Annotated in this window: 61 protein-coding genes (2 of these 61 only partly in view); 26 read left to right on the top strand and 35 right to left on the bottom strand. The window is 57.4% G+C overall.

All coding sequences use genetic code 11. The annotated features are described in order from the left end of the window. The 5 genes in view from lptB to ACR0BD_RS16730 are tightly spaced (at most 11 nt apart) and all read right to left on the bottom strand, a layout consistent with a single transcriptional unit that may run on beyond the window. Positions 1-511 carry the 5' portion of an LPS export ABC transporter ATP-binding protein gene (lptB, locus tag ACR0BD_RS16750; protein WP_480698255.1) on the bottom strand. 248 nt of this gene lie to the left of the window's left edge, so the window shows 511 of its 759 coding nt (coding positions 1-511); the start codon lies at positions 509-511; the stop codon falls past the left edge of the window. Further along, complete coding sequence (locus ACR0BD_RS16745; protein ID WP_480832109.1) at positions 511-1,002, bottom strand: LptA/OstA family protein; 492 nt, start codon at positions 1,000-1,002, stop codon at positions 511-513. Before ACR0BD_RS16745 ends, lptB begins: the two co-directional genes overlap by 1 nt. Positions 1,003-1,005: 3 nt before the next feature. Then, on the bottom strand, positions 1,006-1,605 hold the full coding sequence (lptC, locus tag ACR0BD_RS16740; protein WP_480698258.1) for an LPS export ABC transporter periplasmic protein LptC: 600 nt from the start codon (positions 1,603-1,605) through the stop codon (positions 1,006-1,008). Between the two features lie 11 nt (positions 1,606-1,616). Continuing rightward, positions 1,617-2,585 carry a KpsF/GutQ family sugar-phosphate isomerase gene (locus tag ACR0BD_RS16735; RefSeq protein ID WP_480832107.1) on the bottom strand — a complete coding sequence of 323 codons (969 nt, stop codon included), beginning with the start codon at positions 2,583-2,585 and terminating at the stop codon, positions 1,617-1,619. After that, positions 2,582-3,196 (bottom strand): ribonuclease D, encoded by a 615-nt coding sequence (locus ACR0BD_RS16730; RefSeq protein ID WP_480698262.1) that lies wholly within the window; start codon positions 3,194-3,196, stop codon positions 2,582-2,584. The genes ACR0BD_RS16735 and ACR0BD_RS16730 overlap by 4 nt, the downstream gene beginning before the upstream one ends. A gap of 183 nt (positions 3,197-3,379) precedes the next feature. Between ACR0BD_RS16730 and ACR0BD_RS16725 the strand changes: the two genes are divergently transcribed. From ACR0BD_RS16725 to ACR0BD_RS16695, 7 genes are all read left to right on the top strand, one after another. Beyond that, the gene (locus ACR0BD_RS16725) at positions 3,380-4,612 is read left to right on the top strand and encodes an MFS transporter (protein ID WP_480832104.1); all 1,233 of its coding nucleotides are present in this window, start codon (positions 3,380-3,382) and stop codon (positions 4,610-4,612) included. A gap of 33 nt (positions 4,613-4,645) precedes the next feature. After that, entirely contained in the window at positions 4,646-5,074 is a 429-nt protein-coding gene (locus tag ACR0BD_RS16720; RefSeq protein WP_480832102.1) for an Lrp/AsnC family transcriptional regulator, read from the top strand. Between the two features lie 73 nt (positions 5,075-5,147). Then, a complete protein-coding gene (locus ACR0BD_RS16715) occupies positions 5,148-5,837 on the top strand; it encodes a transglycosylase SLT domain-containing protein (protein WP_480832100.1) in 690 nt (229 codons plus the stop codon). Positions 5,838-5,846: 9 nt separating this feature from the next. After that, positions 5,847-7,934: a flagellar biosynthesis protein FlhA gene (flhA, locus tag ACR0BD_RS16710; protein ID WP_480832098.1), complete on the top strand. Its 2,088-nt coding sequence runs from the start codon at positions 5,847-5,849 to the stop codon at positions 7,932-7,934. Next, positions 7,931-8,704 carry a flagellar biosynthetic protein FliR gene (locus tag ACR0BD_RS16705; protein WP_480832097.1) on the top strand — a complete coding sequence of 258 codons (774 nt, stop codon included), beginning with the start codon at positions 7,931-7,933 and terminating at the stop codon, positions 8,702-8,704. Before flhA ends, ACR0BD_RS16705 begins: the two co-directional genes overlap by 4 nt. Further along, positions 8,701-9,789 carry an EscU/YscU/HrcU family type III secretion system export apparatus switch protein gene (locus tag ACR0BD_RS16700; RefSeq protein ID WP_480832095.1) on the top strand — a complete coding sequence of 363 codons (1,089 nt, stop codon included), beginning with the start codon at positions 8,701-8,703 and terminating at the stop codon, positions 9,787-9,789. Before ACR0BD_RS16705 ends, ACR0BD_RS16700 begins: the two co-directional genes overlap by 4 nt. Continuing rightward, the gene (locus ACR0BD_RS16695; protein WP_480832093.1) at positions 9,786-10,160 is read left to right on the top strand and encodes a hypothetical protein; all 375 of its coding nucleotides are present in this window, start codon (positions 9,786-9,788) and stop codon (positions 10,158-10,160) included. Before ACR0BD_RS16700 ends, ACR0BD_RS16695 begins: the two co-directional genes overlap by 4 nt. A 28-nt stretch (positions 10,161-10,188) precedes the next feature. On the opposite strand, the gene ACR0BD_RS16690 is transcribed toward ACR0BD_RS16695, so the two are convergent. Genes ACR0BD_RS16690 through ACR0BD_RS16650 form a run of 9 tightly spaced genes read right to left on the bottom strand, consistent with a single transcriptional unit; the run spans position 10,189 to position 14,740 of the window. Next, the gene (locus ACR0BD_RS16690) at positions 10,189-10,698 is read right to left on the bottom strand and encodes a flagellar basal body-associated protein FliL (RefSeq protein WP_480832091.1); all 510 of its coding nucleotides are present in this window, start codon (positions 10,696-10,698) and stop codon (positions 10,189-10,191) included. Between the two features lie 12 nt (positions 10,699-10,710). Beyond that, a complete protein-coding gene (flgH, locus tag ACR0BD_RS16685) occupies positions 10,711-11,442 on the bottom strand; it encodes a flagellar basal body L-ring protein FlgH (protein ID WP_480832089.1) in 732 nt (243 codons plus the stop codon). Then, positions 11,442-11,858: a flagellar basal body P-ring formation chaperone FlgA gene (gene flgA, locus ACR0BD_RS16680; RefSeq protein ID WP_480832209.1), complete on the bottom strand. Its 417-nt coding sequence runs from the start codon at positions 11,856-11,858 to the stop codon at positions 11,442-11,444. The genes flgH and flgA overlap by 1 nt, the downstream gene beginning before the upstream one ends. Further along, complete coding sequence (gene flgG, locus ACR0BD_RS16675; RefSeq protein ID WP_480832087.1) at positions 11,858-12,643, bottom strand: flagellar basal-body rod protein FlgG; 786 nt, start codon at positions 12,641-12,643, stop codon at positions 11,858-11,860. Before flgG ends, flgA begins: the two co-directional genes overlap by 1 nt. A gap of 22 nt (positions 12,644-12,665) precedes the next feature. Further along, entirely contained in the window at positions 12,666-13,376 is a 711-nt protein-coding gene (locus tag ACR0BD_RS16670; RefSeq protein WP_480656544.1) for a flagellar hook-basal body complex protein, read from the bottom strand. Continuing rightward, complete coding sequence (locus ACR0BD_RS16665) at positions 13,376-13,648, bottom strand: flagellar biosynthetic protein FliQ (protein WP_058282142.1); 273 nt, start codon at positions 13,646-13,648, stop codon at positions 13,376-13,378. The genes ACR0BD_RS16670 and ACR0BD_RS16665 overlap by 1 nt, the downstream gene beginning before the upstream one ends. A gap of 4 nt (positions 13,649-13,652) precedes the next feature. Beyond that, positions 13,653-13,943 (bottom strand): flagellar hook-basal body complex protein FliE, encoded by a 291-nt coding sequence (gene fliE / locus ACR0BD_RS16660; RefSeq protein WP_480698278.1) that lies wholly within the window; start codon positions 13,941-13,943, stop codon positions 13,653-13,655. Positions 13,944-13,954: 11 nt separating this feature from the next. Then, on the bottom strand, positions 13,955-14,341 hold the full coding sequence (gene flgC, locus ACR0BD_RS16655; protein WP_480656548.1) for a flagellar basal body rod protein FlgC: 387 nt from the start codon (positions 14,339-14,341) through the stop codon (positions 13,955-13,957). A 12-nt stretch (positions 14,342-14,353) separates the two neighbouring features. Further along, positions 14,354-14,740 (bottom strand): FlgB family protein, encoded by a 387-nt coding sequence (locus ACR0BD_RS16650; RefSeq protein WP_480832084.1) that lies wholly within the window; start codon positions 14,738-14,740, stop codon positions 14,354-14,356. Positions 14,741-14,827: 87 nt separating this feature from the next. Here ACR0BD_RS16650 and ACR0BD_RS16645 point away from each other — a divergent pair, with 87 nt between their 5' ends. The 6 genes from ACR0BD_RS16645 to ACR0BD_RS16620 all read left to right on the top strand — a co-directional run bounded on the left by ACR0BD_RS16645 (position 14,828) and on the right by ACR0BD_RS16620 (position 22,065). Beyond that, positions 14,828-16,165, top strand: a complete 1,338-nt coding sequence (locus ACR0BD_RS16645; protein ID WP_480832082.1) for a FliI/YscN family ATPase — start codon at positions 14,828-14,830, stop codon at positions 16,163-16,165. A gap of 84 nt (positions 16,166-16,249) precedes the next feature. After that, the gene (locus ACR0BD_RS16640; RefSeq protein WP_480832081.1) at positions 16,250-17,086 is read left to right on the top strand and encodes a flagellar motor protein MotB; all 837 of its coding nucleotides are present in this window, start codon (positions 16,250-16,252) and stop codon (positions 17,084-17,086) included. Positions 17,087-17,183: 97 nt separating this feature from the next. After that, positions 17,184-18,479, top strand: coding sequence for a flagellar hook protein FlgE (locus ACR0BD_RS16635; RefSeq protein ID WP_480832079.1), 1,296 nt, complete (start codon positions 17,184-17,186; stop codon positions 18,477-18,479). Between the two features lie 33 nt (positions 18,480-18,512). Further along, entirely contained in the window at positions 18,513-19,964 is a 1,452-nt protein-coding gene (gene flgK, locus ACR0BD_RS16630) for a flagellar hook-associated protein FlgK (RefSeq protein WP_480832077.1), read from the top strand. Positions 19,965-19,966: 2 nt separating this feature from the next. After that, entirely contained in the window at positions 19,967-20,974 is a 1,008-nt protein-coding gene (locus tag ACR0BD_RS16625; protein WP_480832075.1) for a flagellin, read from the top strand. Further along, a complete protein-coding gene (locus ACR0BD_RS16620) occupies positions 20,971-22,065 on the top strand; it encodes a flagellar basal body P-ring protein FlgI (protein WP_480832073.1) in 1,095 nt (364 codons plus the stop codon). The genes ACR0BD_RS16625 and ACR0BD_RS16620 overlap by 4 nt, the downstream gene beginning before the upstream one ends. A 63-nt stretch (positions 22,066-22,128) precedes the next feature. Here the strand turns inward: ACR0BD_RS16620 and ACR0BD_RS16615 are convergent, their stop codons facing one another. The 8 genes from ACR0BD_RS16615 to ACR0BD_RS16580 form a co-directional block, all read right to left on the bottom strand. Then, complete coding sequence (locus tag ACR0BD_RS16615; protein WP_480832071.1) at positions 22,129-22,773, bottom strand: DUF1523 family protein; 645 nt, start codon at positions 22,771-22,773, stop codon at positions 22,129-22,131. 11 nt (positions 22,774-22,784) lie between these two features. Further along, the gene (locus ACR0BD_RS16610; RefSeq protein WP_480698294.1) at positions 22,785-23,051 is read right to left on the bottom strand and encodes a hypothetical protein; all 267 of its coding nucleotides are present in this window, start codon (positions 23,049-23,051) and stop codon (positions 22,785-22,787) included. After that, the gene (locus ACR0BD_RS16605) at positions 23,052-24,386 is read right to left on the bottom strand and encodes a DUF6638 family protein (protein ID WP_480832069.1); all 1,335 of its coding nucleotides are present in this window, start codon (positions 24,384-24,386) and stop codon (positions 23,052-23,054) included. Positions 24,387-24,778: 392 nt separating this feature from the next. Next, the gene (locus tag ACR0BD_RS16600; protein ID WP_480832068.1) at positions 24,779-25,072 is read right to left on the bottom strand and encodes a hypothetical protein; all 294 of its coding nucleotides are present in this window, start codon (positions 25,070-25,072) and stop codon (positions 24,779-24,781) included. 154 nt (positions 25,073-25,226) lie between these two features. Further along, positions 25,227-27,158, bottom strand: a complete 1,932-nt coding sequence (locus ACR0BD_RS16595) for an AAA family ATPase (protein WP_480832066.1) — start codon at positions 27,156-27,158, stop codon at positions 25,227-25,229. A gap of 22 nt (positions 27,159-27,180) precedes the next feature. Next, the gene (locus tag ACR0BD_RS16590; protein WP_480832064.1) at positions 27,181-28,299 is read right to left on the bottom strand and encodes a hypothetical protein; all 1,119 of its coding nucleotides are present in this window, start codon (positions 28,297-28,299) and stop codon (positions 27,181-27,183) included. Then, positions 28,296-28,583 (bottom strand): hypothetical protein, encoded by a 288-nt coding sequence (locus ACR0BD_RS16585; RefSeq protein ID WP_480832062.1) that lies wholly within the window; start codon positions 28,581-28,583, stop codon positions 28,296-28,298. Before ACR0BD_RS16585 ends, ACR0BD_RS16590 begins: the two co-directional genes overlap by 4 nt. 20 nt (positions 28,584-28,603) lie before the next feature. Next, complete coding sequence (locus ACR0BD_RS16580) at positions 28,604-29,683, bottom strand: hypothetical protein (RefSeq protein ID WP_480832059.1); 1,080 nt, start codon at positions 29,681-29,683, stop codon at positions 28,604-28,606. A gap of 248 nt (positions 29,684-29,931) precedes the next feature. Between ACR0BD_RS16580 and ACR0BD_RS16575 the strand changes: the two genes are divergently transcribed. The 3 genes from ACR0BD_RS16575 (at position 29,932) to ACR0BD_RS16565 (ending at position 34,459) form a co-directional block, all read left to right on the top strand. Next, entirely contained in the window at positions 29,932-31,407 is a 1,476-nt protein-coding gene (locus ACR0BD_RS16575) for an NAD-dependent succinate-semialdehyde dehydrogenase (protein ID WP_480832057.1), read from the top strand. A 127-nt stretch (positions 31,408-31,534) separates the two neighbouring features. Beyond that, positions 31,535-33,718 (top strand): esterase-like activity of phytase family protein, encoded by a 2,184-nt coding sequence (locus ACR0BD_RS16570; RefSeq protein ID WP_480832055.1) that lies wholly within the window; start codon positions 31,535-31,537, stop codon positions 33,716-33,718. A gap of 204 nt (positions 33,719-33,922) precedes the next feature. Further along, a complete protein-coding gene (locus tag ACR0BD_RS16565; protein ID WP_480832053.1) occupies positions 33,923-34,459 on the top strand; it encodes a DUF4274 domain-containing protein in 537 nt (178 codons plus the stop codon). Between the two features lie 161 nt (positions 34,460-34,620). Here ACR0BD_RS16565 and ACR0BD_RS16560 read toward each other — a convergent pair whose 3' ends face one another. The 6 genes from ACR0BD_RS16560 to ACR0BD_RS16535 form a co-directional block, all read right to left on the bottom strand. Beyond that, entirely contained in the window at positions 34,621-35,088 is a 468-nt protein-coding gene (locus ACR0BD_RS16560; RefSeq protein ID WP_480698314.1) for an Hsp20 family protein, read from the bottom strand. Between the two features lie 122 nt (positions 35,089-35,210). Continuing rightward, positions 35,211-36,023, bottom strand: coding sequence for a trypsin-like serine peptidase (locus ACR0BD_RS16555; protein WP_480698316.1), 813 nt, complete (start codon positions 36,021-36,023; stop codon positions 35,211-35,213). Beyond that, the gene (locus tag ACR0BD_RS16550; RefSeq protein WP_480698318.1) at positions 36,020-36,811 is read right to left on the bottom strand and encodes a trypsin-like serine peptidase; all 792 of its coding nucleotides are present in this window, start codon (positions 36,809-36,811) and stop codon (positions 36,020-36,022) included. The genes ACR0BD_RS16555 and ACR0BD_RS16550 overlap by 4 nt, the downstream gene beginning before the upstream one ends. A gap of 116 nt (positions 36,812-36,927) precedes the next feature. Beyond that, complete coding sequence (gene glcF / locus ACR0BD_RS16545) at positions 36,928-38,250, bottom strand: glycolate oxidase subunit GlcF (RefSeq protein ID WP_480832051.1); 1,323 nt, start codon at positions 38,248-38,250, stop codon at positions 36,928-36,930. A 4-nt stretch (positions 38,251-38,254) separates the two neighbouring features. After that, the gene (locus ACR0BD_RS16540; protein ID WP_480832049.1) at positions 38,255-39,355 is read right to left on the bottom strand and encodes an FAD-binding protein; all 1,101 of its coding nucleotides are present in this window, start codon (positions 39,353-39,355) and stop codon (positions 38,255-38,257) included. Between the two features lie 25 nt (positions 39,356-39,380). Then, complete coding sequence (locus ACR0BD_RS16535) at positions 39,381-40,829, bottom strand: FAD-linked oxidase C-terminal domain-containing protein (protein WP_480832047.1); 1,449 nt, start codon at positions 40,827-40,829, stop codon at positions 39,381-39,383. Positions 40,830-40,911: 82 nt separating this feature from the next. On the opposite strand from ACR0BD_RS16535, the gene ACR0BD_RS16530 reads away from it, so the two are divergent. Beyond that, complete coding sequence (locus ACR0BD_RS16530) at positions 40,912-41,610, top strand: DUF599 domain-containing protein (protein WP_480832045.1); 699 nt, start codon at positions 40,912-40,914, stop codon at positions 41,608-41,610. A 35-nt stretch (positions 41,611-41,645) separates the two neighbouring features. Continuing rightward, positions 41,646-41,993 (top strand): hypothetical protein, encoded by a 348-nt coding sequence (locus ACR0BD_RS16525; protein WP_480832043.1) that lies wholly within the window; start codon positions 41,646-41,648, stop codon positions 41,991-41,993. Positions 41,994-41,995: 2 nt separating this feature from the next. On the opposite strand, the gene ACR0BD_RS16520 is transcribed toward ACR0BD_RS16525, so the two are convergent. The 4 genes from ACR0BD_RS16520 to ACR0BD_RS16505 all read right to left on the bottom strand — a co-directional run bounded on the left by ACR0BD_RS16520 (position 41,996) and on the right by ACR0BD_RS16505 (position 44,871). Beyond that, positions 41,996-42,481 carry a flavodoxin family protein gene (locus ACR0BD_RS16520; protein ID WP_480832041.1) on the bottom strand — a complete coding sequence of 162 codons (486 nt, stop codon included), beginning with the start codon at positions 42,479-42,481 and terminating at the stop codon, positions 41,996-41,998. Between the two features lies 1 nt (position 42,482). Continuing rightward, on the bottom strand, positions 42,483-42,953 hold the full coding sequence (gene rlmH, locus ACR0BD_RS16515) for a 23S rRNA (pseudouridine(1915)-N(3))-methyltransferase RlmH (RefSeq protein WP_480698332.1): 471 nt from the start codon (positions 42,951-42,953) through the stop codon (positions 42,483-42,485). A 44-nt stretch (positions 42,954-42,997) separates the two neighbouring features. Beyond that, positions 42,998-43,357 carry a ribosome silencing factor gene (gene rsfS, locus ACR0BD_RS16510; protein WP_480698334.1) on the bottom strand — a complete coding sequence of 120 codons (360 nt, stop codon included), beginning with the start codon at positions 43,355-43,357 and terminating at the stop codon, positions 42,998-43,000. A gap of 164 nt (positions 43,358-43,521) precedes the next feature. Continuing rightward, entirely contained in the window at positions 43,522-44,871 is a 1,350-nt protein-coding gene (locus tag ACR0BD_RS16505; RefSeq protein WP_480832039.1) for a mechanosensitive ion channel family protein, read from the bottom strand. A gap of 111 nt (positions 44,872-44,982) precedes the next feature. Between ACR0BD_RS16505 and ACR0BD_RS16500 the strand changes: the two genes are divergently transcribed. From ACR0BD_RS16500 to ACR0BD_RS16475, 6 genes are all read left to right on the top strand, one after another. Then, positions 44,983-45,090: an isopropylmalate isomerase gene (locus tag ACR0BD_RS16500; RefSeq protein ID WP_174819376.1), complete on the top strand. Its 108-nt coding sequence runs from the start codon at positions 44,983-44,985 to the stop codon at positions 45,088-45,090. Between the two features lie 43 nt (positions 45,091-45,133). After that, positions 45,134-46,537, top strand: a complete 1,404-nt coding sequence (gene leuC / locus ACR0BD_RS16495) for a 3-isopropylmalate dehydratase large subunit (RefSeq protein WP_480832037.1) — start codon at positions 45,134-45,136, stop codon at positions 46,535-46,537. Between the two features lie 37 nt (positions 46,538-46,574). Further along, positions 46,575-47,147 carry an HdeD family acid-resistance protein gene (locus ACR0BD_RS16490; protein WP_480698340.1) on the top strand — a complete coding sequence of 191 codons (573 nt, stop codon included), beginning with the start codon at positions 46,575-46,577 and terminating at the stop codon, positions 47,145-47,147. Between the two features lie 42 nt (positions 47,148-47,189). Next, a complete protein-coding gene (gene leuD / locus ACR0BD_RS16485) occupies positions 47,190-47,795 on the top strand; it encodes a 3-isopropylmalate dehydratase small subunit (RefSeq protein WP_480698342.1) in 606 nt (201 codons plus the stop codon). Positions 47,796-48,123: 328 nt separating this feature from the next. Then, entirely contained in the window at positions 48,124-48,954 is an 831-nt protein-coding gene (locus tag ACR0BD_RS16480; RefSeq protein WP_480698344.1) for a hypothetical protein, read from the top strand. Next, complete coding sequence (locus ACR0BD_RS16475) at positions 48,951-49,979, top strand: endonuclease/exonuclease/phosphatase family protein (RefSeq protein ID WP_480832034.1); 1,029 nt, start codon at positions 48,951-48,953, stop codon at positions 49,977-49,979. The genes ACR0BD_RS16480 and ACR0BD_RS16475 overlap by 4 nt, the downstream gene beginning before the upstream one ends. An 8-nt stretch (positions 49,980-49,987) precedes the next feature. Here the strand turns inward: ACR0BD_RS16475 and ACR0BD_RS16470 are convergent, their stop codons facing one another. Beyond that, positions 49,988-50,866 (bottom strand): Rossmann-fold NAD(P)-binding domain-containing protein, encoded by an 879-nt coding sequence (locus tag ACR0BD_RS16470; protein ID WP_480832033.1) that lies wholly within the window; start codon positions 50,864-50,866, stop codon positions 49,988-49,990. An 85-nt stretch (positions 50,867-50,951) separates the two neighbouring features. Between ACR0BD_RS16470 and ACR0BD_RS16465 the strand changes: the two genes are divergently transcribed. Continuing rightward, positions 50,952-51,851, top strand: coding sequence for a LysR family transcriptional regulator (locus tag ACR0BD_RS16465; RefSeq protein ID WP_480832031.1), 900 nt, complete (start codon positions 50,952-50,954; stop codon positions 51,849-51,851). Here ACR0BD_RS16465 and ACR0BD_RS16460 read toward each other — a convergent pair. Next, positions 51,848-52,375 carry a redoxin domain-containing protein gene (locus tag ACR0BD_RS16460; RefSeq protein WP_480832028.1) on the bottom strand — a complete coding sequence of 176 codons (528 nt, stop codon included), beginning with the start codon at positions 52,373-52,375 and terminating at the stop codon, positions 51,848-51,850. The genes ACR0BD_RS16465 and ACR0BD_RS16460 overlap by 4 nt on opposite strands. 91 nt (positions 52,376-52,466) lie before the next feature. Here ACR0BD_RS16460 and leuB point away from each other — a divergent pair, with 91 nt between their 5' ends. Next, positions 52,467-53,570, top strand: a complete 1,104-nt coding sequence (gene leuB / locus ACR0BD_RS16455) for a 3-isopropylmalate dehydrogenase (protein ID WP_480698354.1) — start codon at positions 52,467-52,469, stop codon at positions 53,568-53,570. A 61-nt stretch (positions 53,571-53,631) separates the two neighbouring features. Here the strand turns inward: leuB and ACR0BD_RS16450 are convergent, their stop codons facing one another. Next, positions 53,632-55,537, bottom strand: partial view of a transglycosylase domain-containing protein gene (locus tag ACR0BD_RS16450; protein WP_480698356.1) — the 3' portion only. It continues 281 nt past the right edge of the window; 1,906 of the gene's 2,187 nt are visible here — the last part of the coding sequence; its start codon lies off the right edge, out of view; its stop codon occupies positions 53,632-53,634.

Here is a 55,537-nt window from a genome sequence, read left to right as displayed (position 1 = left end):
GCAAAAGATATTTCGGATCGGCTGCCAGACAGCGCGCAATTTCCACACGCCTGCGCTCACCACCCGACAAGGCCAACGCCGGCGCGCGGCGCAGATGCTCGATCGAGAAATCCGACAGCAGTTCTTCCAGTCGTTCCTTGCGCCGATGCGCGTGATTGACCGTGATATCGAGAACGGCAGAGATATTATCCTCAACGCTCATACCTCGGAAAATAGACATTTCCTGCGGCAGGTAACCGATCCCAAGGCGCGCACGGCGATACATTGGCAACGTCGTCACGACCTGCCCGTCGATTGTCACGGTTCCCGCTTCAGGAAACACAAGCCCTGCGACCGAGTAAAAGGTCGTCGTTTTACCCGACCCGTTTGGCCCCAGCAGTGCGACGACTTCGGAACGTCCCAAAGTCATCGACACATCGCGGATCACCGTCTTTTTCCGGTAGGATTTGCGCAACTTCTCGATCTTGAGACCTGAACTGCCTTCGGTAAGTGTCAGGTTAGCGGACGCCATCAGTTGGCACCCTGTTGCAAAATGGTTTTAACGTTTCCGCTGACGGTTGCCGTACCTGTGGTCAGGTTGGCATTCATCTGGTCTCCGCTGATCGTACTGGGTCCCTGCGTCAGCAACACATTACCGCGCATTTCAATTTCGCCCGAATCGATCGTGTATTCGGCCCAGTCGCCTTCGGCCGCATCAGGTGGGCTGACCAGAACAACGTCTTCGGTCGCCTCCATACGTTCGATCCCCGAGCGATCTGAGTTGTATATGACCAGGACGCGCCCCGCCGTCAGTCGCATTTCGCCCTGGATGACGATAACATTTCCGATAAACTCAGCCGAGCCGTTTTCCTGATTTACGTTCAACGACTCCGAGGTCACCTCAACCGGCAGGCTAGGGTCGGCTTTGACCGCCCCGAACGCGACCTGAGCTTCCTGCGCAACCGCAGATATCGGGCTGGTCAACAAGGCAAGGCCAGCAATGGCAAATCGAAAATCGAACACAGGTTATCTTTCTGCTCTTTCAGGCTCGTATATCAGCTTCACGCCGTCTGTAAAAATAATATGGACCGGGCCATCCTTTTTTTCCGTACCAAAGGTCATTCGCCCGGCAGAGAAATCGCCGATAATTCCGGTGCCCTGTACCTGACCGGGCGTATCTCCGCGAATTTCATCAAGCGCCGTATTCAATCTGTCCGTCGTCACCTGAATCCCGTCTGTCGACGTAATCAGGACATCACCGATAAAAGTAGCAGTGTTCTTGTCGGGTCGGATCATACCCGAATTGGAATCCAGCGTTATGACCCCGCCTCCGGACAGACCCAGCCGACCTCGGAATTCAGAGGCGGTCGGAACCGAGTTTTCGGTGCCCTGCGTGGCTTGGGTCGCCTCGATCTGGACCTCTTCGCCTTTGCGTGTCGTGCCACGATAGTTCGGGCGCGTCACAACCTGATCGGCAAGACGCTCTTCGATATCACGCTGCGTGAACGGCACGGTGACATTGGTTTCGATACTGCGGGAGAACAAGAAAACAGTGGACAGCAAGACAATGGCCGCCAAAGGCAACAAGACCTTCAGGAATTGCACCATTCTGGAGTGGCTGTCCAATCTGTCCCCTCCTACCCCAGCCCGACGCGCAGGCAATCATGAATGTGCAGCAATCCTTCGACCACTCCATCCGCTTCTGGTGAAACCACGAATAAGGACGTGATCTTGCGGTCGTTCATGACAGCCACGGCCTCTTCTGCCAGGGCATCGGGGCCGATGGTCGAGGGGCTTTCAGTCATGACCTGTTGCGCAGATTTTGACAGCAAACCATCCATATGCCGACGCAAGTCACCGTCCGTTATGATCCCGGTCAACCGATTTTGGCTGTCCAGGACACCCGCTACACCGAACCCCTTCTGACTGATTTCAATCAGGGCATCGCTCATCGCGACATCGGACGCAAGCAATGGCAGAGCAGAGCCTGTATGCATCAGATCGCGCACTGTACTCAGCCGCGCGCCCAGCTTTCCGCCAGGATGAAAGGCACGGAAATCTTCTGGTTTGAAATCGCGATACTTCATCAGCGCAATCGCCAGTGCATCCCCCATGGCCAGAGTCAACGTGGTCGAGATCGAAGGAACCATGCCAAAGCCGCAGGCCTCTCCCATTGAGGGGATCAACAGGTGCACATCTGCCTGTTTCATCAGCGTGCTTTCTGGTTTGCTGGACAGGCCGATCAACGGAATACCAAAACGTCTTGTAAAGGCCAGCAGGTTGGCCAGTTCCGGTGCCTCACCCGAGTTCGAGATCGCAAGCACGACATCACCCTTGGACACCATCCCCAGATCACCGTGGCTCGCCTCGGCAGGGTGCACGAAATAGGCAGGTGTGCCGGTGCTGGCCAAAGTGGCGGCGATCTTGTGTCCGATATGGCCTGACTTACCGATGCCACTGATGATGATACGTCCGGTGGCTTGCAGGATCAGTTGCACGGCCTCGGCGAAATGTTCGTCCAGGCTTTCGGCCAGGGCGTCCAGCGCGCGGGCCTCATCCGTGACAACCTGTCGGGCTGTTCTCAGAAATGCTTCGGTATCGGTCATGAGTGCGCAAAAATATCCGTTTCGGGCCAACCGGCGAGGTCAAGTTTCGCACGCATCGGCAAGAAGTCAAAACACGCCTGAGCCATTTCGGTCCGACCCTCGCGGGCCAGACGGCCGTCCAGCGCCTCGCGTAGCTGATGCAAGTACAAAACGTCGGACGCAGCATAATCCAGTTGTGCTTCTGTCAGGGTTTCTGCACCCCAATCGCTCATCTGCTGCTGCTTCGAGATATCGACGCCAATCAGTTCTTGGCACAGGTTCTTCAGCCCGTGTCGGTCGGTGTAGGTACGAACCAAACGGCTGGCGATTTTTGTACAATAAACCGGCGCAGCCAATGCACCGAACGTATGGTACATCGCAGCGATATCGAAGCGGCCAAAGTGAAACAGTTTCAAAACATCAGGGTTTTGAAGCATGGCGCAAAGATTTGGAGCCTGCGTCTGGCCTTTTTCGACCTGCACGATGTGGCTGTTGCCGTCACCGCCTGACATTTGAATGACACACAGCCGGTCGCGATGCGGGTTCAAGCCCATGGTTTCGCAGTCGATGGCCACAACCGGGCCAAGATCCAGCCCATCCGGCAAGTCGTTTTTATAGAGGTGGTTCGCCAACGCTGTCTTCCTTTGTGCGATATCGCCCCCGAGATAGGCGGTTTGATCCGCAAACTCAACGCCATCTCGGGAATGGCGCCAATATGCGCGGAATTCTTGACCATGCGCCCCTGGGCTGGAAAATTACGATGCAGCACACACCGCAAAAACCGGTGCACATCGATCCCGGCAAAGGACATGCAGATGCTCAGCGTTCTGCAAAATCGCGTTTACCGCCATTTACTTGCGGCACAGGTCGTCGCGCTGACCGGAACCGGGCTGGCGACCATTGCGCTGGGTCTGCTGGCCTATGATCTGGCCGGAGAGGCCGCAGGGTTGGTTCTGGGAACGGCCCTGACAATCAAGATGGTGGCATATGTTGTTATCGCGCCAATCGCTGCCGCCTTTGCCGAACGCCTGGACCGGCGGCGCATGCTGGTGGCGCTGGACCTGGTGCGCGCGGTCATTGCGGTTTGCTTGCCATTCGTAACCGAAATCTGGCAGGTCTATGTGCTGATCTTTTTTCTGCAATCCGCCTCAGCCGGATTTACACCCGCGTTTCAGGCCACGATTCCTGACATTTTGACCAACGAACAAGATTACACAAAGGCGCTTTCCCTGTCTCGATTGGCCTATGATATTGAAAGTGTCGTCAGCCCCACATTGGCCGCCGCACTCCTGACGATCATGAGTTTCGACAGTCTTTTCTGGGGAACCGGCTTTGGGTTTATTGCCTCGGCCCTGCTGGTGGTTTCTGTCTACTTGCCTTCGCCGCAGCCAACGACGCAACGGGGCGTTTATGATCGCACCACGCGCGGTCTTCGTCTGTATCTGTCCACGGCCCGCTTGCGGGGCCTACTGGCGCTGAACTGGACCGCTGCCGCGTTGAGCGCGATGGTCATCGTTAATACCGTCGTGATCGTTCGCGCCGAACTGGGGTTGTCGGAAAGCGCAGTTGCCATTGCCATGGCCGCTTATGGAGGTGGGTCCATGGCGGCCGCTCTCGCTTTGCCCGCGCTCTTGGAAAAGTACCGGGATCGCAGGGTCATGTTGACAGGCGCGGTATTTGGAACCTTCTCCATGGCACTTTGGGCTTTGTTGTTTTTCGCGGGTTGGGCGAGCTTGCCGTTTCTTATTCTGATCTGGGCCAGTGTTGGTTTCGGCTATGCGGCTATCCTGACACCCGCAGGGCGATTGTTGACCCGCTCATCCCGCCCCGAGGACAGACCCGCTATGTTTGCCGCTCAATTCACGCTGTCGCATGCATGCTGGCTGGTTCTGTACCCTTTCGCCGGATGGTTGATGACAAACGGAGGATCGACCCAAGCCGCAATCTGGATGACGGTCGCTGCAGCAATGGGCCTGATTGCTGTTGGCTTTCTTTGGCCGCAAATTCAGAAAAGACACGCGGGCGCAGATCAACCTGACAAGCCTTGAGGACCATCCCAAATCTGCTTTACACCTTGGCGCATGGATCAACTTGACCGACGTATCATCGCCGCTTTGCAACATAACGCGCGGGCTTCAACGACAAAGATCGCTGCCAAACTCGGCGTGGCGCGCACAACGGTGCATGAACGGATCAAGCGGATGGAAGAAACCGGCACTATTGCGGGGTATTCGGTCGTCCTGAACACATCAGAAGATGATCCGCGCGTGCAGGTTGTCGTCATGCTTGAAGTCCAGCAGAACGAAACAACCCGCATCATCAAACGGCTTGAAGCCTACCCCGAAGTGAAACGGTGCCTCTCAATCAATGGCGACTTCGATCTGCTTTTGTCTGCCGAAGCGCCTCGGATAGAAGATCTGGATATTCTGGTGGATGAGTTGGCCAAGATCCCGGGTGTGCTACGCACCAATACCAGCGTCGTTTTCGGTCGCAGGATTGATCGGAACTGAACCGCCGCTAACCCTCTGTAAACCCTGCTGCCGCTAGTTTGACCGGGACCACACAGAATCCCGGACCGGCAGAATGCCCAATCGAACACTTACAGGTCTGATCTTTGTTGCGCTGAGTCTGGCGCAACCTGCCGCTGCAATGTCTGACGCGCGCACGGCGGATATCTGCGACCGGGCCGCCCAGCGCGCCGCAATGGCTGAAGGTGTTCCGCTTAAGGTCCTGCGGGCGATATCCCGGGTCGAAACGGGCCGTGCATTGGACGGAAAGCTTTCACCCTGGCCCTGGACGATCAATGTTGAGGGCGCGGGTTTTTGGTTCGCCTCAGAATTCGAAGCAAAATCATACGTTTTCAAAATCTTCAAAGCTGGTAAGCGCAGTTTTGATATTGGTTGTTTTCAAATCAATTACCGCTGGCACGGCAAGGCCTTCCGATCCATCGACGCCATGTTCGATCCCGATGAAAACGCAGCCTACGCGGCCCGCTTTGTCAAAGACCTCTATGCCGAATTGGGCTCTTGGGATGCAGCAGCAGGCGCCTATCACTCTCGCACCGCGCACCTTGCACAAGCGTATACGACCCGGTTTCGGAACGTCCTGGCGCAACTTGATCAATCAGACACACCAGTCGCTGTCACGCATGATCCATTCACCACTGCAGCAGCTCCTTTGTTCCCGCAAACGATAGAACAACCCCGCAGCACCGGTCTTGGCTCTCTTGTTCCGACAACAGGAACCGTCAAAGCCTTTATCCCGTTCAACTAGGAAAGTCGCGTGCCCCAGATCGACGCCCGTTCCCTCTTTTCCCCGACCGTGTTGCTGGCCGTCGCCCTGATGACGGTCATCGTGATGATGATCCTGCCGATGCCCGCATGGGTTCTGGACGTTGGGCTTGCAGCCTCGTTCGCATTGGCGATCCTGATATTCACTCTGACCCTGTTTGTCGAAAGACCACTGGATTTTTCCTCGTTCCCGACGATCCTGCTAGCTTCGCTGATGCTGCGACTGTCACTGAATGTGTCCTCGACAAAGCTGATCATCGGGCAAGGTCACACCGGCCCCAACGCGGCCGGTGACGTCATCGAAGGCTTTGCCAATTTCGTCATGGGCGGCAGCATCTTTCTGGGTCTCGTGGTTTTTGGCGTTCTCTTGATCGTCAATTTTATGGTGATCACAAAGGGGGCCGCGCGCATGGCCGAAGTCGGCGCGCGTTTTGCACTGGATGGGATGCCCGGCAAGCAATTAGCGATCGACAGCGACATGTCCGCGGGCGCGATTGATCACCAGCAGGCCAAGGAACGACGTGAGCGCGAACAGCAAGAGACAACCTTCTTCGGCTCACTCGACGGGGCTTCGAAATTCGTAAAGGGCGACGCGGTTGCCGGTTTGCTGATTACGCTTCTGAACCTAGTCATGGGTCTTGTCATGGGCGTGGTCGTGCACGGGATGCCTATTGCTGCGGCGTTTGAAACCTATGCTATCCTGACGGTTGGGGACGGGCTGGTCACGCAGATACCCGCCGTGATCATTTCGATTGCATCGGCCCTCCTGTTGGCGCGCGGCGGTACACAGGGTGCCACCGATAGCGCTCTATTCTCGCAGTTGGGCCGCCATCCAGCCGCGCTTGGCACAGTCGCGGTTTTGATGGTTCTTTTTGCTTTGGTTCCCGGCTTGCCATTTCTGCCGTTCATTCTGGGTGCCGCGGTTCTGGGCTATACGGCCTATCGCGTGCGTCGCAATCAGCAAGCAGCAGAGACCGCATCAAGCGCACCCGATCCCACGGACGAAACGCCAGTTTCGCAAGCCATCGGTGATATTCTGGATCTCGACGACGTACATCTGGAATTTGCGCCCGATCTTGTCAGCATGGTGCTGAATCCAGGCACCGGACTGGATGCCCGGATTGCCAATATGCGAACCTATGTTGCATCGACCTTCGGGCTGATCCTGCCAGATATCCGGCTGACCGACCGCGCAGATTTGCCGATGGGAACCTATGTCGTCAAAGTACAGGGTGTCGAGCAGGCACGCGGCGTGTTGAACCCCGATCTGGTTCTGGCATTGGTGCAGGAGGGTCATGACCTTCTCCCCGAAGGGAATGACGTGACAGAGCCCGTCTATGGTGCACCAGCCCGCTGGATCCTGCCCAAGGATCAAGAGACCGCCGCAATGAGCGGGGCAACCATCGTGTCACCACCTGAAATCCTGGCGACACACTTGCTGGAAATCATCAAGCAGAACTTCTCGCGCCTGCTGACGCTCAAGTCCCTGCGCCGCCTTTTGGCCGAGATGACCAAGTTGAGCGACCCGATCCGGGCCGAGGCCAACCGCAAACTGCTGGACGAACTGATCCCAGACAAGGTCCCAATCGATACCTTGCATGCCGTTCTGCGCCTGCTGCTGGATGAAAAAGTGTCGATCAGAAATATGGCCTTGATCCTGGAAAGCGTGGCCGAGGCCCGTTTGACAACCACACAACCCGAAGGGATCTGCGAGCTGGTCAGACAGCGTCTTGGCTTCCAATTGATCGCCGAGATGAAGCGTGAAGATGGTTCAATCCCGCTCATCCAGTTAGCCCCCGAATGGGAGGACACCTTTGTCACCTACCAGATCGACGCGCCAACAACGGGTCTTGATGTGGCATTGCCGCCCAATCTGTTCAACAAGCTGGCGGATGGCGTTGTCGAAAGCGTTGCACAATCGGCAGACCATGGCCTTTTTCCGGCTGTAGTCACATCAACCAGACGACGCCGGTTGCTACGTACCATCATGCAGGCGCGAGGTGTTTCGAACCCCGTTCTGTCGTTCGAGGAAATCGGGCTCGAGGCGCGTCCGGCGCTTGTCGGAACCGTGCCTGCGTGATTGCGCTGCCACCCGAACTCCTCCCCCGATTGGGCGATGAGATTTGGCACGCCTTCGCCGTTTTCTTGCGCGTTTCAGCCTTGGTCTCCTTGCTTCCTGCGTTCGGCGAGAAGAGTATTCCAACACGCGTGAAGCTCTCTGTCGCGTTGGCATTCACCCTCGTCGTCACCCCGGCCGTCCCGGATCTGACGCCTGACGCCGGATTGCTGCCGTTGACGCGTTTGATATTCATTGAGGTTCTCATCGGTGCCGCCTTGGGTCTGGGACTGCGCCTTTTCGTTTTGGCCCTTCAAACCGCGGGGTCCATCGCCGCGCAAGCAACGTCACTTTCGCAAATCCTGGGGGGCGCTGCCGCAGATCCGGTTCCAGCCATGGGGTATCTTTTGACCCTAGCGGGGCTGACAGTTGCAGTAATTCTGGACCTGCACGTTCGTATCGCCGAATTCCTAATCCTTAGCTACAAAGTGTTCCCGGCAGGAGTGGCGCCAACTGCAACCGATCTCTCGCAATGGGGTGTTAGAAACATCGCGCATAGTTTTGGGCTGGCCTTTAGCCTGTCGATGCCTTTCGTGATCGCGTCACTCATCTACAATCTGGCACTTGGTGTGATCAATCGCGCGATGCCACAGTTGATGGTCGCGTTTGTCGGTGCTCCGGCAATCACATTCGCCGGTCTGTTTTTACTATTCGCGGGAACCCCTTTGATTCTGGCCGTGTGGTCAGATGCTTTGTTCGATTTCATAGTTGACCCGATCGGAACCGACAAATGAGTGCCGGTGATGACGATGCCGATAAGTCGTTCGAGCCAACGCCGCAAAAGCTTCAAAAAGCGCGTGACAAGGGCGAGGTAGCCAAGTCCAACGATTTATCCGTGGTCGCGGCTTATTCGGGGTTTTTGGTTGCCATTCTCGCGTTGGGCCAATTTGGCGTTCAAGAAATAGGCACCCTTTTTGTAGTTTTCCTGGATCAGGCCGACACGTTGTCAGACCTTGTCGTCGAAGGGCCCGCCGCCAGCCCGGTTGGTGGAATGCTCAAAACCACACTGGTCGCAATCTCGGCGATGTTCGTGGTGCCAGCTTTGGCCGTTGTGTTGGCCCTGCTTGCCCAGCGCGCGTTAGTCTTTGCCCCCTCAAAGCTGAAACCCAAACTGTCGCGGATATCGATCCCGTCAAATGCGAAAAACAAATTTGGCCGAGGCGGATTATTCGAGTTCGCCAAGAGCTTTGTAAAGCTGGCGATCTACGGCACATGCTTGGCGCTTTTTCTCCGCGCCCATCTCGATGCGATCCTCTCTGCCAGTGCTGTCCCGGCCCAAACCTCGTTGCTGCTGATGATGGATCTGTTGTTCCGCTTCATGTTCATCGTGGTTACAATAGCTCTGGCGATCGGAGCAGTTGATTACCTTTGGCAACATGCTGAACACATCCGAAAGAACCGCATGTCTCGCAAAGAAATCCAGGATGAAACAAAGGATGCCGAGGGTGATCCCCATGTCAAACAACAACGGCGCCAACGCGCTCAAGAGATTGCATCAAACCAAATGATGGCAGATGTCCCGACGGCAGATGTTGTTATCGTGAACCCCACCCATTTTGCGGTTGCTTTAAAATGGTCACGCAAGGCCGGTTCCGCGCCGGTTTGTGTGGCCAAGGGTGTCGATGCGGTCGCAGCCACGATCAGATCAACCGCGGGGGAAGCTGGGGTTCCTATCCATTCTGATCCTCCGACAGCCCGGGCGCTGCACGCCAGTGTCGACATCGGGCAAGAGATTTCCCAAGAGCATTATCAACCGGTTGCCGCTGCCATTCGGTTCGCAGAGGCCATGCGAAAACGCGCGAAAGACAAAATTGCATGAAGATATCTAAAGTCTCAGATTTGGCGGTCGTGACGGAAGCCACTTTTCAAAAAGAGCTCCAACATCTCAAGCCCGTGTTGGACGCAGAGGCGAAAGTTCAACAACAATTGGCGCAGTTGAACGCATTGGTCAGGCAGTCGTGTGCAGAAGAGACCCAAGACTATTTGCTGACAGGCGCCGATGTTCTTTGGAACGGTTGGGAGGCCAAGACACGCCGCCAGTTGAACATGGACCTAGCACGGGCCAAGGCCCGCAAGCTTGCCGCGTTGGACCAGTTGCGGAACGCATTTGGGCGCCAACAAGCTGTAGCCGAACTGTCGAGACTACAGCTTGCTGAGCGCCGTCAGAGATCACGCAACAAAGCGTCCTAGCCAATGCTGGCCAAACCCTGACTGCTTGTTAGGTGTCTTGTCGATTCACACTCGTGATCAGAATTTCAGAAACGCTGTCGCCCAGATCCTTTTGCACAACCTCAAGCAAGGACTGCCGCAAGGTGTCCAGATTGTCCGAGTGCGTGAAGTTCCCGTCGAACCCACCCATATTGGCGTGATCGAACAGGACCTGAAGGAAACGGTCTCTCAGCTTGGGTTCAAGGGTATAAAAACGGTCGGCGATGCTCGGGTCGGCCTCAAGGCTCAGGGACATTGTGACCATTCCCGCGATGCGATCCGCCTCAACAATCGGGATCACAAATTGCTTGGTCAGTTTGAGATATTCCATTTCACCCGGCTTATCTTTTTTGCCCGGCGATTTTGTTTTTTTGTCTGCAGCGTCGTCCTTCAGCGCTGCTTCTTTGACCTCGGTATCTGCAGTTTTTTGGGCTTCACCTTTGGGGGACAGAACAACACCCGCGCCGATACCGATACCAAGGCCTACCAAAAGCAAAACAAAGGGGAGGAGTTTTCTCATCAATATACAGCCTCAAAAAGGTAAAAGAGTATCCAGAACCTGCTGCCCGTAGCGCGGCTGCTGAACGTCAGTGATTTGCCCGCGACCGCCGTAAGACACACGTGCTGATGCGATCTTGTCATAGGTGATCTCATTCTGGCGCGAGATATCCTGAGGGCGCACATAACCTGCCACCAGCAGTTCGCGCAGCTCGAAATTGACCCGCAATTCCTGTGACCCAGAAATCGACAACACTCCGTTCGGCAAGACATCAACAACGGTTGCCGCGACACGCAGCGTCAGTTTCTCTTTGCGTTTGACCGAACCCCTTCCCCGGCTTGACGAAGCCGAGTCAATTGACACCGCTTCATCCAGAGATGCCCCTTCAGGCAATTGTTCTGCCGCGCGTTGAGGCAGGCCGAACAAACCCGGCACCTCAAGGCTTTCTGACCCAGCGCGCGAGCGATTGGTATCGTTGGAAATTTCGGCCTTTTCGTCCAATTCGATTACGACCGTCAGGATGTCACCTTTCTTGATCGCCCGCTGATCCCCCAGCAACGAGTGTTGGCCGCCGCTCCATAAGGACGCTTGATCAACGGCGCGTTGGGGTTGCGTATGCAGCGGCAATCCCGGCCAAAGCATGGCGACCTGCTCTGCGGAATCCTCATTGGGCGTGAAACTGGGCGGTTTTCCCAAATGATCCACCCGCCCGCAGGCCGTCAGAAGCAGGACGCCAAGTAAGAGTGATTTTGAAAATCCCGACATCATTTAACCTCAATTTGTCCGTCTGGTCGGATGAACCCCATGACTGTTGTGCGCGACGACAAATTCATGACGCGAATACGGTCGCCCACAGCGCCCCGACCCAATGCGCGACCTTCGGCCGTGATTGACAGGGCATGCTGATCAAAGATCAGCACGACTAGGTCATTGCGATCCACAATTGCCGGAGGCCCGACATCCTCCTTGCGGATGGGTCGCCCGGGGTAGAGGGCAATGCGCGCCTCCTGCCCGATCAGATGATCCAATCTGGAAATGGCACCCGGGACATCCTGATCTTTGACCTCAAGATCTTGCGCCGCGATTAATTCCTTGGCGCGAATAGTCCGAACCGGCACCACGATTTCCGCAAGTGCGCTAAGCGGACTAAGGGCTGCCAAAGCGACAATCAGGCCTCGCATCATCGTACCTGCGTTGTTGCGCCCATCATCTGATCGACGGCTGAAATGACTTTGGCGTTCATCTCATACCCCCGCTGGGCTTCAATCAATTCGGTGACTTCGCGAACGGCATCAACCGAGCTGTCCTCAAGATACCCTTGTCGCAATGTACCCAAACCATCTTCACCCGGGGTGCCAACAACAGGGGCGCCGGACGCTTCGGTTTCCTTGAACAAATTGCTACCGATCGCCTCCAGACCCTTTGCGTTTGAAAAGCTCGCAAGGGTAAACTCACCTAGCAACTGACCCTCTGGCGCGTCATCAAAGTAAGCATAGACCTCGCCCGAAGCGTTGATCGAGATCGAGCGCGCATCGTCTGGAATCGTGATTTCCGGAGCCACCGCAAAACCGTCCGACGTGACGATCAGGCCTTCGGCCGAGCGTTTCAGGCTGCCATCGCGGGTAAAGCCCGACTGACCATTAGGCAGTGTGACTTCAAGATATCCGCGGCCTTCGATTGCCATGTCGAGATCATTACCAGTCGCCGAAATCGCGCCTTGCGCCAGTTGCACAGTTACAGCCGCGGGGCGCACGCCCAAACCCAGTTGAATACCCGTCGGCAGAACCGTTCCGTCGTTGGCGTTAATGCTCCCGGCGCGTGCCATCTGCTGATAGTGGAGATCGGCAAACTCGGCCCGCCGCGCGTTGTATCCGGTTGTGTTCATATTCGCGAGGTTGTTCGAGATTGTCTCAACCCGCATCTGTTGCGCCGTCATACCCGTCGCCGCTATTTTCAATGCCCGCATGTTCAAATCCTCCGTTCCAAAGTCACCGCATCAGCGCCTTCAGCGCCCCGCGTACACGTTCGTCTTCGGTTTCCAGAAAGCTTTGGCCCAGCTCATAGGCCCGTTGAATTTCAACCAGCCGGGTGACCTGATGCACCGCGTTCACGTTTGAGCCTTCGAGGAACCGGTGCAGAACCACCGGATTGTCCACCGGATCGATCTGAGCCTCGGCGCGGAACTGGGTGCTGCCCTCACGCACCAGCGTCTTGGGGTCTTCGACCCGGTAGATGCCGATCTGCCCCAAAAGCTGCCCTTCGATGCTGAGCGTGCCGTCGCTGCCTACGTCGATCGAGGACGCGTCCGGTGGGATGAAAACCGGCGCGCCGTTAACGTCCAGCACCCGGTGCCCGTCCATGGTCACCAGATCACCTTCGGCACTGGGGGAAAACGCCCCTGCCCGGGTCAGCCGATTGCCGCCGGGTGTCTCGACCATGAAGAAACCGTCGCCCTCGATGGCGAAATCGAAATCCCCTCCGGTCTCGGTCAGCAGACCCTGTTGCAGCGATGTATTGCGCACCTCGGCCCGTGCCATGGACAGGGACGGATTGCCCGGCATATCGCGCACGAATTCGGAAAACACCAAGCCCTGCGCGCGGTAGCCGGTGGTGTTGGCATTGGCGATGTTATTCGCCACCAGCCGCATTTCATTCATCAGCCCCGACTGGCGGGACAGGGTGGTATAGGCGGTATCCATCAGCGACCTCCGGCGATCAGCGGGATGAGGGTTGTGGTGAAAAAGGTCACCAGCGTCTGGGTCATGAAGCCCATGGAAATCCAGAAAACGATGACGATGGCGATTAGTTTGGGCACGAAGGTCAGCGTCATTTCCTGCACCGAGGTCAGCGCCTGGAACAGGCCCACGATCAGGCCCGAAACCAGCGCCACCGCCAGAATCGGGACCGAGGTGATAACCGCGACCCAAAGCGCCTGACGCACGATGTCATAGAAGAGACCTTCGCTCAGCATCAGGTCAGACCGGCATCCGCAGAATTTCCTGATACGCCTCAACCACCTTGTTGCGGACGATCACGGCGGTTTCCACAGCCAGTTCGGTCTGTGCCAGCGCCTGAACCAGCGCATGCGGATCGGCCTGCCCGGTCATGGCCGCCTGTGATATCTGTTCAGACTGTTTCAGCGTCGCGGTGAAGTCCTGAAACGTGCTGCGCAGCCCCTGCGCCATTCCAGCGTGATCGGGATCGGCCTGCGTGGCCGGCCGGGCAACGGCATAGTTCTGTGCCGCGGTCAGGGATCGGATATCCATTCTGGTGTCCTTTATTTTCTGAGAAGTTCCATAAGGCTCGACGACATCTGCCGTGTCTGGTCGAACATCTTGAGATTGGCCTCGTAGCTGCGCTGCGCCTCGCGGGCGTCGGCGATCTCGATCATCAGATCGACATTCGAGCCGCGATAATGGCCGGTTTCATCCGCCATCGGATGGCCGGGATCGTAAATGCGCGAACCGTCGCGGCGGTCCAGCTTGACCCGTCCGGTCTGCACCACCTCACGCCCGTCTTTCTGCACGGTTTCAAACGGCACGGTTTTGCGACGATAGCCCGGTGTGTCAGCATTCGAGATATTCTCGGACACGTGCCGCAGACGCGCCGATTGCGCGCGCAGGGCACTGGTCGAAGCGGCAAGGGAATGGGAAAAATCACTCATCTCTCGGCCCCCTTACGCCCGGCCCAGACTGCTGCGCAGGATGTTCATCGAGGATTTGTAGATGGTCAGCGCGCGGTCATGCTGACGCTTGACCTCAACCGCCTTGAACATCTCTTCCTCAACCGAGATGCCGTTGCCATTGGGATCGCCCGAGGGCGCGACCTCATACTCGGCCCAGGGCTGCGGAGCGTTTGAACCGTTCAGATGCCCGGCGCGGGTGGCGGTCATCGCGACCTCACCCCCCGATTTTTCGAATGCTTTTTGAAAACCCTCAAGGTCGCGGGGCTGGTAGCCCGGCGTATCCGCATTGGCCATGTTGCGCGCGATGACAGCCTGCCGTTGCCCGGCATGGGTTGCCATTGCGTACGCTGTTTTAAAGACGTTCAGGTCAGAGAACATCGGGGCTTCTCCCTCGATCAATTTCAATCAAGGCTTAACCCCGATTCCTTTAGAAACCGTTTTCAGAAACCCGTTGGAGAACCCACGATGTCCGATCTCGACCCAAGCTTGCTGAAATGCGAATTCGACCGTCTGTCTGCCGTTCGGCATATGGGTCTTGTGTCTGGCGTGGCGCGCGGAGTCATTGAAATTCAAGGGCTTGAGGGGAAAGCACGGATCGGCGACCACCTGACTTTGCGGCGACGCAGCGGCCCGGATCTGGCCGGAGAGGTGCTGCATGTCGAATCGGATCTGATTCACATGATGCCCACGGCAGCACCCGATGGCGTCTGTCTGGGGGATCGGGTGATTCTGGATCAGACCCCGGCCTTTGCGCCCGGAATGCACTGGCTGGGGCGGGTAGTTGATCCATTCGGAAAACCGCTGGACGGCAAGCCCCTGCTGCCCGGCACGGAAGAGCGTGACATCATGCAGGCCCCGCCCCCCGCCGTGGCCCGCAAACCGCTGGGCGACCGGATGGAAACCGGGCTGGCCATCCTCAACACCATGCTGCCTGTGGTTCAGGGTCAGAGGATCGGTCTGTTCGCCGGGTCAGGCGTGGGTAAATCGACCCTGCTGGCCACATTGACCAAGTCAATGCAGGCGGATGCCGTTGTCGTCGCTTTGGTCGGGGAACGCGGGCGCGAGGTGAATGAGTTCGTCGAACATGCCTTGGGCGCGGAAGGGATGAAACGGTCGGTTGTGGTGGCCGCCACGTCCGATCAGTCAGCACTGGCGCGCAGGCGCTGCGCGTGGTCGGCGATGTCCGTGGCCGAGTATCTGCGCGATCAGGGGCTGAATGTTCTGTTCCTGGCCGACTCGGTGACCCGATTTGCCGAAGCGCATCGCGAGATTGCCGTCGCCATGGGAGAGGCCCCGTCGCTGCGGGGTTTCCCTCCGTCCGTGACACCTCTGATCGCCGGCCTGTGCGAACGTGCGGGACCCGGCACTGCAGATCAGGGCGACATCACCGCCGTGTTCAGCGTTCTGGTGGCCGGATCGGATATGGATGAACCCGTGGCCGACATCCTGCGCGGCGTGCTGGACGGGCATATCGTGCTGAATCGCGACATTGCCGAGCGTGGGCGCTTTCCAGCGATCGACCTCAGCCGATCGGTCTCGCGCAGCCTGCCCGGCGCGGCGTCCGAGGAGGAAAACCGCATGATCGCCGAAACCCGCAAACTGGTCGGCAGCTATGAACAATCCGAGGTGATGATCAAAGCGGGGCTGTATTCCGAGGGTGCCGACCCGCTGCTGGATCAGGCCGTGCGTGTGCATGAGGACCTGGATGCCTTCTTTGGCAAGGCCGAACCGGATGGGATCAAAAACAGCTTCAACCATCTGCAACTGATCCTGCGACGGGCCGGGCCCATGGCACCGCGGTGAAATCTGAACAGTTTTAAGTGTTAAGCCCACCTTAAGACCTGCACGGCTACGCCTGTAGTCGGGTGATAGAAAAAGGTGGTGGAGATGGGTGCGCAAACCAATGCGGCGCCAATCATCATCAAGAAGAAACGTGTGTCCGGTGGCGATGGCCACCATGGTGGCGCGTGGAAAGTCGCATATGCCGACTTTGTCACGGCCATGATGGCGTTCTTCATGTTGATGTGGCTGTTGAACGCAACGACAGAAAAACAACGCAAGGGGCTGGCGGACTATTTCTCGCCAACAATACCTCTGAGTCCTTCGTCGGGTGGCGGCGATGGCGCTTTTGGTGGGAACAATATGTTCTCGGAGGAGACACTGGTCATGGACGGCTCTGGCGCCAGTAAGCGCAGTCCGACCACGGCGCGTCAGGCGCGCGGCTCGATTGGCGTCAACACCGAAGGTGGGCGTGACAGTACCAAGGCATTCTCGACCCTTGAGGCCCATCTTATGGGGCGCACCGGCGAAAGTATGGTGTCGGACAAAGTCCTGAAACATATCGTCACGCGCGTGACCGACGAAGGGCTGGTGGTAGAGCTATTCGACACCGAGGATCAGCCGCTTTTCGAATCAGAAAGCGATGTTCCGACATCCATGACGCGTGCGCTTGCTTTGTTGGTGGCGCGGTCCTCGGACCTTGTGACAAACCAAATAGCTGTTGAAGGACATGTCAGTTCTACACCTGTCGTGTTGGCGCAAAACCCGAATTGGAACCTGTCGACCTCACGTGCACAAAAGGTGCGGCAGATGCTGCAAAACAAGGGGGTTTTACCTGCAAGGGTGGATCGAGTCGCTGGCCACGCCGACCGTGAATTAGCCCATGACAATCCAATGGCTGTTCGAAACAATAGGATTGAGATCATCTTCCTGCGCAATCCCTAGACGAAAAGGATAGCGCGCATTTTAGCTGTTAGCGCGCTGTTAAGAGCCCGCGCGTTAGCTGTTGCTTCAAGGATTGACGCAACAGAAGGGCGTGCCAATGACAATTTCATCTTCGCTGAACGCCGGTGTGGCCGCACTTAAGGCCAATGCAAACCGGCTAGCCACGATTTCGGACAATATCGCAAACTCATCCACTTTTGGGTACAAGCGGGTTGAAACGGATTTCCATTCAATGGTCACGTCCGGACAGGGCGGCAGCTATTCTGCAGGCGGTGTCAGGACAACCAGCCAGCGCCTGATCGATCAGCGTGGTTCACTTGTAACGACAAATAATTCAACCGATCTGGCCGTAAGAGGCCGCGGCATGCTGCCAGTGCGACCCAGTTCTCAGATCGCTGGCGGTTCGAATGAGATGCTTTTGACCACCACAGGTTCGTTCCGCACCAACGAAGAAGGGTACCTTGTCACCGAGTCTGGTTTGGTGCTGCTGGGCTGGCGCGCGAATCCTGATGGTTCGATACCGTCTGTGCCGCGCGATACACCTGCGGCACTTGAACCCATCCAACTCAGCGTCAATCAACTATCCGGTGCCCCAACCACGCAAATGAACCTGCGTATGAACTTGCCCGCAACGGCAACAGATGCAGGCGCGCCCGGTGATACTCAGCCTTTGTCTGTCGAGTACTTCGACAATTTGGGCAAGTCTGAGAGCGTAGATATCGAACTGGTTCCGACTGTTCCTGCTACAGGCTCCAGCAATGAATGGACAATGATCCTGCGCGACTCGACTTCGGGCAACGCGATTATCGGGGAATACACGCTGACGTTTACCGATAGCCGGACGGCAGGCGGTACATTGGCCAGCGTGACAGCCGTGTCCGGTGGTGCCTATGACCCGGCGACCGGCAGCGTTATCGTAAACGTTGCGGGCGGCCCTATGGAAGTGAATTTCGGCCAGCTCGGCGATGCGGACGGCATCACTCAGCTATCGGATACTTTTGCGCCGGTCTCGATTACGCGCGACGGCTCGGCGGTCGGGACAATGACCAGCGTTCAGGTTGATGAAAACGGCTATGTCTATGCTTTCTATGACACCGGGGTCAGCCGCAGGATGTTCCAGATTCCGCTTGCGGATGTACCAAACCCAAACGGGCTAACGGCGCTGGACAGTCAAACCTATGCGCCATCGCGTGAAAGCGGCACATTTTTCCTTTGGAACGCGGGTGAAGGTCCGACCGGAGATCTGGTTTCCTTTGCACGCGAAGAATCCACAACGGACGTGGCGACCGAACTGACCTCGATGATTCAGACACAGCGGGCGTACTCTTCAAGCGCCAAGGTAATTCAGACCGTCGACGAGATGCTGCAGGAAACCACGAATATCAAACGCTGATTTGAACGTTACTTCTGAAAAGGGACCTGTGTCATGAATATGTCGACTGCCTTGAACAACGCCATCGGCGGGTTAACTGCGGCCAGCCGCGGTGCTGCTGTGGTGTCCGACAACATTGCAAATGCCCTTACCCCCGGATTTGCGCGCCGAAGCCTTGAGCTTTCCACCAACACAATCGCCGGTCACGGTGTGAAGTCGATGGGAGTTGTTCGACACCAAGACCCGGTTCTTACGGCGAACCGTCGCACCGCCGAGGCGGACCTGACGCAGAAATCCACGATATCCGACTTTTATGACATGCTGGAAAGGCTGGTCGGCACTGCCGACGACCCCACTTCGATTTCTAGCCGCCTTTCTGATTTCGAGGCCAGCCTGATCACGGCTACCAGCCTTCCGGATTCGTCGGAAAGACTGGATCAGGTTGCACGCACCGCGCGTGATCTATCCGATAGTCTGAACGCAGCGTCCGAGGGTCTTCGACAGGTCCGTTCGGGCGCGGATCGGGCAATCGGAAAGTCCGTAGAGGCACTAAACCAGACGCTCAAAGATATCGAAGCACTGAACGCGCGTATCCCGGCAGTCAAATACGCGGGCGGCGAGATTGGCGCGCTGCTGGATCAGCGTCAGGTACTGATAGACCAGGTCAACGAACTGGTTCCGGTTAACGTTGTTCCGCGCGCCAATGATCAGATTTCTCTTTATTCGAACGGCGGCCTGATCTTGCTTGAAGGGGCGGCTGCTGAATTTTCCTTCAACACTACCGGTGACACGAAACCTCATATGACGGTCGCCAATGGTCTGTTGTCCGATCTGCAATTGAATGGCAACCCTGTTCGCACGGAAGGGAACAGTGCTCAGATAAAAGGCGGGGCGTTGGCCGCGCAGTTCGAGATCCGAGACTCGCTGGCGATCGAAGCTCAGACAAACTTGGATGCTGTGGCTCGCGACTTGATCGAACGGTTCGAGACACCTGGCCTGGACCCGAGCGCTCTGCCGACTGACCCGGCCCTGTTTACAGACGCAGGCAATCGGTTCGACGCAACAGCACCCGCAGGGCTGGCGTCACGCATTCGCCTGAACGCCATCGTCGACCCGGACAATGGCGGACAAAGCTGGAAGTTACGCGCAGGCATCGGGGCAGCAACGCCAGGGGACGCGGGTAGTGCCGCACAGCTCATGGCATTTGGAGCGGTTCTGGAACAGGCGCGTCCGGTTGCCGGGTCAGTCTTTGGCACCGGAGACATGCGCGCCAGCGACCTGACAGAAGCCCTTTTGTCAAAGGTCGGTGCGGACGCGCACACTGCCAACCAGCGCCGCGTCTTTGCCAACAGCACCCATGTGGAAATGACCAAAATCGAAGCGGAGCAAGGCGTGGATACGGATCAAGAGCTTCAGCGCCTGATGCAGATTGAGCAAATCTATGCCGCGAATGCACGTCTCATCTCGGTGGTGGATGAGCTTATGGAAACGTTGTTGAGGTTGTGAGCATGAATCTGACATCCATCGGAGACCTCGCCAGAGGGCTGACTTTGAAAACCCGCGCGACAGAGATCAAAGGCCAGATCGAAACCTTGTCGTACGAAATGTCTACGGGCAAGGTGCAGGACGTGTCCGGACGCCTTGATGGGGATTACTCTCATCTTCTGGATCTTGATCGTAGTTTGGTTCGGCTGGATGCGTTTCAGGTTGCAACCGCCGAGGCTGGTTTATTCACGGATGCCATGCAGCGCAGCCTGACAACGATTGACGACTCGGTCATTGAGATTACCGCAGCCCTACTGTCATTTGGCACGTCGAACCAGACGGTCACGCATGAAAACGCGTCTGTTCAGGCCCGAAACAAACTGGACACGATTATGTCCGCATTGAATTCCAGGGCCGGAGGTCGCAGTCTGTTTTCCGGTACGGCAACGGATGTGTCCCCTCTGCCTTCAACAGATACTCTGCTTACCGCTTTGGAGGCTGAACTGACTGGCCTGACAACCACAGCAGATATTCAGTTGGCGGCAGAAAACTGGTTCAACGATCCGACCGGGTTCGATGCGGTGATTTATCAAGGCTCTGACACAACGCTTTCACCGATGCAGATTTCCGAAAATGAACGCGTCACCGTGCCGTTGACCGCGACGGACCCAACTTTGAAGGCTGCCCTGCGCGACATCGCAGTTGCTGCGTTGGTATCGGACAACGGTCTAAACCTTCCGCGTGATCAACGAACCGATCTTTTCACAAATCTTGGTGTCCAATTGGCCAACACGCAGAACGAAACCGTCAACTTGCGCGCTCAGGTCGGCGCAGCAGAGGCACGGATTGAACAGGCCGCCACGCGAAATAGCGCCGGGCGCACCAGCTTGGAATTCAGCCGAAACAAGCTAATCGCAGCAGATCCATACGAGACGGCTGCACAACTTCAAACCGTGCAATTCCAGCTAGAAAGCCTGTATTCTGTCACAGTTCGCAATGCGAACCTGTCGTTAGTGAATTTCCTGCGATGAGAGCTTTGATATTTCTTTTGTTCCTGTTGCCCGGCTTGGCATCAGCCGGCGCGATCCGCTTGAAAGATCTGGTGGATTTCGACGGAGTTCGGGGCAACGATCTGGTTGGCTACGGCCTTGTTGTCGGCTTGAACGGCACGGGAGACGGGTTGAGGAACTCTCCGTTCACCGAAGAGATCATGTCCAACATTCTCGAACGTCTGGGCGTCAACGTCACCGGTGAAGATTTCCGGCCCAAAAACGTGGCTGCGGTCTTGGTAACAGCGAGCTTGCCACCATTCGCCAGAGTAGGTGGACAGATCGACGTCACCGTGTCTGCAATCGGGGATTCCAACAGCCTGCTGGGCGGAACCCTGATCATGACGCCACTGAACGCAGCCGATGGACAGATCTACGCGGTCGCCCAAGGCACTGTTTTGGCCGGTGGTGCTGTCGCTGAAGGTGAGGCCGCCTCGGTCGTGCGCGGTGTCCCCACATCCGGGGTGATTCCGTCCGGTGCACGCGTAGAGCGGGAAATCGACTTTGATCTCTCGACGCTGACGCAAATGCGGCTCGCGCTGCGTGAACCGGACTTTACAACCGCAGGACGGATCGAGACGGCGATCAATTCGGAATTCAACCGAGCCGTCGCGATCATGCGAGATTCGGGCACTGTAGAATTGAACATCCCCGCTACTGAGGCTCTCTCGACGGCGCATGCCCTGCGGCGGATAGAGAACATCCTTGTCGAACCGGAAACCAAAGCTCGGGTCGTTGTTGATCAGCGGTCAGGGACAATCGTCATGGGGCAAGAGGTTCGCATTTCCCGTGTCGCCGTCTCGCAAGGCAATCTGACCCTGACCGTCGAGGAAGCCCCGATCGCAGTTCAACCCAATCCGTTTGCCCGTGGTGAAACTGTAGTGGTCCCCCGGACAATCGCAGGCATCGAAGAAGAAGAGGGCACAGGATTGGCCGAAATTCCCGAAGCTACCACTTTGTCCGAAGTGGTTGCGGGCCTTAACGCCTTGGGTGTTTCGCCCCGCGACATGATCGATATTCTCAAAACAATCAAAGCCGCGGGTGCACTACATGCTGAATTTATCGTGCGCTAAACACGCCGGTGAATTCGTAACGTCAATTTGACCCACATCCGGGCAAGTACAGCCCAATGGTTGTCACTTGGATTTCCAACTGCTCAGCCATTGTTTGAATCTGCTGCCTCTTTCCTCGATCGCGTCGCCCGCAGCGTATAGCCCGTCTTCAACGTTTTCGATCATCGGGTCTACTCGTGCTTGTCTGAAACGACGCCAGCGGACCCAAATGGCCCAGAGCAAGGCCGCAAAAACAACAAGGAAAATGATGTTGAACCACGGAATAATCCGCACATTCGGATCGTCGACAGACCAGATTTTGACAGCGTTCGGGAAAATCGAAAGAAACTCACTGCGCCAGCCATAGTGACGAACCACGACCCAGCGCGGCGCCTCGGTCGTTGACTTCAAATCTGCGGCCTCGGCCTGAAGGTTCGAAGAGTTCAGCTTGAAATAGGGCGGCCAACCCCAACCTGTGTCCTCATTTCGGTACACCATGACCTTACCGTTGGTCTTGCGCGTCTGAATGAAAAACACATCGCGGTTCGGTGTCGTCGCATCGCTTCCAACATCATGAACCGACCAGAAAATGCTGTTCTCACCCGGGTCAATCCGCTTTTCATAAGTGTCGGAAATCCGAACCACATCATGCTGCGGAAGCGTATAGTTCAGCACCGAGGCTATCGTGCCCCAAAACAGAATGATGATGGCCCATTTGACGTAACGCATTTGCGAAACCCTCACATGAAATTCGATACATAAATCAGGATTGCGATCAGACCCAGCGGCACAACGTAAATCCCAAGGATCAGTTTTCGGCGAAATGATCCATCATATTTTTCTAATCCGCGCCGGACAAAAGCGTCCCGGTCCCCTGACAGCCCTTTTTTTTCCCAATGCGCGATCAATTTACCGCGTCGCACCCATCGTGAATAGAGCGACACTCCGACGTACAGAATGGTCAGGAAGATCAGTAAGGGAACCAGAAAACGCAGTGCCACAAACATCTAACTTCTCCCAACCGCGCCCCAAGGACCAACGCGCGCGATAATGTCGTCGCTGACCCGGTCGCCGCTCATATCGGGTTCATGACCATAAAGAGCCGCGCGCGCACCTGCTTTGTCTACCTGATACTCACACGCAAGGAAGTCGGCAACATAAGCTTTCTTGCTGTCTGACCAGGTTTTGTACGTACTGTAAAACAGCTCTTTGTGGCAGATGAACATCTGACGCGGGTCAAGCGGAGCAAGCTCGGCCAAAAGCATGTTCACCAAATCGCGGTTCGGTGTATCCGCCGCACGCAATGTATAGAAATAAGCCGGATGATCCGAGGTGATACGCGGCCACGGCCCGCCATCACTTGCCCAGCGCAACAATTCAGCAAGACCCTGGTAAGCCTCTGGCAGTTGATCGGCATGGTTGCGGGCCAGCCGCCGCATATCGCTGCGATCCAGCCCCGTCAGATCGACACCCGCGTCGGCCGCCGCATGGATGGTCAGAAAATCCATCTTTTGCTGTAGAACGGCAGCCGAATTCACACCGCGCGCCTCAATGATCGTTTCAACCAGACCGTTGTCGTTCAGGAAGGCCGCAATTCGGTGCCGTTGCGAAAGGTCAAAAACATGGTCGATCGGCAGTTTTTCTGGCCGATCACTCATACAAATCGCGGCCGGGTAATCCAGATCAGGAAAAAGATAGAGCCCGCCGAAATGCGCCGTCCAGAAATTACACTGTTCAAACGTTGTGTGGCGCAGGCGAACCGGGTTGCGGGTCACGTCGCCCGTTTCCTGCGCCGTTTTGATCATCTTTGCGATCAGCACGTCGTCAAACCAGGCGTCCTCTTCGGTTTTGAAGCGTTCGACCATGCCCGCCAGTTGCTCGGCTTTGCGGAGGGTACCGCCGACGGTGTCCGCCTCAATCTCAATCTTTCGCAAACTCAACAGCTCGGCTGGTGTCGTGAGTTTGAAGACCGAGTTCACCAGCTCTCCAGCAACGGCATCCGTGGCGGTAAGGGCGAACAGTTGCGCCTCGTTCATCTCGATGAATTCGCGCAAAATATCGCGCGAGGTCGAGAATTTGACGTTCAGCAGCGGCGCGCGTTTCTGCTCGGTCGTCAGCAGAATGAACTGCCGGTTGACCCCATTGGGATTGAGGTAGAGCGGATCGTCCAACTCCTGACCGATCTCAGGGGAATAGCCCGAGATATCGACATGAAAATCCGTCAGCTGAGTGGTCTTATCAGCCAGATGCTGCAACGCGCGGTTATACCGCTCGACCAAGGCCGGGCTGGAGATGTGGACGAGGTTTCCGAACATCAGGCCTTTTTCGATGAGGCGGATCATGTCTTAATCTATCCTTCCACAGCTCGTCTGCTCAGCCGTCATGACCTCACCCTTTTCATTGCTCCACCGTCTCTCTGAAAGCCCGAGTTGTATGTTTCGGACAAGTAGCAGGGGAGCCCAGTAAATCGCAGTCCCTAAGAATAAGATAACTATGTCGCCAGGAACTAGAGGACGTAAGCTAATTGCATCAAACAAAACCTGAAGCACAGATAAACTGGCGAACACGAAAACACTTCCGAGTAGGAAACGTTTCACCCCCGTCCACGCGCGCCCTGTCTTCTTTGAGACAAAGCGAGGCGCGACAAAGCAAACAAATAAGATACACAGCCCAACAAGAAACCCGAATAGAGTCATTTTCCAACCTTTGGTTTTTGTCGTCTGCAACACTTCATCTACAGCGCCCTCCTGAACCGACCAACAACTACAACCGCCAGAATAAATAACGGCAACGCAAACGCCCGCGCAGTAATCTGCAGGTTGAACCCGATATAAGACACCACGCTGCCTTCAAAAAGGATCAGTGACTCTTCCCACGAGGTCCCCTCGAACCCGCTGCCTGCGTTCACGCCGAACTGAGTGAAAAACAGTACCGCCACGGCGGCCAAAAATCCGAATACACCCCAACGCAAGGGCAGAATCAGACCCAAAACAAGGGCCAAACCAGTGATTGCGAGTGTTAATGTCATGTCGTTGCCTCCTTTGACTGACAGAGCGCATCGGTGTGCGCTCTGACGCTCAAAGTCTGCGTGATCACATGCGGTAACAACGACCGACCAAGAAAACGTGAAGGCATTTCAGCTAACTGATCTAAACAGTTTGTTTGCAAGACCAGAGCAACCGTCACCCCTTGCCCTCCAGATACCGTCGCTTGGCCTCTTCCATCCGGCCCATCTCACGCACGGCATCCTCGATGGCGACCTCGTCGCTCTTGTCGGCATAGCGGAATTCGCTGTCGGCGTAGCGGTTGATCTCTTGCATCACCATCTCCACCGTGATCGGCTGGCGCAGGTCCTCGATCATGGCCTTCTTTGTGTCGTAGTCGCGGAACAGGAACAGGTCGGGGTTCTCCATCCACTCATCCGGCAGTTCGAAGTCCATCGCGCGGACCTTGACCGCGTCGGTGATGTTCTTGATCGCGCGGCCCGTAAACCGCTCGTCCGCCTGCTGGATCGCCTTGAGGTAGGTGCCAAGCTTGGCAATCGTGTCCATCTGCCCGATCTCACCGGACACCCGGTCATAGACCTGCAGCAGCGCGTCCTCATGTGGGCGGGAGTGGCTTTCGAAACTGGCGGCGACGGCCTTCTTGATCTCCTGCGCGGCATAGGCTTCGTGTTCGCCCAGCGGGATGTCGTGGTTGCGGCCCATCAGCAGGTGCAGGATGTCGATGTAATCCTCGCGCGTTTGCGGCCCGTCCACCAGAAACCGCGCGCCAGCCCGTTGGCGCAGGGCGTCGTCCACATTCTCGGGGTAATTCGAGAACATGCCAAAGGTGCAGTTGCCGCGCACGACGGTGTTGGCACCGGCAAAGCTTTCCATCAGCACGGCGGTGATTTCCAACTGCCCAGCGCTGGACTGCCGGTCGCCGCGCTTGCCCGCCAGTTGGTCTATATCGTCGATGGTGCCAAAGCCGATCACCGAGGGGTCGATGATCGTATTAATAAACGCCTTGGCGTTCTGGCCAGACTTGCCCTGATAGCTGTCGATATTTTCAGTGCTCAGGTTCTGATAGCGGAACGGGTAGCCCGCGTTTTGGCAATAGTCGTTGATCAGCCCCGCCATCATCTGGATCAGGGTCGTCTTGCCCGTGCCCGGTTTGCCGTCGCCCATAAAGGTAAAAATGAACCCGCCAAGCTCGGCAAACGGATTCAGACGACGGTCGAAATCATACGCCATCAGCATCTTGGCCAGCTTCATGGCCTGGTACTTGGCGATATGGTTGCCCACCACCTCATTCGGTTTCTTGAACGTCATCGTCAGGGTGGTGGATTTCGCCTTTGAGGCCGGTTCAAACCCCCGGATCGTCAGATCGTCGGCCTCGATATGCCAGGCGGCATTCTGGAACGGGACCAGACGACCGGCGGACTGCGCGCGTAGGGCGGTCTTGTCCATCAACTGCTCGGCATAGGCGCTGGTGGCTGCGATCAGATGCGTGTCGTCGGGCGCGTGTTTGGCCAGCATCTGGTCAAGCTCCCAAAGCGCGCCGTGCAGCGCAAGTTGGCCATTGTCGGTCAGAACCTCCTCGATTTCGCCGATATCGACGGTGGTCTCGCCCAAATGCGAGGACATCAAATAGGCCAATGCGTTGCCGAATGTATGCAACGTGATCAAAGCCTCAGCCGTCAGCAGTTCCGAGAACTCGGTCTTGCGCGCGGCTGGCAGATCTCCGGCCAGATTGGCCCGTTTCAGGTCGGCCAGCGGAGTTTGCTCGGCATAAGCCTCGGCAACAGCAAAGGCGATGGAAATCGCGCGACGCACGGCTTGCTGGGTGACCGCCTGCGACGGTGAAACCAGCGTATCCCCCTCGTCCGATGCCTCAATCCGATCAACCAGATGCACCCCATCAGCGCGTGCCGTGCGACGTGTCACCAAGCCCGGCGTTGTCGAGCGAAACCGCCGCCCCGTCGATACCCCGGGTGAACGCTCGACCGCTGCTTCAACCGGTTTCGCAATCCTTGGCGCGTGCTCGAACCCGTTCAGCAAGACGGTCGCAGCGGGATAGTGCTTGCGAATATCGTCTTCGCGCAATTCCATTTGGTCTGACGTCAAACTCATTTCAAAATCGCCTTTGTTTTGCTCAATACCTCAAAACCTGCCCGGTTTTGCTGACCACAAACTTGCGCACGTCGGCGAACCCCGGAGGGTTGCGCTCGGCCAAAACCTGAAACGGGCGTTGGGGCAGAATGATCGACCTTTGGGTCCGGGTTGCCCCCGTCTCGGCCCCTTGTCCTCCGAACGGGTCCAACGCGAATATCTCGCGGTCGACAGTTGAAAACCACCCGGCACGTTCCTGGGTCACGTCTTCGCTTTCTAGCTCCTCCAGGGTCCAGGCCAAGGCCCAGTCCTGCCCCACCGGTGCCTGTGCGTCGCCCAACACCTGCCGCAGCGGGCCGGATTGCTCAGTGTAGGCCGAGGAATACATCGGCCCCACATGGATGCGGCGCAAATGCTTCGGGTGCAGGTCGTCGAAGTCCTGATCGAACCCCTTGGCAATCGTCACCAGCTTTAACCCGCCCAAGGACTGCGCCATAAGATGTGCCTGCACGGCGGGCCAGCGGCGCTGGTCTTTGGGCAGGGCAGTTTTGCCGCTATCCTCCAACTGCATCAGGTAGATGACCGGCAGGTTGATCTGGCTGTCATAGACCGCCCAGTGGATCAGGAATTTGCGCCTTTCCCCTTCGTTGCCGATCCAATGACATTCGGGATCGTTGCGGGCCCAGAACAGTTGCCCTTTCAGCAATTCCTCGTAATAGAGCCGTTGGGACAGCGCGAATTGCAGCTTGGTGGGGATTTCCTGATCCCCGATGATCGTGCGCACCATGTCGGTCTTCAGGTCATCGACCGAGGGCATATTCTCCAGATGCACCTGCGCCTGCTGCGCATCATTAGCCATGGTCAGCAATTCAGCCGCCACCGGAAACCCGCTGTCGCGCTTGTCCATGGCAAGGCTGCCAAAGAACCGCCCCGTATCGCGCCCGACCAGCAGGTATTTCATGCTAAGCGCCCGGAACGTGTAGAGCAACCCCGACAGGTACCGCGACACGATCCGCACCTCTTGCTTGCTGATCGCGCCCTCAGCCTCCATCGTCGCGGCCACGCGGAGAAGGTGGACGGTGATCACCTCGAATTTGCGGAAATAGCGGCGCGAGGCGAAGGTGTCGGTTAGTCCCACATGATCTTTAGTGGGGTCAGTCATGCACCACCACCACCAAAGCCACCAAAATCCGGACCGGGCGACTGCCCTCCATCGCCATGGACGTTGGTTGGTAAGCTATTAATTCCCTGCGATCTGCGAAACATCTCCAACCGATAGGTCGACCAAATAGCACCAAGAGCACCAGCGCCGCACAATAGGTAGAAACCATTCACCATCATCGTCAGAAAAAAGATGAGAAAAACGAGCCCGATGGCACCCCAAACAAGCTCACCGTTTCGTTCGACCCATGTCTTGCTTTTGTCTTGCTCTAAGAAAAATGGCATTCGTCGCAACCAGCCTTTGCTTATCCGCCATACAAGTTCTTATCATGCTTCTCGACAATCGAGGCAAACCGCCGCGCAAAGCGTTCATCCGCTTTGGTCTTTTTCTCCAGCACGTCACGGGCAAAGACCATGTGGTCCTCATGCGCCTCAAGCATGTCGGCCATTTTCTGATTGGTCGCGGTGCCGATGGCGGCCATTGCCGTCTGCGCTTCTTGGTCTGTCTGCACGCCGATCTCGTTGATGCGGTGGGCCACGTCCTGCTGCTGCGCGGTTTTCAGCGATTTGGTCAGGGCGTCATACAGCACCACGCGTTGTTGCGTGTCTGTCTGCAGCTTGTTGATCAGCACCATCTGCGTCGCCGCCTGGTTCTGTAGGGAATCGACCCAGGTCTTGCCCTTTTCGATATAGCGCTCCAGCGTTTGCGATTTGGCCAGCTTGACCTGTTCTTCCTGAACCTTGGCGTTGTATTGCTTGTTCAGTTCGGCCAATTCAGTCTCTAACTGGGTACGCGCGGCGGCGTCCTGTTCGACGCTGATCTTGTTTTCCAGTGTGATGATCGTCGGATCCATGCCCTGTATTTCAGTGCGCAGGGCTTCCAATTCGGCCACTGTCGCCTCACGGTCGTCCAGCGTGCCGGTCAGGTTTTCCTCGACCTTGACGCGCTGTTCTTCCAGCACGGACAGCTGCCCTTCCAACAGTTTCACGATCACGTCGGATTTGGCGATCAGATCCTGCAGCTTGTCATCGATATTGGCGGTACGCATGCGTTCCTGCCGCATCGACTCGGATTTGCCCTTGGCGAAGATTCCAACAAACGACTCCCACCCGGTTTTCGAGCGCATCTCGTCGAAATCCTTGGAAAACGCGTTGGTGACGTCGTCCAGACCCATGATGAGTTCGGCGATATTGGCGTTCATCACCTCGGTATGGGCATGCACGTCCTCAAGCGTGGCGTTTTCGATGTCGATATCCGCCTCGGCCGTGCCGATCTTGGCTCGTGCCGCGTCAATCCGCGAGGTCAGGCTTTCGATCTGCGACTGGCTTTCGCGGACTTTGGTCTGCGTTTCTTCAATCAAGGCGTCAAATTGATGGTTCGACATCTGCACTATCCCCTTTTTTATTCAATTACCCAATAACATAGGGAATGTTACGAGTATTTACATCCCCTGAAGCCCAAAATTCCCCAGAACTGTGGCAAACTCTGCTTGAAAAAGATAGGCGCGATCTGCCCGTCAAAGTTGTGGCTTATGATCAAATCTGGATTGATCTGCTGCGAACAGTGGACATAGACATTCCACACCCCACCTGTTTGTGTGCGCGAGATACAATTCCTGCCGGAGCCTGACCCATGCTGGACGCAACGACCGACCTGAAATCCATTCTCAAGAACCCGGACCTGCTGGTGACCAATGCCTATATCGGCGGGCAATGGGTCGAGGGTGAGAATGGCACCTTTGCCGTCACCAACCCGGCACGCGGTGACGTGGTCGCCGAAGTGGCAGACCTGAGCCGCGCCCAGGTTGCCGGTGCGATTGCGCAGGCCGAAGCGGCGCAGAAAGAATGGGCCAAGCTGACCGGCAAGGAACGTGCAGCGATCCTGCGCCGCTGGTTTGATCTGATGATGGAAAACGCCGAGGACCTGGGCAAGATCCTGACCGCAGAACAGGGCAAACCGCTGGCCGAGGCGATTGGAGAGATCGGCTATGGCGCCTCGTTTATCGAGTTCTTCGGCGAAGAGGCCAAGCGCGTCTATGGTGAGACGATTCCGGGCCATCAGCGGGACAAACGGATCATAGTCCTGAAGCAGCCGATCGGCGTGGCTGCTTCGATCACGCCTTGGAATTTTCCCAACGCAATGATTACCCGCAAGGCCGCACCAGCGCTGGCTGCCGGATGTGCCTTCGTGGCCCGCCCGTCCGAGGAAACACCGCTGTCTGCACTGGCACTGGCTGTTCTGGCCGATCAGGCGGGCATCCCGGCCGGTGTTTTCAACGTCCTGCCATCCTTGAATGCCAGCGAAATCGGCAAAGAATTCTGCGAAAACCCCGGCGTTCGCAAACTGACTTTCACTGGGTCAACTCAGGTTGGTCGCATCCTGCTGCGACAAGCGGCAGATCAGGTCATGAAATGCTCGATGGAGCTGGGGGGCAATGCCCCGTTCATCGTGTTCGACGATGCCGATCTGGATGCCGCGGTCGAAGGCGCAATGATGTGCAAATTCCGCAACAACGGTCAGACCTGCGTCTGTGCAAACCGCATCTATGTTCAGGCGGGGGTTTACGATGCTTTCGCAGCAAAACTGAAAGCCGCGACCGAGGCGCTTTCGGTCGGTGATGGGTTGTCTGACGGGGTCACAACCGGCCCGCTGATCAATGCCAAGGCGGTTGCCAAGGTTCAGGACCACATTGAGGACGCAACAGCCAAGGGCGGGTCCGTTCTGACCGGTGGATTGCCCCATGATCTGGGCGGCACGTTCTTTCAGCCCACCATCGTAACAGGCGTCACCCAAGACATGAAAGTCGCGCAGGAAGAAACCTTTGGTCCGCTTGCGCCGCTCTTCAAGTTTGAGGACGAAGACGACGTGATCGCCATGGCTAATGACACGATCTTTGGTCTCGCCTCCTATTTCTACGCCAAGGATCTCAGCCGCGTCTACAAAGTGGCCGAGGCGCTGGAATATGGCATCGTCGGCGTGAACACAGGCATTATCTCATCCGAGCTGGGACCGTTTGGTGGCGTTAAGCAATCCGGCCTCGGGCGCGAAGGCAGCCACCACGGAATGGAAGACTATCTTGAGATGAAATACGTCTGTCTCTCGGTCTGATCCGTTTTGGTCCCGGTTTAAAAACCGGGACCTTTTGGTTTGTCACAAAACTGCAAACAAACTGTCACATCCCTGCAATGACCCGCGGTCATCCCCCTTTCATCCAACTGAGAGAGGATAGAACCCGATGTCATTGCGCTTTGTCTGCCTGACATCTGCCCTTGCCCTGACAGCTGGTCAGGCCATGGCAGAGATGAATTTCAACCGAATTGCATCCTTCCCCGTCGTCAAGAACATGGCCGAGGGCGCGGATACCAACCGTGAGACCTCGCCCGAGATCATCGCGGCTACCGCAGATGGCATGACGCTGGTTTACACCGACAGCCCGCTGGGTGTGATTGGCATGATCGACATCACCGACCCCGCAAAACCCGCGCCTCTGGGAGCGATGGAGGTGGGTGGTGAACCGACATCCGTTGGGATCGTTGGCGCGACCGCTTTTGTTGGCGTGAACACCTCGGAAAGCTATACTGCCCCATCGGGTAAGCTGATCTCCGTCGATATCGCGGGCAAGACACAGACCGGTGCCTGTGATCTGGGCGGTCAGCCCGACAGCGTCGCCATCGCCCCTGATGCCAGCTTTGTCGCCGTAGCGATCGAGAATGAGCGCGACGAAGACCTGAACGACGGCATTATCCCGCAACTGCCCGCAGGTGAGCTGGCACTGGTACCGCTGAAAGACGGTGCGCTGGATTGTTCCGGCATGAAGATGGCCTCACTAACCGGCTTGGCCGAGGTTGCTCCGACCGACCCCGAGCCGGAGTTCGTGGATATCAACAGCCTTGGTGAGACCGTCGTTACCCTGCAGGAAAACAACCACATCGCGGTTGTTGCCAAAGACGGCACCGTCATCAGCCATTTCTCGGCAGGTAGCGTGGATCTGGAGGGCATCGATGCCACGGATGAGCGCGGCGCGCTGATCTTCAGCGAAAGCCAGCCGGGCCGCCTGCGCGAGCCTGACGCGGTGAAATGGATCGACGACAACCACTTTGCCACCGCCAACGAAGGCGACTATGAAGGTGGCTCGCGAGGTTGGACGATCTTCCACAAAGACGGCACCGTTGTTTACGAGAACGGCACCGATTTCGAGAAAGCCATCATCCAGATCGGCCACTACCCCGACAAACGCTCGGACAGCAAAGGGGTTGAGCCCGAAAGCGTGACCGCAGCCACCTTCGGCGGCACACCGATGATCTTTGTGGGTGCCGAGCGTGCCTCGGTCGTGGGTGTATACGACGCCACCGACCCGGCGAACCCGGTTCTGAAACAACTGCTACCCTCAGGCGTCGGCCCAGAAGGCTATGTAGCGATCCCCGAGCGGAACCTGCTGATCTCGGCCAACGAAAAAGACCTGATCGAAGATGGCGGCCCGCGCGCGCATGTTTCGATCTTTGAATATCAAGAGGCCCCCGCCGCCTACCCGCATCTGACGTCGGAAGGCGCGGATGAGCTGATCGGATGGGGCGCTCTGTCCGGTCTGGTGGCAGACGAGGACGGTATGATCTACGCGGTCAATGACAGCTTTTATGGCTTCCAGCCCTCGATCTTCAAGATCGACCCCAGCCAGCAGCCCGCCCGCATCGTGGACGTGATCCGCATCCACCGTCAGGACGGCAACCCGGCGCAAAAGCTGGACCTTGAGGGCATCACGCTGGACGGCAAGGGTGGCTTCTACGTCGCCTCCGAGGGCCGTACCGACCGTGTTATCCCACACGCGATCTACCATGTCTCCGCCGAGGGCAAGATCAAGAACCGCAAAGGCGAGATCGGCCTGCCTGCCGAGTTGATGGCGGTCGAGAAACGCTTTGGCTTTGAAGGTATCACCAAGGTCGGCGACACCCTATGGATGGCCGTTCAGCGCGAATGGAAGGACGACCCTGAAAACCACGTGAAACTGGTAGCCTACAACCTTGAAACCAAGGAATGGGGTGCAGTGCACTATCCCAAAGCAGACCCGGACACAGGCTGGGTCGGCCTGTCGGAAATCGTGGCTTTCGGTGACCATGTCTATGTTATTGAACGCGACAACCAGCACGACCACCGCGCGGTGACCAAGAAAATCTACCGCATCCCGCTGTCCGAAATGACCCCGGCCCCTCTGGGCGGCGACCTGCCCGTGGTCAGCAAGGAAGAGGTGCGCGACCTGTTGCCTGACCTGACCTCGACCGGAGGCTACGTTCTGGACAAGATCGAAGGTCTGGCCATCCTGCCTTCGGGCGAGGCGTTCGTGATGACCGACAATGACGGCGTCGACGATGCCTCGGGCGAGACGATGTTCTGGTCGATCGGATCGGTTTCAGCCGGGAATTAAACCACTTTCTAAACCTTGGCGGACCCCGCACGTAAGTGTGCGGGGTCTTTGCATTGTAGCTCCTGCTTTGTGCCTATGTTGACCGCATCCTTCAGCCGTTTTCGGCTTAGAAAAAGCCTGCCATACAATTGTCCAAAAACGCATTTTTATTGGCGAAGCTTGAGGGACGGTGAAGTCTAATGTGAGACAGGAACAGTTGAAAACATGAAAAAGATGGACGCACTTTTTAAGTACTGGGAAGATCCAAACTACGTGGTCTTAGAGGCTGGGCAGCCTGAAAAAACCATTGATTGGTTATCCCAGCAGACGCCCGATACGTGGCATCGTGTCGTCATGACATGGAACTATGACTATGAGGATATAGTTCTGTCTTGGGTTCTGCAGCAGGAGAACTGCGACAAAGGAACCGCCGCTCGCGTATTTGATATCGAGGGTATGGGGCACTGGCTTGGGAATGCAGAACTTGCAAAGAACGAAAGTCACTTGTGTTCGATCATTCTAAAGAACTGGAAGCGGTACAAGTCGGGTGATTTCCTTCACACACCCCAAAATTATAATTTACTGCTAGAAAAGGTGCGCATGCACATGGAGAGTGGGTTATATGCCGACACTCCAATTTTGGACGTAGCTCAATACTCAGGTTCTCGCGACGCACAGTCAGAGTTCGAATCTCAAGATGGAAAGATAGTAGTCGCCTTCGACCATTGGTTAAGGACGAATGGCATCGAACTCACAGAATGAGGATCCTTAAAGCGGAGATCATAAAAATTCCAACAAACCTCAGATCTCCGCATAACGAACATCCCCGGAATACAAAAACAACGCCCCGCGTCTGGAGGAACGCGGGGCGTGCAGTCTGCGATCGTCCTGAGAGGCGGGACTATCGCGATTTATCTCAGGCCTTAGTTCACGGCCTTGGCGTCAACCACGTCTTTCTCGATGGCGTTGGCCGAAGAGATCTCGATCCGGCGCGGTTTCAGGGCCTCGGGGACCTCGCGCTTTAGGTCGATGTTCAGCATGCCGTTCTCGTGGCTGGCGCCGGTCACGCGGACGTGGTCGGCAAGGGCGAAACGACGCTCGAACGCGCGGGTGGCAATACCGCGGTGCAGGTAGCTGCGCCCTTTGTCTTCGTCGGCTTTCTTGCCAGCGACGACCAGTGAATTCTCTTTCACTTCGACGGAAAGATCCGCCTCGGAGAAACCGGCGACAGCGACCGAAATACGATAGGTATCGGCATCGGTTTTCTCAATGTTGTAAGGGGGATAGCTGGGCTGCGCGACATCGTTGGTCAGAACGCGGTCCATCATGTCGGCGATCTGGTCAAAACCAATAGTGGCGCGGTGCAGCGGTGCAAAATCAAAACTACGCATGTGTCGTATCCTCATGTCAGAGCGATGAACGATTGTGCCCTCCGAACGGACGGGCGGGTTGATTGGTCAGGCCCCGTTTGTGGCGACCCGATACAAATCAGATGGGAATGTTTTGGTTGAGTTCAACCCCCGCCAGAGCTGATGAATTTCGCGCCCGAGCTGGACTTGTCTGATCCAACCTGCAATCGGCGAATAGACGCCTTTGGCTTGGGTGCTGCGTTGCGTATGTCGGCCTTGAGTTCCGATACGATCCCCGCCAACTCCATGCCATAGCCGACTTTTCTTTGGCCATCTGTTCCAAGGGCCGAAACAACAGACAAAATCTGCCACCGGGTGCCTTTTCGGGCCAGCAACGCCGACCCCGACGACCCAAACGTGATGTCACAGTTGAAGGTGATCAAGCCTTGCCGACGCTCGAGGATCTGGCAGGACCGCTCGCGCGTGATCGCCTCGGATCGGCCGCGCCCGTAGGATGCGATGCTGACCTCATCATTTGTCACGCGCCCACTGTACAGCGCAAACGGATACGCCACCGTGTTCGGGATTGATTGTTCTAGGCGCATCAGCGCGACATCAGCGCGAACCGTGGCCGGGGAAAGGTTCGGGTCGTTGGTGTAATCGGGGTGGACCGCGATTTGGACGACCCGGCGATCAGCCACAGCCTTTCCTTTGATCAGCCCGGCCCGAAAGGTCACGTGCCCGGGCGCATACGGAATTCCAGTGGCACGGTCGACCGCGCAATGCGCTGCCGTCAAAACCAGATCCGGCGCGATCAGGGTTCCCGTGCAAAAAGACCGGTTTCCGATGTCCAGACGTCCGACCGCCTCCCAGCCATAGAGATCCTGTCGGTTGGTCAGCTTGCGTTTCGAGTTCTGCGCAAGGGATGCGGATGCAAGGCCTACAAGGCAAAGGGTGGCTATCACTAAACGGATCATGGCTTGATAAACCGCGCACCGACATTGTTGGTCGCAGCGCCCTGTGGGGTTGTGGCTATCAACCCGCGCCCGGCGGATAGCTCGCGTTGAAGAAGGGTCACTGACTCATCAACCGCCGTACCTACAGCGACGCGCTGCCCATTGAACTCGGCCTTGGCGGCCACGACGGACACGATGCGGGGGCGCTCGCCCTCAAAGGAAAAGACCGGCGCGCCAGAAGACCCGAACTCGACGTCGCAGGACATGACCAGGACGTCTGACCTGCGGGTCATGACCGAGCACACCTCTTGCAGAGCCGGGGCTTCGGCGCGGTCCTGCGCGTAAGAGACCACGCCCACTTCTTCTCCGCGTGCGGGGCGGGTGCCGGTCTCAAAGGGAATAACTGTTGTGTTGCGAATAGGCTGCCAAAGCTCGACCAGAGCGATGTCACTGCCGATACGCGCCGACGAGTCATCTTCGCCGTACTTGTACTCGGGGTGTATCACGGCCCTGCGCGCGGGCCGATAGGCGGACGCACGTCCAAGTCGCCACGCCGCCAGAAACTCGACTGTGGACAAATCCACCTGCTTGCCAGTCACTTTATCAAACAGACAATGCGCAGCCGTCAGAACAAGGGTCGGCGAGATCAAAGTGCCAGTGCAAAACCCTGCGCCACCGATATCCAGTCGACCAACTGCCATCCAAGCCCGACCGGCATCGGTCGTATCCAGACTTTTCAGCCTGGAGTCCTGCGCCATCGCCGTCATTGGCAAAAGCGCCAGTGTCAGTGCCTTAATCCAGTGTCGCAAGCGGTTCTCCGACGTTGCTTTAGACGTATCCTCCTACGCGCCGCATGGGGCGAAAATAGGGCGCTTGCTTGGCGGTCGGTTTCTTTAAGCAACTGCGGTATCGCAGCATCAGAAGCCTACCTTAAGATCGGCACCTCACGGTCCGGCCTGCGGTCCTGCTGCATGGCGCGCGGTAACGGGCCTCCGGTCGCCCAATCCAACAGTTCGACCGTATGCAGAATCGGGACTTCGGTAGCCGACCCGATTTGCATCATACACCCGATATTACCTGCGGCAATAACATCCGGGTTACTGGCCATAAGCGTGCGAACCTTGCGGTTCTTAAGCTGTCCTGAAATCTCTGGCTGCATCAGGTTATACGTACCAGCACTGCCACAACACAGGTGACTGTCCGCGGGCTCGACAACTTTGAACCCAGCCCGTTTCAGCAGATCCTTCGGATATGTCTTGATTTTTTGACCATGCTGAAGCGAACAGGCTGCATGGTATGCGACCGTCATGTCCTTATCATCGCCTTCCGGCACATCCAGCTGCACAAGCAATTCACTGACATCCACCGCCAACGCAGAAACACGCGCGGCGTCCTCGGCCAGCGCATCATTGCGGAACATGTGACCATAGTCTTTGACCGTCGTTCCGCACCCCGAAGTATTGATGACGATCGCATCCAGACCCTGCCCGTCCATCTCAGCGGTCCAGGACCGGATATTGGCGGCAGCCGCCTTGTGGCTTGCGTCGGATTTTCCCATGTGGTGGGTCAAGGCACCGCAACACCCGGCACCTTCGGCCACCACCACCTCACACCCCAGACGGGTCAGCAGACGGATGGTTGCGTCGTTGATATCCGTGTTCAACGCCTTCTGCGCACATCCGGTCATCAGCGCGACGCGCTTCTTGCGCTGTCCGGTCGGGGCGAAACTCTGAGGATCGTCATTCCGACTGACCGGAGGGATATGCCGCGGGGCCATATCCAGCATGGCCTTCAATCTGGCATCTGGCATCAGAAACCGGAACGGACGGCCCAGCTTGGCACCGATCAGCGCCCAGCGAAATCGCATTGGATAGGGTAGAATTTGGGCCAATACCCATCGAAGCACGCGATCCGTGAAAGGTCGTTTGTAGTTCTGCTCGATATACTCACGGGCGTGATCGACCAAATGCATGTAGTGCACACCGGACGGGCACGTGGTCATGCATGCCAAGCACGACAGACACCGGTCGATATGCTTAACTGTCTTTTCATCCGGAACCCGCTCATTCTCGAGCATATCCTTGATCAGATAGATACGCCCGCGTGGGCTATCCAGCTCGTCGCCGAGCACCTGATACGTCGGGCAGGTCGCCGTACAGAACCCGCAATGCACGCAGTTGCGCAGGATTTCGTTTGACCGTTGGGTGGCCGGATCAGCAAGCTGTTTTTCGGTGAACGTCGTTTGCATGCGCCTACCCCATGAGCCCTGGATTGAGCAAACCGCGTGGGTCGAATTTCTGTCTTATTCCGTTTGTTAGAGCCGAAATATTACCAGGTTCAGGTTGGAACCTTCCCAGTGTCTTGATCGTCTCAGTTGATGCACGCACCAAGGTTGCGTGCCCGTCCAAAGCGCCCATTTTCTGTCGCAGATCCGTTCCCTCTGGCACCCGAGCCCAGACCAGACCACCGCCCCAGTCGAACAGCGTCTGCTCGGCTTCTAACTGGGCAGCTAGGGTGGGGGCATCCGAGGGTTTGACCGAAATGCGCCAAACATCGCCATCTTGGCCATGCAAGGCAGACGCATCGCGGATTGCGCGCCAGTGTTCCGTCGGGTTCTCAAGCAGGCTGATATCTCCGAACCCTGAGAGAACGGATTTCAATTGCTCGACACGATATGCGACCGAGTCTGTGAAACCTTCGACACGCAGCAGAGCATGTCCCTCTGACGGGGCGAAGGCCGCCCCGCTTACCTCAAACGGGGATTTCAGCGCGGCGGACAAGGTTTGTATTGCCGATGCTACGTCAGAAACCTGAACAGCCAGTGTCGATGTTGCTTCGGGCTTGGGCAGTACCTTTAGAGACAGCTCTGTCAGTATTCCAAGGGTACCCCATGATCCCGCCATCAGCTTGACGAGGTCGTAGCCAGTGACGTTCTTCATCACCCGCCCGCCATTTTTGATCACCTGCCCTGCACCGTCAACATAGCGCACACCCAGCAGGAAATCCCTGCAAGCCCCGGCCTGGATACGCCGCGGCCCCGAGATATTGGCAGCCACAACACCGCCGATGGTCGGCACACCATTTGTACCCAGCAAGCCCCGATGATCCATCGGTTCAAAGGGCAGTTGCTGCCCTTCGGCCTCCAGCGCGGCCTCAATTTCGGCCAAAGGGGTACCTGCCTGGGCAACAATCGTCAGCGCGCCGGGTTCATAAAGGGAAATACCACTCAGACCACCGGTTTCGATCACGGCCTCAGGGCCATTGATCCCGCGTGTCCCGCCCCCTGCAATACGCACCGGCTGTTCCAGCCCGGCCACCAAGTCGGCCAGTTCGGCTTCACTTTCAGGTTTCATCACAATTCTTCTTTGTTAGAGCCGATTATTCCGCCGCAAGAGGCGTTTCGCGACGTGTCTGCGACGCACTCAATGGGAACACTTTGGCGGGGTTCAGTAACCATTTGGGATCAAAGACATCTTTGACGGCCATTTGCGCTTCTAGGTCGGCGGGCGCGTATTGATGGGTCATCAGATCCCGCTTTTCGATCCCGACGCCGTGCTCACCGGTCAAACAGCCACCGACATCCACACAAAGCTTCAGGATGTCCGCGCCGAACGCCTCACACTTTTCCAGATCGCCCGGTTTGTTTGCGTCGAACAGGATCAGAGGGTGCATATTGCCGTCACCTGCATGGAATACATTACCAACAGGCAGCCCATATTCCTCGCTCATTTCACCGATGCGGCGCAGCACTTCGGGCAGCGACGAAACCGGGATCGTTCCATCCAGGCACATATAATCATTCATCTGTCCCATCGCGCCGAAAGCCGATTTGCGACCCAGCCATATCTTGGCGCTTTCCTCGGCTGACTGACTTTCACGCAATTCAACCGGGTTATGGCGTTTGGCGATTTCGATGATTTTCGACAACTGATAGTCGATCTCGGCTTCGGACCCCTCGACCTCAACGATCAGCAGCGCATGGCAATCCGGGTATCCTGCCTGGGCAAAGTTCTCACACGCCTTGATACAGAGCGTGTCCATGAACTCGATCGCGACAGGTAGAATACCCGATTTGATAATGTCCGAAACGCATTGGCCCGCAACTTCGTTGTCATCAAACCCCATCAGAACAGGCCGCGCGCCTTCGGGTTTTCGCAGGATGCGCAAGGTTGCCTCGGTCACTACGCCCAACTGGCCTTCGGATCCGCAGACAACACCCAACAGATCCAAACCACCCGCGTCCAGATGCGCACCCCCGATCTCGACCACGCTGCCGTCCATCATAACCATGGTCACACCCATCAGGTTATTGGTGGTTACGCCATATTTAAGACAATGCGCCCCGCCCGAGTTCATCGCGATATTGCCTGCAATCGCGCAAGCCAGCTGCGATGACGGGTCGGGAGCGTAGAAAAAGTCATCTTCTTCCACGGCACCGGTCACACTCAGATTTGTTCGCCCGGTCTGCACGCGAATGAAACGGTTGTCATAGTCGACTTCGAGCACCTCGTTCATGCGCGCGATGCCCAGAATGACACAGTCAGCCGTAGGCAGAGCGCCACCCGCAAGCGATGTACCGGACCCACGTGGAACGACCGGCACACCCTCTTCGTTGCAGATCCGCAGAACGTCCGAGACTTCTTGCGTGGTTGCGGGCAATACAGCCAGCATCGGAGGACAGCGATAAGCCGTTAGCGCATCGCACTCATAAGCGCGGGTCTCGGCCGGGTCATGGATGACGGCGTCCTCGGGCAGGACCTGTAACAAACGGCGTAGAACCGCAGCCTTGCGATTTAAAATATCGGGGTTTGGCTTTGGCATTTCCATGGCTGGTCCTCCGGTTTGGTAAAATAATATTACCAATTTTCCGATCTGGCAAGTTCTCCCGTCACATCATAGGGTCACTTTCATGTCGTGGATTGATCAATCTTTGCCGTTCTCCCCCATAGATTTCGTTGGCATCGGCCTGCTGATCGCGGCATGGCTGTGGATCGGCTGGCGGATCGAAAACCCTGCACCGCAAAAACCATCCGTGGGCATGATCATGGATGACTACCGCCGCGACTGGATGAAGGAAATGGTGACGCGCCAGCCGCGCATGTTCGATGCGCAGGTCGTTGGCACCATGCGGCAAGGCAGCACATTCTTTGCGTCGACCACGATGATTGCCATCGGGGGCGGGTTGGCCTTGCTGGGCAATACCGAGCGGCTGGCCGGTTTGGCGCAAGACCTTGCTCTGGGCACCGCACCCGCGCTGGTGTGGGAGGTCAAGATTTTGATTATCCTACTGTTTTTGGCAAATGCATTCCTGAAATACGTCTGGGCGCATCGCTTGTTCGGGTATTGCGCCGTGCTCATGGCCGCCGTTCCGAACGAACCAGAGGATCCCGCTGCGTATCCCCGGGCCGCGCAGGCCGCCGAGATTTGCGTGACCGCTGCACGAAGCTTTAACCGGGGACTGCGCGCGACCTATTTCGCACTGGCCGCCGTAGCATGGATTTTGGGACCCATTGCACTGATATTGGGCACGCTGATTACACTTGCGATGCTATACCGGCGCGAATTCGCGTCACATTCGCGCACCGTACTTCTGAACACCGGATCGTGATCACCAGCCCACACGCAAAAGGTTAGGTTCAAACCATGAGATATCTTGTTCTGACGGCCCTGTTGGCCACACCCGCCCTCGCCGATGATCCCGTCATCGAAAAGGTAACCGCCAAACCAAGCGGTAAGACCTGGAGATTCGATGTGACTGTCTCGCATCCTGAAACGGGCTGGGACGACTATGCCGATGGGTGGCGCGTTCTGGATATGGATGGAAATGAGCTTGGGATGCGCGTACTGCACCACCCGCACGAGAATGAGCAGCCTTTCACACGATCTCTAAGCGGCGTCGCAATACCCGCTGGGACAAGCCAAGTGCAAGTTCAGGCGCGCACCAACGCAGATGGCTGGGCCGAAGAAACTTATGTGGTTCAGCTTAACTGACCTCAGAACACACCCATTTCCAAACCCGCTGCCAATGCTAAGCCAAGTTCGCGGCATTTCTCCAATTGGTCGGCAGGAATGGTTTTTTCGGCCAGAATGGCTTCGAGTGTCTGCGCATGTGTACACAGGATTAGCGGTGGCTGCACCTCTTTCAGCCGCCAACCCGTTGCGATGCGGGCCATCTGGCGGGCGGCGTTTTCGCCGTCGGACCCGGCACAGACCATCTGCGCATAGGGGCGGCCTTCGATGCGACCCAAAACCGGATAGTAGCTGCGGTCGAAAAACTCTTTCATTAGACCCGAAATAGCTGCCAGATTCTCGGGCGCACAAAAAATGTACCCGTCGGCCTGCAGCATATCTTCGGGTCCGGCCTGATCGGCAGTTTTCAGGATGACCTCTGTCTCATCTCGCGCGGCCGCCGCTGCAGCTTCGGCCATCTGGCGGGCCCCGCCGGTGCGCGAATGGTAAACGATCAAAAGCTGCGCCATGTCAGACCCGGTGATAAGGGCCGCCCGACAGGATGGTTGCGGCCCGGTAAAGTTGCTCGGCCAGCATCACACGGACCAGCATGTGGGGCCAGACCATCGACCCGAAAGAGATGGAAAAATCCGCCTCCGACCGCAGATTAGGGTCTATTCCATCCGCCCCGCCGATGATCAGCGCCAAATCCTGCCGCCCGGCATCGCGCCATCCGCCCAGCTTTTTGGCGAAATCAGGCGAGGACATCACCCGCCCCCGTTCATCCAGCGTACAGATCACTGCGCCCTTGGGCAGCGCTTTGCGCAGCAGCGTGGCCTCAGCCGCCATGCCTGCGTTTTTCTTGTCTTCAACCTCAATCACCCGCGCGGGACCAAGGCCCAGCGCGCGGCCGGTCCGGTCAAATCGGGTCAGGTAATCGTCAAGCAGGGTCTTCTCGGGTCCGGCGCGCAATCGCCCGACCGCAACTATGCTGATACGCATATCTCTCTCGCCTCCGGCCCGTTAGTGCAGGCCGGGATGGCGCCTCAGTTGGCTGAGGCGCTGCCGCCCGCAGGCAGCCACATCTTTTCCAGCTGGTAGAATTCACGCACTTCGGGGCGGAAGATATGGACGATCACGTCGCCCGTATCGATCAACACCCAGTCGCCGGCATCCTTACCTTCGACCTTCGAGGTGAAACCGAATTCCTGCTTGATGCGATCCGTCAGCTTTTCCGCCATAGCCGAGACCTGACGGGTCGACCGACCCGAGGCAATCACCATGTGGTCCGCAACCGAAGATTTGCCCTGCAGATTGATCTGCACAACCTCTTCGGCCTTGTCATCGGAAAGTGAGGAAAGGATACGTTCAAGCAGCTTATCGCTGATTGACTGAGAGTGGGCCATCACGCTGGCCCCGTCATCGGCGGGCAACCCCGCCTGGGTATGTAGAGACAGGACATAGTCCTCCTTTGCTGCGCGCCAATCAATCCCGGCGCCGGGGTACTAATAAGGTAACAAGCGGATTGCAACATTTCAATGAACCGGCACGCAATGGGGGCAACGGCTGCTCACTCTTCGGCGATCTGTTGCGAGTCTGCGTCGGACAGCAGGCGAACCTCGCGCTGCGGGAAGGGCAGCGAAATGTCATCGGCTTTGAACGCGTCCCAAAGGGCCAGATAGACATTGCCGCGGATATTGGTCAGCCCTTTTGTCGGGTCGCTGATCCAGAACCGCAGTACATAGTCCACACTACTGTCGCCAAACCCGATGATGTGACACACGGGTTCATGCGATCCGCCGCTGAGGACACGGGTCACGGATTTGACGGCGCGAATGGCCGTCGCCCGCACCTTGTGCGGGTCATCGCCGTAGCTGGTGCCAAAATTCAGATCCAGCCGCACGAATTTGTCAGAATGCGACCAGTTCACCACCTGATTGGTGATCAGGTCTTCGTTGGGGATCAGGTATTCCCGTCCGTCCCGTGTGACAACCGAGACATAGCGCGCGCCCAGCGCATTGATCCAACCAAACGTATCCCCCAGTGAGATCACATCGCCCGGTTTGATCGACCGGTCCATCAGAATAATGATGCCCGAGATCAGGTTGGACACAACTTTTTGCAGCCCGAACCCGATGCCTACGCCAATCGCACCGGACAAAAGCGCGATACCTGTAAGGTCAAAGCCAAGTGTACGGATCGCGGCCAGAAACACCGCTCCATACAGCAGCACCTGTATGCCCTTGGCCAAAAGCACCTGCATCGACGGAGTGATATCGTCGTTGCGCATCAAACCACGCTCGGCCGCGCGTGTGCCGACACGGGCCAGAGTCAGCAAGATACCGATCAGAAGAACGGCCTGCATTATCCCAAGTGCCGAGATATGAAGATCACCAATCGAAATGGCTACGCCATCCAGGAAACCGGCAACGTCATCCGTCAGATTCAAGGCAACAAGCGTTGCATAGACCCACATAGCCCACTTGAATATCCGCCTGAGTGTTCGGTTGCGCACAAGGCGCGCCACCAACGCAATGGCCAGCCAAGCAGCCGCCAAAGTCGCAACAACACCGATGATATAGCTTCGCGACGGCCACGTCACATGCTGCATGACCAGATACAGCGACCAAGACAAAGCCACGAAATACACCAGCGTCAGCCGCTGCATCAGCTGCACCAGAACGCGCAGGCGCCATTTGGGCCAGCCCGTCCGTGCACGCGCCCATGCGTCCCACCGGTTTTGAGTGAAGACGTTCAGGAAATACGCCAGCGCCCAGATCAATACGATGATCACAAGCTGATATTGCCGCCATCCCGGTGTTACGACTAATTCGACAAAGTTCTCAAATTGCGATGAAAAAGCCGCCGTCATATTGGCGTAAAGCTCTGAGATCGTTTCCGGGATAAGGTCTTGGTTCATACACGTCTCCTGACGTTCAGCTTGGACAGCGCGCGCGTTCGATGCAAGCGCAACCTGCCTGCGCCCGGATTGAACCTTGATTGAAGGCAATCCCCGATATATCTGGACGGCATGAGACTCACCGTAGCCCAAATTCAGAACCTTGAAGACCGCGCTCGTCTGCGCGAACGGTTCTATGGGGCTGCCCGCACGGTTCTGGCGCGCCTATCCGCGGCCTGAGCCACCTCGCCAGCCATTTCTCATTACATACGGGAGAGGACCGATGTCCCCCAAAACACTCTATGACAAGATCTGGGATGCCCATGTCGCGCACGAAGCCGATGATGGCACCTGCCTGCTGTATATCGACCGCCATCTGGTTCACGAAGTAACCAGCCCGCAGGCGTTCGAAGGTCTGCGCATGGCGGGCCGCAAGGTGCGCGCGCCGGAAAAGACCATCGCCGTGCCAGATCACAACGTGCCGACCACGCCAGACCGTGTGAACGGGATCGAAAACCCGGAATCGCGCATTCAGGTCGAGGCGCTGGACAAGAACGCCAAGGATTTTGGCATTCACTATTACCCGGTTCATGACGTCCGTCAGGGCATCGTCCACATCGTCGGCCCGGAACAGGGCTGGACCCTGCCCGGCATGACCGTTGTCTGCGGCGACAGCCACACCGCCACCCACGGCGCGTTCGGCGCGCTGGCCCACGGCATTGGTACCTCTGAGGTCGAGCATGTTCTGGCCACGCAGACCCTGATCCAGAAGAAATCCAAGAACATGAAGGTGGAAATCACCGGCAAATTGCAGCCGGGCGTGACCGCCAAGGACATCACTCTGGCCGTGATCGGTGAGACCGGCACCGCTGGTGGTACCGGCTATGTCATCGAATATTGCGGCGAAGCGATCCGTGATCTGACGATGGAAGGTCGCATGACCGTCTGCAACATGGCCATCGAAGGCGGCGCCCGCGCGGGTCTGATCGCCCCCGATGAAACCACGTTCGAATATGTCAAAGGCCGTCCCCACGCACCGAAAGGGGCCCAGTGGGAAGCCGCGATGGACTGGTGGAAGACACTTTACACTGACGAAGGCGCGCATTTCGACAAGGTCGTCACCCTGCGCGGCGAAGATATCGCGCCCGTCGTGACATGGGGCACCAGCCCAGAGGACGTCCTGCCGATCACCGCCACCGTGCCAAACCCCGAAGATTTTGAGGGCGGTAAGGTGGACGCGGCCCGCCGTTCGATCGAGTATATGGGTCTGGAAGCTGGTCAGAAACTCAGCGACGTGGAAATCGACACTGTCTTTATCGGGTCCTGCACCAATGGCCGGATCGAAGACCTGCGCGCCGCTGCAGAAATCCTCAAGGGCAAAAAGATTAAGGACGGGATGCGTGCCATGGTCGTGCCCGGCTCGGGCCTTGTTCGGGCTCAGGCCGAAGAAGAGGGTTTGGCCGACATCTTCAAAGAGGCTGGTTTCGAATGGCGTCTGGCGGGATGTTCCATGTGTCTGGCGATGAACCCCGACCAGTTGCAACCGGGCGAGCGCTGTGCCGCAACCTCGAACCGCAACTTCGAAGGCCGTCAGGGACGGGGCGGACGCACCCACCTGCTGAGCCCGGCAATGGCCGCCGCAGCGGCGATCACAGGACGTCTTACAGACGTTCGTGAATTGATGTAAGGTCCGCTCATATCTAGATATTTGAGGGATTAGTGACATGAGTGACTGGATCAAATGGCTGCTGCTGGGACTTTTGTCCATCGCGTTTGGCATATTCGTGCTGGGCGCGCCGGCAGTGGCGTCTATTGCCGTGACGGTGGTGACAGGGGTGTTTCTGCTGATCTCAGGGGTTCTGCAGATCGCCGGCGGCTTCACCGTTGACGGCACCGGCAACAAGATTCTGTCATTCATCATGGGTGTTGTGATGCTGTTTCTGGGTTGGTCCTTTCTGGATCATCCTTTGCAGGGAACAGTTACCTTGGCGACCGTCTGCCTGATCCTGTTCATGGCAGGTGGTATCGCGCGGGTCATCCTGTCGTTCCAGATGCGCGGAACACAGTATTTCTGGGCGACGCTGATATCGGGCCTGATGTCGATCGTTCTGGCAGTGTTGATCTGGCGCTTTGCCGCGACCGATCCTGCGGTTCTGCTGCAACTGATAGGCATCCTGCTGGGGATCGAAATGCTGTTCAACGGTCTCGGCCTCGTGTTCATGGCGTTCTTCGTCAAGAACGCACCCAAAAGCGAAGCTGCAACACCTGACGAAACAACCGAAGCGAAAGAAGCTTAAACGCGGGGCACGGGCGCGGCCCTCTCCCGCAGGAGTGTAGACATGGAAAAGTTTGACAAAGTCCACGGGGTGGCCGCCCCAATGCCATTGATCAATATCGACACCGATATGATCATCCCGAAAGTGCACCTGAAAACGATCAAACGATCCGGCCTTGGCGTCGTGCTGTTTGACGAGATGCGCTATCACGACCACGGCGGCGAGAACGAGGATTTCGTTCTGAACAAGCCCGCCTACCGCAACACCGAGATTCTGGTGGCTGGCGACAATTTCGGCTGTGGGTCCTCGCGCGAACACGCGCCCTGGGCGATCAAGGATTTTGGCATCAAGGTTGTTATTTCGACCAGCTTTGCAGACATCTTCTTCAACAACTGCTTCAAGAACGGCATTCTGCCCATCGTCGTCGAAGAAGAACACCATGCGATCCTGATGGAAGACGCGCACAAGGGTGAAAACGCCCGGATGACCGTACACCTGGAAGATCAGCAGATCACCACATCGGACGGTGTCGTGATCGAGTTCGATATCGATCCCCACCGCAAGCACTGCCTGCTGAACGGTCTGGATGACATTGGTCAGACCATGGAAAAGGATCACCACATCGACAAGTTCGAAGAACACGCAAGTCAGGCCCGCCCCTGGGTTTGATTCTGTGGATGATTCTGTGGCTACTCAACTTAATGGGGTCACTTCGGTGGCCCCATTCGCATAATTGGGGTCCAGTTTTCCGCAACCACAACATGTAGGGGCAATTCTAAAGTGCACGCCGAATCTGCGTCAGCAATGATGCAAACCAGCACCAGTTTTGCCATCTTTTTGCCTTAAATGGCGTGTTTTCTGCACCTTGGCTTGAGCGTAATGCCGAAGGGGGCCAGTGTTGCCGCTTAGAGGCATCCGTCAAAATATTGAATGGCGGGCACAAGTTGGAATGAAGTCGGCAAAGAACCGGCCTATCCAGTTTGAAAGGGTTCGGATAGTGATTGCGCGCACAACAGGGGCGGCAATTCGGGGCGTTTTGGTTGCACTTATGGTGTTGACCCCCGCGTTGTATTTGCCCGTATCGTCAACGAATGGGACCGAGATCGTCGTGTTTCTCGCCATTCTCGCGTTTTTCCTGACCTTTGCCGAATACAATTCGGCCTTTCCCAGCTTTATTGAATTCCGCGATGCCCCACCGGTAAATCGCCTGCGCTTTGTAGGTCTGGTCTCAATGGTCACGTTCCTGACGCTGATCTGTAAGAATGCCTACGCTCCCACAGCGGTGACCGAAGTGTTTTACACAATCGGCGTGAGCATCGCGAATATCGTCGATTTTCCATACTCGCCTGTGCGTCTGATTGTGCTGATGTTGCCCGTCGACGCCAGCTTTCCCCTGACCGAACTGGTGCGTATTGCAGCCAGTGTCGCCTATGTGGTGGCCCTGATCACAATCGGCAGCTTTGCATACGCCGTGAAAATGCGGGGTTGGCCCACGGGCAACGGCGCATTCAACGTTTGGACAAACCTGCCGCTGTTCGACCCCACCAAGGGCGGAGACGTCGTTACCCGTCTACAGCGGGACGGACGTTTGAACATCTCGATCGGCGTGCTGCTGCCCTTCCTGATCCCGGCGCTCATCAAACTGCTGACCGACTATGCTAACCCGATCTCGTTGAGCAATCCGCAGACCCTGATCTGGACCATGAGCGCATGGGCGTTCCTGCCCGCAAGCATGATCATGCGCGGTATGGCCACGGTGCGCATCGCCAACCTGATCGTCGAAAAACGCCGCGCTTATTCCACGACCGAGTCTACTCAGACCGCATGATCCGCGCACTCCTGCTGCTCCTCCTGCCCGGCTTGGCACAGGCAGAAACCGTCCGCATCGCCACTTTCAACACCGAACTCAGTCGCGAAGGCCCCGGCCTTTTGCTGCGCGACATTCAGCGCGGCGACGCACAGGTTGAGGCCGTTGTCGCGGTGTTGGCGCATGCCCGTCCCGATATCGTTGCACTGCAAGGGATCGACTGGGACTTAAAACAACAAACCCTATCCGCGTTGCTGGATCGGTTACGTGCAGACGGGTTGGACTATCCCTATCACTATTCGGCCCAACCTAATGCGGGCCTCGCGACCGACCTGGACATGGACGGTGATGGTCGAACCCACGGTCCCGGCGACGCACAAGGTTGGGGCAAATTCACCGGGCAAGCAGGGTTGGCCGTCTTGTCACGCTATTCTATCCGAACGAACGAGGTTCAGGATTTTTCGACCCTACTGTGGCGTGACGCACCGGATGCGCTGTTGCCCAGTAAAGACGCTGCACCGTTCCCGTCGGCAGAAGCTCAGGCCCTTCAACGCCTGTCCTCAGTCGCGCATTGGATGGTACCGGTCGATACGCCCATCGGGTCCGTGGACCTGATGACCTTTCATGCCGCGCCGCCCGTTTTTGACGGGCCGGAAGACCGCAATGGCCTGCGCAACCACGACGAAATCAGCCTGTGGGCGCAGGTATTGAATGGCCAAGTGGGTCGGATGCCCAAAGGGCCGTTCGTTATTGCCGCAGACGCCAACCTGGACCCAGAGCGTGGCGAGGGGCGCAAACAGGCCATTCAAGCGCTATTGGCGGATCCCCGTCTGCAGGACCCGAAGCCCAGTGACACGTCGGGTGACCAAACCACAGTCGTTTGGAAAGCAGTCGGCGAGATGCGCGTCGACTATGTCCTTCCATCTGCTGACCTGCGGGTTGTGGACGCGGGCGTATTCTGGCCACCCGCAGGTTCTGAGTTACGTGATACTGCCGAACTGGCCAGCAGGCACCGACTGGTTTGGGTCGACGTCGCCCTTCCTTAAGATCGGCCTCAGGCAGGATCATTTGCCAATACCGACCCCACGGCGATGCGTAGCGCGTCATCCAGCGCGGTTTGTTGAAACTCCGGCAGAAGCGCATCAAAATCTGATCCATCCAGTCGATGGGGCAAGTCCCAGAGGTAGCGCATCTCAATCAGGTGCTTGGCCATCGGCCAGAAAGGTCGGGCAAGGTAAAGCGACCACCAGTGCATTTGCCTCAGCGTGACGTCGTTACCCGTGACGCGCGTCAAAGCTTGCGCGAGTTCATGGCCGGTCACAGAATACCCCGGATAGGACAGGTCACAATACCGGGGCAAGCTGTCCCGAATTTCGGCCAACCCAACCGCTGCCTCTGCGAGATCCGGCAAATAGGCCCAACTGTGGACACTGTCCGGGCGGCCCGGATACGTGAACTGGCCCTGAGGCAGGCGTTTTATCATAACCCGGTCAAACCAGTTGCCCGAGGGGCGCGTATCAATGAAGTCACCCGCGCGCAGAAGGATCGTCTTGACCGATGAAGCGCGGTACGCCTCTTCCATATCGATCCGTATACGCCCTAACGGATTGGCCGCAGTATGAGGTGTGGAACCCGACCACGCATCGGCGGGCTGAGCACCAAACACGTAGACATTGCCGGGGATGATCACGGTCGAGTCACTATTTGATGCGGCAGCTATGACCTGTTGGGTCAGTTTCGGCACCTGCTGTGCCCAATGGGTATAAGGCGGGTTCCACGCATTGACGATGACCTGCGCCCCGTTGGTTGCGCTGTCTAGGGATTGCGTCCCACGCTGGAACGTGCGGACAGCCCATCCGGCCTGGTCGAACGCCGCAACAGCATTTCGACCGAACCGACCGGTTGCGCCCAGAATAAGAACAGTTTGCGTCATGATCACCTCGCTGCTTACCGCAATATGGGCCATTCAGAGCGATTCAGGAATTGCAGGATACCGTACAGCGTGTATTCATTTTTGAATGGATAAAACGCTCTCACCCGCTGACTGGTCGCTGATACAAAGCTTTCTGGCCGTTGCCGAAACCGGCTCGCTTTCCGCCGCTGCCCGGCGACTTGACCGCAGCCAACCCACATTGGGCCGTCAAATTCACGCCCTTGAAGAGGAGCTGGGCGTGTCCTTGTTTGACCGGCATTCTCGTGGCCTCAAACTTAGCCAGATCGGTGCCCAGCTTTTGCCCATGGCGCAACAAATGCACTCGGCGATGAACGCGCTCAGCCTGACGGCTGCCGGACAATCCCAGCAACTGGAAGGGTCCGTGCGCATTACGGCCTCGGTCTTCGCATCGCACCACCTGCTGCCTCCGATATTGGCCCAAATTCGCGCCAAGGAACCGGCCATCCAGTTGGAACTGGTGGCGACCGATGCCACCGAAAATCTTTTGTACCGAGAGGCGGATATCGCCGTGCGCATGTACCGGCCCGAGCAGGTAGATATCATTTCCCGTTACCTGGGGGATGTGCGCCTGTGTTTCTGTGCAGCCAAATCGTATCTGGACCGTGCAGGGCGCCCGGATGCGCCTCAGGAGTTGTTCGAACATGATCTTGTCGGCTTTGATGCCAACCCGCATATCATCAGCCGTATGCGGGCTCGGGGGTGGCCAGTCAGCAAAGACAGCTTCGCCACCAGATGCGATCTGCAAAGCGCCTATTGGCAATTGGTCCGTGCGGGGTGCGGCATCGGTTTTTCACAGGTTCAGGTGGCCGAAGCAGACCCGGACATCGAAGTTCTCGATCTGGATGTCGAGGTCGAAGCCCTTCCTGTCTGGCTGGCCGCCCCTCAGGCCATGCGCCAGACGCCACGCATTCGCCGCGTCTGGGACTTGCTGGCCGATGGCCTGAAATCCAGCCTCAAGGCCTAAAGCGGGCCGGTATAAGTGCCACGCGCGGGATAATTGTTCCCCAGGGCAAACTTCAGACCACCGACGATATCGGACATCGCCGGCCGGGCGAATGGGACCGTTTGTTGCCACGCAAAGAACAGTGTCTGATATGGCGTGATAAAGAAATGTCCAGGCTCGGCGAACATGTCGGGTTCCGCGCTGCCTTCGCGTGCCGTCGAGATGTTCAGACCCCAACCTTCCCGCGCCTCGGCCAGAGGCAAACTATGCCCGACCCGCAAGCGGGACACGCCCGCTTTTTCGACCGTCTCAGCCGCGCGTTCTGCCGTATCCGTTGTGATCATGACCACTTCGACGCCCAGCGCTGCGAAATCGTCCAGCGCCGCCTCAACCTCGCTCATCTGGTTGATGCAGATCGGGCAATGCAGGCCGCGGTATTGAATCACCAGTGTTCCGTTTTCACCTTTGTCGGCGTCCAGATCAAAGGTTCCATGACCCACCGTTTCAATTTTCAGCGCGGGGACGGGGTTTCCCGGTATCAACATGTGTTTTCCTCGTGTTTTGGTGGGTTCGTCTCATTGACCCGATGCCGCGCAGACGCTAGGCCCTTTGCGACAAAACGCAAGGAGACTGTCGATGTCCAACCCCTCGCTCCTCATCCTGCCCGGAGACGGAATTGGCCCGGAAGTTATGGCCGAAGTGCGCAGAGTAATCGATTGGTTCGGTGAAAAACGCGACCTTCACTTTGACGTGAGCGAGGATCTGGTCGGCGGTGCCGCGTATGACGCCCATGGCAAACCCCTGTCGGACGAGACGATGGCCAAGGCGCAAGAGGTCGATGCGGTTCTTCTGGGTGCTGTTGGCGGCCCGAAATACGACAATCTGGACTTCAGCGTGAAACCTGAACGTGGCCTGTTGCGACTGCGCAAGGAAATGGACCTGTATTCCAACCTGCGTCCAGCTCAGTGTTTTGACGCGCTGGCAGATTTCTCGTCGCTGAAACCCGACGTTGTTTCCGGCCTCGACATCATGATTGTGCGCGAGCTGACCTCGGGCGTGTATTTCGGTGAGCCCCGCGGCATCTTCGAAGAAGGCAACGAGCGTGTCGGTATCAACACGCAGCGCTACACCGAGAGTGAAATCGAACGCGCCGCGCGCTCGGCCTTTGAACTGGCGATGCGCCGGAACAAAAAGCTCTGCTCGATGGAAAAAGCCAATGTCATGGAATCTGGCATTCTGTGGCGCGAAGTCGTGGATCAGGTCGCCAAGGACTATCCCGAGGTCGAGCTGATCCATATGTATGCCGACAATGGTGCGATGCAGCTGGTGCGCGCGCCCAAGCAGTTCGACGTTATCGTCACCGACAACCTTTTCGGCGATATCCTGTCGGATTGTGCCGCGATGCTGACAGGTTCGCTGGGCATGCTGCCGTCTGCCAGCCTGGGTGCTCCGATGGCCAATGGTCGACCCAAGGCGATGTATGAACCGGTCCACGGCTCGGCCCCCGACATCGCGGGTCAGGGCAAGGCCAACCCCATTGCCTGTATCCTCAGCTTTGCTATGGCGCTGCGCTACAGCTTTGATCAAGGCGCAGAGGCTGACCGCCTGGAAGCCGCCATTGAGAAAGTTCTGGCAGACGGCGTCCGTACAGCCGATCTGTTGGCCGAAGAAGGGGTCGAGCCCGTTTCGACCACGGAAATGGGCGACGCTATCCTGGCGGCGCTGGACGAAAGCCTCTGATCAGGGACGCAATCGAACGTTTAAGGCGGCGCCAGCTGGTGCCGCCTTTTTGTTTGGTTAGTCAGTTTCCGAAAATGTTGTTCAACAGGTTGTTGATCGCCTTTTCGAAACCATTTCCAGAGTTGCGGCGCTGCTGACGCGGCTGAGCTGTCCGTACGGGCGGATCCGGTGCGAGCATTGGCAGCGGAGAGGGCGTCATGCCTTCGGTCACGCGCACCATTGTCTCTTTCCAGATTTCAGCCGGCAAACCACCGCCCGTCACACCGGACAGGGGCGTGTTGTCGTCATACCCCATCCAGACACCTGCCACGTAGTCAGCAGTGAACCCGATGAACCAAGCATCTCGCGCCGCCTGAGTGGTGCCCGTCTTGCCCGCCACCTGCCATCCCGGCAGCTTGGCACGGCCGCCTGTGCCTTCGGACACAACACGCTCCATCATCCAGGTAAGCTGTTTGGCGGCTTTGTCGTTGATGACACGCTCACCGATACCCGTTGTTGTCACCATGACCGGCGTTTCATCGCCCAGTAATTTCAGCTCGGTCAGGCCATAAGGTTCCACGGCCGATCCGCCGTTCAGGATGCCAGCATAGGCCCCGGTCATCTCGATCAGCGTGCTTTCGGACGCACCAAGGGCCAGCGCGGGACCTTCGGCCAGATCGTTGGCTATGCCAAAGCCGTTGGCCACGGTACGCACATTCTCCAACCCTGAAATCTCAGCCACCTTCACCGCGGGAATGTTCAGAGAGTTCTTCAACGCGTCCGCCAACGAGACGCGACCGTAGAACTTGTTGGTGTAGTTCTTGGGGCACCATTGCCCGGAACCGGGAATGTCGATGCAATAGGGTTCATCCATCACCGTATCCAGCGGGGAATACCCCAGTTCCAGCGCGGTGGCGTAGACAAAGGGTTTAAAGGAAGACCCTGTTTGACGCAGCGCCTGCGTCGCCCGGTTGAATGCGCCCGAGACGCGGGTCTTGCGTCCGCCGACCATCGCACGCACGGCTCCGTCAGCCGACATCACAACAATTGCGGCTTGCGCCTTGGACCCTTCGCGTACCTTTTCCTGAAAGATGTATTGCAGCGCCTCTTCCGCCGATTTCTGCAGGCGCTGGTCCAGAGTCGTGCGAATGACCACATCTTCGGTCGTATTGCGCGTAAAGAACTCGGGCCCGCTGGCCATGACCCAATCGGCGAAATAACCGCCCGCCCGTGCTGCGGCAGCCTCGGACAGCTCGGCAGGGCGCGCGCGTGCTTCACTGGCCTGCGCGGATGACAAATAGCCCTGATCTTCCATCAAGCCCACAACAAGCCGTGCCCGGTCCTGAGACCGTTGCAGATTGTTCGTCGGTGCATACCGGGTCGGTGCCACCAACAAGCCCGCCAGCATCGCCGCCTCGGACGGAGAAACCTCAGCCGCTGAAATACCAAAGTAACGCTGACTGGCCGCCTCGAATCCACGTGCGCCTGCGCCCAGAAACGCGCGGTTCAGATAGATGGTCAGGATTTCATCCTTGGAGTATTTGACCTCCATCGCCATCGCATAGACAGCCTCTTTGGCCTTGCGCCAGAGCGAGCCCTGACGGCAATCGGCCTCATAAGCGGCTTCAGACTCCCACTCGTTCGGCACATAAGGCACGCCCAGACACAATAATTTGGCCGTCTGCTGCGTAATCGTCGACCCGCCATGGCCTGACAGCGGGCCCCGCCCCTCGCTCAGGTTAATACGGACGGCGCTGGCCACACCCCGCGGGCTGACACCGAAATGACGATAGAACCGCTTGTCCTCGGTTGCGACAACCGCGTTCTTAAGATGAGGTGACACGGTATCTGCCGTAATCACACCACCAAACTGATCACCGCGCCACGCAAAGACCTTGCCGTCCCGGTCCAGCATCGTCACCGAACCGCGCGCGCGACCGTCCAGCAGAGAATCAACATCCGGCAAGGTCGAATAGACCACCCCGATT

The sequence above is a fragment of the Ruegeria sp. G5 genome (assembly GCF_056533365.1).
The sequence above is the reverse complement of the archived record's forward strand: the minus strand, read 5'-3'. Positions and strand labels throughout refer to the sequence as shown.

Excerpts from the sequence above, each read along its gene's own strand:
- leuD (WP_480698342.1), top strand. The coding sequence starts at position 47,190 with ATGGAAAAGTTTGACAAAGTCCACGGGGTGGCCGCCCCAATGCCATTG.
- ACR0BD_RS16600 (WP_480832068.1), bottom strand. The coding sequence starts at position 25,072 with ATGACATTAACACTCGCAATCACTGGTTTGGCCCTTGTTTTGGGTCTG.
- ACR0BD_RS16490 (WP_480698340.1), top strand. The coding sequence starts at position 46,575 with ATGAGTGACTGGATCAAATGGCTGCTGCTGGGACTTTTGTCCATCGCG.
- ACR0BD_RS16535 (WP_480832047.1), bottom strand. The coding sequence starts at position 40,829 with ATGGAAATGCCAAAGCCAAACCCCGATATTTTAAATCGCAAGGCTGCG.
- ACR0BD_RS16465 (WP_480832031.1), top strand. The coding sequence starts at position 50,952 with ATGGATAAAACGCTCTCACCCGCTGACTGGTCGCTGATACAAAGCTTT.
- ACR0BD_RS16460 (WP_480832028.1), bottom strand. The coding sequence starts at position 52,375 with ATGTTGATACCGGGAAACCCCGTCCCCGCGCTGAAAATTGAAACGGTG.
- ACR0BD_RS16650 (WP_480832084.1), bottom strand. The coding sequence starts at position 14,740 with ATGTTCTCTGACCTGAACGTCTTTAAAACAGCGTACGCAATGGCAACC.
- rlmH (WP_480698332.1), bottom strand. The coding sequence starts at position 42,953 with ATGCGTATCAGCATAGTTGCGGTCGGGCGATTGCGCGCCGGACCCGAG.
- fliE (WP_480698278.1), bottom strand. The coding sequence starts at position 13,943 with ATGGATATCCGATCCCTGACCGCGGCACAGAACTATGCCGTTGCCCGG.
- ACR0BD_RS16640 (WP_480832081.1), top strand. The coding sequence starts at position 16,250 with ATGGGTGCGCAAACCAATGCGGCGCCAATCATCATCAAGAAGAAACGT.
- ACR0BD_RS16610 (WP_480698294.1), bottom strand. The coding sequence starts at position 23,051 with ATGTTTGTGGCACTGCGTTTTCTGGTTCCCTTACTGATCTTCCTGACC.
- ACR0BD_RS16645 (WP_480832082.1), top strand. The coding sequence starts at position 14,828 with ATGTCCGATCTCGACCCAAGCTTGCTGAAATGCGAATTCGACCGTCTG.
- ACR0BD_RS16595 (WP_480832066.1), bottom strand. The coding sequence starts at position 27,158 with ATGAGTTTGACGTCAGACCAAATGGAATTGCGCGAAGACGATATTCGC.
- ACR0BD_RS16665 (WP_058282142.1), bottom strand. The coding sequence starts at position 13,648 with ATGCTGAGCGAAGGTCTCTTCTATGACATCGTGCGTCAGGCGCTTTGG.
- ACR0BD_RS16620 (WP_480832073.1), top strand. The coding sequence starts at position 20,971 with ATGAGAGCTTTGATATTTCTTTTGTTCCTGTTGCCCGGCTTGGCATCA.
- ACR0BD_RS16520 (WP_480832041.1), bottom strand. The coding sequence starts at position 42,481 with ATGGCGCAGCTTTTGATCGTTTACCATTCGCGCACCGGCGGGGCCCGC.
- ACR0BD_RS16695 (WP_480832093.1), top strand. The coding sequence starts at position 9,786 with ATGAAGATATCTAAAGTCTCAGATTTGGCGGTCGTGACGGAAGCCACT.
- ACR0BD_RS16585 (WP_480832062.1), bottom strand. The coding sequence starts at position 28,583 with ATGCCATTTTTCTTAGAGCAAGACAAAAGCAAGACATGGGTCGAACGA.
- ACR0BD_RS16700 (WP_480832095.1), top strand. The coding sequence starts at position 8,701 with ATGAGTGCCGGTGATGACGATGCCGATAAGTCGTTCGAGCCAACGCCG.
- ACR0BD_RS16580 (WP_480832059.1), bottom strand. The coding sequence starts at position 29,683 with ATGTCGAACCATCAATTTGACGCCTTGATTGAAGAAACGCAGACCAAA.
- ACR0BD_RS16715 (WP_480832100.1), top strand. The coding sequence starts at position 5,148 with ATGCCCAATCGAACACTTACAGGTCTGATCTTTGTTGCGCTGAGTCTG.
- ACR0BD_RS16720 (WP_480832102.1), top strand. The coding sequence starts at position 4,646 with ATGGATCAACTTGACCGACGTATCATCGCCGCTTTGCAACATAACGCG.
- glcF (WP_480832051.1), bottom strand. The coding sequence starts at position 38,250 with ATGCAAACGACGTTCACCGAAAAACAGCTTGCTGATCCGGCCACCCAA.
- ACR0BD_RS16670 (WP_480656544.1), bottom strand. The coding sequence starts at position 13,376 with ATGGATACCGCCTATACCACCCTGTCCCGCCAGTCGGGGCTGATGAAT.
- ACR0BD_RS16575 (WP_480832057.1), top strand. The coding sequence starts at position 29,932 with ATGCTGGACGCAACGACCGACCTGAAATCCATTCTCAAGAACCCGGAC.
- flgG (WP_480832087.1), bottom strand. The coding sequence starts at position 12,643 with ATGCGGGCATTGAAAATAGCGGCGACGGGTATGACGGCGCAACAGATG.
- ACR0BD_RS16470 (WP_480832033.1), bottom strand. The coding sequence starts at position 50,866 with ATGACGCAAACTGTTCTTATTCTGGGCGCAACCGGTCGGTTCGGTCGA.
- ACR0BD_RS16565 (WP_480832053.1), top strand. The coding sequence starts at position 33,923 with ATGAAAAAGATGGACGCACTTTTTAAGTACTGGGAAGATCCAAACTAC.
- ACR0BD_RS16560 (WP_480698314.1), bottom strand. The coding sequence starts at position 35,088 with ATGCGTAGTTTTGATTTTGCACCGCTGCACCGCGCCACTATTGGTTTT.
- flgK (WP_480832077.1), top strand. The coding sequence starts at position 18,513 with ATGAATATGTCGACTGCCTTGAACAACGCCATCGGCGGGTTAACTGCG.
- ACR0BD_RS16615 (WP_480832071.1), bottom strand. The coding sequence starts at position 22,773 with ATGCGTTACGTCAAATGGGCCATCATCATTCTGTTTTGGGGCACGATA.
- flgA (WP_480832209.1), bottom strand. The coding sequence starts at position 11,858 with ATGCGAGGCCTGATTGTCGCTTTGGCAGCCCTTAGTCCGCTTAGCGCA.
- ACR0BD_RS16590 (WP_480832064.1), bottom strand. The coding sequence starts at position 28,299 with ATGACTGACCCCACTAAAGATCATGTGGGACTAACCGACACCTTCGCC.
- ACR0BD_RS16500 (WP_174819376.1), top strand. The coding sequence starts at position 44,983 with ATGAGACTCACCGTAGCCCAAATTCAGAACCTTGAAGACCGCGCTCGT.
- ACR0BD_RS16735 (WP_480832107.1), bottom strand. The coding sequence starts at position 2,585 with ATGACCGATACCGAAGCATTTCTGAGAACAGCCCGACAGGTTGTCACG.
- ACR0BD_RS16570 (WP_480832055.1), top strand. The coding sequence starts at position 31,535 with ATGTCATTGCGCTTTGTCTGCCTGACATCTGCCCTTGCCCTGACAGCT.
- ACR0BD_RS16635 (WP_480832079.1), top strand. The coding sequence starts at position 17,184 with ATGACAATTTCATCTTCGCTGAACGCCGGTGTGGCCGCACTTAAGGCC.
- ACR0BD_RS16725 (WP_480832104.1), top strand. The coding sequence starts at position 3,380 with ATGCTCAGCGTTCTGCAAAATCGCGTTTACCGCCATTTACTTGCGGCA.
- flgH (WP_480832089.1), bottom strand. The coding sequence starts at position 11,442 with ATGTCGGGATTTTCAAAATCACTCTTACTTGGCGTCCTGCTTCTGACG.
- leuC (WP_480832037.1), top strand. The coding sequence starts at position 45,134 with ATGTCCCCCAAAACACTCTATGACAAGATCTGGGATGCCCATGTCGCG.
- ACR0BD_RS16605 (WP_480832069.1), bottom strand. The coding sequence starts at position 24,386 with ATGATCCGCCTCATCGAAAAAGGCCTGATGTTCGGAAACCTCGTCCAC.
- ACR0BD_RS16525 (WP_480832043.1), top strand. The coding sequence starts at position 41,646 with ATGAGATATCTTGTTCTGACGGCCCTGTTGGCCACACCCGCCCTCGCC.
- ACR0BD_RS16505 (WP_480832039.1), bottom strand. The coding sequence starts at position 44,871 with ATGAACCAAGACCTTATCCCGGAAACGATCTCAGAGCTTTACGCCAAT.
- rsfS (WP_480698334.1), bottom strand. The coding sequence starts at position 43,357 with ATGGCCCACTCTCAGTCAATCAGCGATAAGCTGCTTGAACGTATCCTT.
- flgC (WP_480656548.1), bottom strand. The coding sequence starts at position 14,341 with ATGAGTGATTTTTCCCATTCCCTTGCCGCTTCGACCAGTGCCCTGCGC.
- ACR0BD_RS16555 (WP_480698316.1), bottom strand. The coding sequence starts at position 36,023 with ATGATCCGTTTAGTGATAGCCACCCTTTGCCTTGTAGGCCTTGCATCC.
- ACR0BD_RS16625 (WP_480832075.1), top strand. The coding sequence starts at position 19,967 with ATGAATCTGACATCCATCGGAGACCTCGCCAGAGGGCTGACTTTGAAA.
- ACR0BD_RS16540 (WP_480832049.1), bottom strand. The coding sequence starts at position 39,355 with ATGAAACCTGAAAGTGAAGCCGAACTGGCCGACTTGGTGGCCGGGCTG.
- ACR0BD_RS16475 (WP_480832034.1), top strand. The coding sequence starts at position 48,951 with ATGATCCGCGCACTCCTGCTGCTCCTCCTGCCCGGCTTGGCACAGGCA.
- leuB (WP_480698354.1), top strand. The coding sequence starts at position 52,467 with ATGTCCAACCCCTCGCTCCTCATCCTGCCCGGAGACGGAATTGGCCCG.
- ACR0BD_RS16690 (WP_480832091.1), bottom strand. The coding sequence starts at position 10,698 with ATGAGAAAACTCCTCCCCTTTGTTTTGCTTTTGGTAGGCCTTGGTATC.
- ACR0BD_RS16530 (WP_480832045.1), top strand. The coding sequence starts at position 40,912 with ATGTCGTGGATTGATCAATCTTTGCCGTTCTCCCCCATAGATTTCGTT.